The sequence below is a fragment of the Shewanella sp. CAL98-MNA-CIBAN-0140 genome, from assembly GCF_040309905.1.
GTDB lineage: Bacteria > Pseudomonadota > Gammaproteobacteria > Enterobacterales > Shewanellaceae > Shewanella > Shewanella psychromarinicola.
Map to the genome: position 1 here is coordinate 1 of NZ_JBEOPI010000033.1, position 48,240 is coordinate 48,240.

Here is a 48,240-nt window from a genome sequence, read left to right on the forward strand (position 1 = left end):
TTCGATGCTAAGAGATGGTGTTTTATGGGAAGCGCCAAAAGCATAAAATTAACTATTGACGCCATAGTCTCTTGTTAACTTCCGTATTCATGACTGTAACAACATTGTATGAAAAATTATACCGTCTGTATTTTGTTGAACCGAATCAAGGCGGAAACCGAAACGCTCATAAACAGGAATAGCCATAGTTGAAGACTTTACCCAGTAATTTCCATTACCTCCTTGAGCTATACAGATTTCATTTGCTGCTGACCACAATTGTTTAGCGATATTTAACTTTCTAGAAGTAGGGTCAACAAAAAGCTGACTTAACTTTTCTTTTTTGAAAATTGCTATTATTCCGACAATTTTGTATTCCTTGATAAAACATAACATCAAATAGTTTTTATTTTGGATGCGTGCTTTTATAGCTTTCAATTCAAGGCTTTCTTTAAAGTGTACAACACCTTCTTTATTAAAGTCAGAGTTGGTTTCTGGTTCAGCGGCGCTCAGGATTAGAGATCGAATTCCTACTGCATCATTAATTGTAGCTTTCCGTATACTCATTCTATCCCTAGGAAGTTAACGTTTTAGTATTTATGCGTTGCGCTGTTTGCAGGGCATAAATCGCTTGTTGGACTTGGCCGATGCCACATCCATATTAATCGGTATGCTTTATGCTATAGGAATTTGCTTTTTTACGGTAGTTGTTTTTTGTACAGCACTTCGGCTAATCGGTTGTTCTGATTACACCTTTTAAGGCAGGTTTTGAACTGTTTCATCTTTTTCTATCGTCCTGTTACTGTATTGCATAGCGATTTGCCTGCGTGATGATGTGTGCTGTCGTCCCAGCTAATTCTGTATTAACTAAGCACGCCGTTTCATGGTCCACATCACTCATTTTTGGGCATTTAGCCCGACAGCCTCAGTGCGGCTTCGCGCTCGACTATTTTTAATAGCGAGATGAGTCCCATAAACTGTAACCGCCCCGTTTCACATTGCGGGCAACACCAATGCCCTAACGGCTCTATCACCTTTTCTTTCTTGGGGGCTTTCATTGCCAGTTGTGAGCGGATTTGGCTTAACTTTTTACATCGACAACTGTTGGCTAAAAAACCAAAATGCCTTATCCGCATCACGCCTTTTGGCAGCACATGCAATAGGTAACGCCGGATGAACTCTTCGGGAACCATTTGCATGATTTTGCGTTGATTATCCCGATAATCGGTGTAACGCATATCGATTGAACTGGAGGGATCTAGTAAATGATCAATAGCATAAGTAATGGCTGGTGAGCATCCCACCAAATAGTAGTGTTATTGTTCTAAATGATAATGGGGCAAAGACGTGTTTCAAGGTGGCCTAGTGAATGACCGTAAATTGCACAGAATCACTAAATCTCTACTACGTTCTGCCCCTGATAATGTTAAAATCTCCGCATCAGAATTACCGAGAAACTCAATGTTTATCCATCATGTTAACGGCATCGACTGGCTAGTGATCACAGCTTTTGAAGAACTGAAAACTATGTTTATCGAAGAAGCCGGTACGATACCCTCTTGCTTCTCTACCGCCAGCGAATTGAACCTGGTTGATCAAGCAAAGCGAACTTATAGATATTTGCCTACTCTCAGCGGCGTAATCACCGATATCGGCACATATCAAAGACAGGGTAACGAAGAAGATTTGAACCCACAGCTTGCCTGCTTAGTTGAGGGACGTGGTCGGGTATTTATCTATCACGGCGGCTTTGTAGCTTTTGTGGATGACGAGCAAACCTTTATTACCCGAATAGACTGAAAATTATTCAGTAAGTTGAAATTGGCGAATTGGCATCCCTAGCAAGGAATGGGGCATAAATGATTTGCCTACCTTGCTTGCAATTGGCGTGATTCAACTCTGAACTTGAGGCCGTTGAAGACTCTTTACCAAAGAATGCGTGAGCTGTTCCATAGCTTCAGGCTCAATAAAAATTGAGGCCGTTGAAGAAAATAGCGTGAGTCCAGACATGGATGTCTGGCTAGCTTTCGAGGGGAAGGGACGCCCCATCGGAAGCGTTAGCATTTTCGAATAAGACCGAGGCAAGATTCAAATGAGGTTAAAAGCTGGATCTGACCCCATGGCGACCTTTTCGCTGTTTGAAAATGTTGCGGGGCGGCTGGGAGTTCCAAGAGGGAACAGCCGTTGGTTTCCTCTTGGTCTGGTGTGGGTGAAGCGCCACGACGTTAGTGGCCGTAGGCCATAATCTAATAGCCCGTGCAGGGTGGAACCTTGCGATCTTAATCTGGTGTGAGTGAAACGCCACGACGTTAGTGGCCGCAGGCCATAATCTAATAGCCCGTGCAGGGTGGAACCTTGCGATCTTAAGCGTTAGTGGCCGCAGGCCATAAAACAAAAAATACCGACCAATTATTCAATTTGCCCTACTCTATTGGAAGCGCAGCATCCCCGCCCCATTCCGCCCATGAACCATCATAAAGCACCGCTTGATGATGCCCTGCGGCATAGGACGCCAAAATCAAAATACAGGCTGTGATCCCAGAACCGCAACTGAACACCCGTTGAGCATTATGGCTAGTATCTAAAGCCGCAAAAATGGTTTGCAACTCACGGGGTGATTTCATTTTAAACCGACTTAAAACCTGAGCAAACGGCAAACTCAGCGAGCTGGGAATGTGACCACTGCGCATACCAACACGGGGCTCTGGTGAAGTGCCATTAAAACGCCCTGCTGCGCGAGCATCAATAATATCAACTTTGGCATGACCAAGATGGGTTAACACAAACTCAGTGTCACATACTTTGTGTTGCTGCAAACGGCCTTTAATATCGCCAGAATGAGTAGCAGAGGCAAACTGGCGCACAGTATCCCGCCCTTCTACTTGCCATTGCGGTAAGCCACCGTCAAGCACAAATACCTTATCAAAGCCCATCGCTTTAAAAGTCCACCACGCACGCGGCGCAGAATAAATACCTTGATTGTCGTATATTACCACTGTGCTGTTATGGTTTATCCCTAACCTTTGCGCAGCATCGGTAAATTGCACTGCTGTTGGCATAGCATGGGTTTGCGAAGCACGATGATCAAAAAGTAGCTTGTCAATTTGGCAGGATAGCGCACCAGGAATAACGAAAAGCTCATCGTATACTAGTGGCTCTTTACCCAACACAACCTCCATACTGGCATCGAGCAACACAAGGTCTGGATCATCAAGATGTAATGCTAGCCAATCGGTGGTCACTAAAGGAAAATTCACATTAAACCTCTCTTTGCTGTTAGGAAAAATATTGATGTTAACTTGAGTTACGCTTGAAGCGATTATTATCTCAACATCGCTGCGTTAAGCCTCTAAAATAACTGAATAAAGTAATGCCAACGCCATCGGCTGCTAAGTCGATGATGTCCAATGTTCTTGACGGGATAAATCCCTGACTAATTTGGTCAATTAAGACAAATATTGACACTAACACAGTGCCGTAATAAAGCGGAAGACGACCGAGTCTAAAATGACGACTGTGCAAGGCTAAATTGGCCATATAGGTTAATAGACCAAATAACAACATGTGGCCGACTTTATCGCCGTAGGGGACATGTTTTATTAAGTCGAATAACACACTGTGACCACCCGTGTTGGTGAGGTAAATAATCCACAAAATAAAACTAAAAAACCCACCAGCAACAATAATAGCCAAACGAGAGAAGCTCTTATGGGTCATCTGCATTCATCCGTGTATGAAATGTTGATGTAAATAATGCTTTTGAGTCTACCGCAATAGCTAATATTTTAGCGTTAATTTTGCTTAACCTGCGCTCGATTTAAGGCGTCAGCAATAGGGAAGTACTTGTTAAACAAAACCGGAGTATTTGCTCTGAATTATCCCGCCCGATGATGAGCAATAAAAAAGCCCTTTATCACTAAAGGGCTTGATATCAATCACTATAAAAAAATCCCAGTTATAGGACTATCCAAGTGGCTTTGATTTCGGTGTACTTATCAAATGCATGTAATGACTTATCACGACCATTACCCGACTGTTTGTATCCGCCAAACGGCGCGGTCATGTCGCCGCCATCATAATGATTAATCCACACCATGCCGCTGCGGAGTGCTTTGGCCGTTTTGTGAGCTTTGCTTAAGTTTGATGTCCACACTCCAGCCGCTAAACCATACATGGTATCGTTGGCAATTTTGATGGCTTGTTCCATACCATCAAACTCAATAACCGATAATACCGGGCCAAAAATCTCTTCACTGGCAATGGTCATGTCATTGTTAACATTGCTAAAAATGGTCGGTTGCACATACATACCGCCGGTTTCAGCCATCACTTGCTGTCCGCCTTCGACTAAGGTGGCACCTTGCTCACTGCCACTTTTAATGTAGTTCAATACATTGGTCAGCTGCTGTTGATCGACCATTGCACCGCAAGTGGTTTTAGGATCAAGTGGGTGACCAGGCTGCCAGCCTTGCATTTGTTCGGCTATGAGCTTAATCAATTCATCTTTTACGCCCGACTCCACTAATAAGCGTGAGCCCGCAGTACACACTTCACCTTGGTTAAAAGCAATGGCAGTAGCCGCCGCTTCAGCTACCGCTTTTAGATCTGGTGCATCATTAAACACAATATTAGGGCTCTTGCCTCCGGCTTCTAGCCACACGCGTTTCATGTTCGACTCGCCTGCGTAAATCATTAACTGTTTGGCAATTTTAGTTGAGCCAGTAAAGACTAAAGTATCAACATCCATGTGCAGAGCTAACGCTTTACCGACAGTGTGGCCATAGCCGGGTAATACGTTCAACACCCCCGCGGGCATACCTGCTTCAATCGCTAATTGCGCCATACGAATAGCGGTAAGCGGTGATTTCTCGGAGGGTTTCAAAATAACGCTATTGCCGGTGGCGAGCGAAGGCCCAAGCTTCCAGCATGCCATAATCATCGGGAAATTCCATGGCACAATGGCGGCGACTACGCCTACTGGCTCACGGGTGATCATGCCTATCTCATTATGAGCAGTTGGAGCGATTTCATCATAAATTTTATCTATCGCTTCACCGTACCAGCGTATGGCGCGGGCGGCACCGACCACATCAACACCTTTGGAATATTGAATTGGCTTACCCATATCGAGGGTTTCAAGTAACGCCAACTCATCGGCATTGGCTTCAAGTAAATCGGCAAACTTAATCATCACTTGCTTACGCTTAACGGGCGGTAACATTGACCAAGTACCCGCTTCAAACACTTCACGCGCATTCGCCACCGCAAGGTTAGCATCGGCTATATCACAACTAGCCACTTTGGCTAATACTTGGCCATCAATAGGACTGATACAGTCAAATGTGTCACCCGAAGAGGCACCTTGATATTGTCCATTAATGAAGGCTTGCCCGGTAATTGTCAGACTCGCTGCTAGTGCTTCCCAATCGCGACGGCTTGTTGGAGTACTCATTGTGACCTCGAAATAATAAATGGATTGATACGCACCCATTAGGTAGATGCCAAACACAAGATTTGTGTCGCATAAAAGCAACTATCGACACAATAATATTAGTGAATATTGTCACCAGATTATGCTGAACAGCAAGATATTTTCAATATATTTTACAAAAACAGCTCATTTAGTATAAATAAATGCACAAAACACTTTAACGTTCATTATTTTTGACATAGCATAGCAAATATTAACCACTCATAATTTAACCAATGTGAGATGGATCTCCCATAATTGTAGCGATCAATATAGAGTCAATTTATGAGCCAATATCAGCGAAACAATAGCGGCGATTCATCGCAAATGTGGCCCAACATGGAACATTTTTGGATGCCTTTTACCGCTAATAAGCAATTCAAGGCCAATCCAAGATTATTAGTATCAGCCCAAGGCATGTATTACACCGATATCGATGGTAATAAAATACTCGATGCGACAGCTGGATTATGGTGTTGCAATGCCGGACATGGCCGCCAAGAGATTTCCCAAGCGGTAAGCCAGCAGATCAGTCAAATGGATTATGCGCCGTCGTTTCAAATGGGTCATCCGCTCGCATTTGAATTAGCCCATAAACTCTGTCAATTAAGTCCAGATGGATTGGATAAGGTGTTTTTTACCAATTCAGGTTCAGAATCGGTTGATACCGCCCTAAAGATGGCACTTTGTTATCATCGCGCTAATGGCCAAGCAACACGAACTCGGTTTATCGGCCGTGAGCTTGGCTATCATGGCGTGGGGTTTGGTGGTATATCCGTCGGTGGCATTAGCAATAATCGCAAAACCTTCAGCCAGCAATTACTCCAAGGCATTGATCATCTACCTCATACCCTCGACATTGCCAATAATGCCTTTAGCCACGGTTTGCCTCCACATGGCTTAGATAAAGCCGAAGTGCTTGAACAACTGATTACCTTACACGGCGCCGAAAATATTGCCGCTGTGATCGTCGAGCCCATGTCGGGATCGGCAGGGGTCATTTTACCGCCAGAAGGTTACCTAAAGCGCCTACGTGAAATCACTCAAAAGCACGGTATTTTGCTTATTTTTGATGAAGTGATCACCGGATTTGGCCGTCTTGGTGCCGCTTTTGCTAGTGAACGTTGGCAAGTCACCCCAGACATGATCACCACTGCCAAAGCCATTAATAATGGTGCTATTCCAATGGGCGCAGTGTTTGTCAGTAATACCATTCACGACACTTGTATGCATGGCCCTGATGAATTAATTGAGTTTTTCCATGGTTACACCTATTCAGGCCATCCGGTGGCGGCGGCTTCAGCACTGGCAACCTTATCGATATATGAAGATGAAAAATTATTTGAGCGCGCTAAAGGTCTTGAGTCTTATTTTGAGCAAGCGGTTCACAGCCTTAAAGGACTAGCCAACGTAATTGATATTCGTAATACCGGTTTAGTTGCCGGTATTCAACTGGCGCCGAGCGATAAAGGCGTGGGTAAACGAGGTTATGCCATTTTTGATCACTGCTTTAGACATGGCGCGTTGGTGCGGGCAACCGCTGACATTATCGCATTATCGCCGCCACTGATTGTCGAGAAGTCACAAATCGACGACATGGTTAATCACATTAGCGATGCAATTAACGCTGTTGGTTAATGTTTTTGAATACACTTTTTTAATACACTTTTTGAATACATATTTGGCTTAAAAGGATCCTGTTCATGCTTAACATCACTCATTTTGTCGATGGACAACACACGCCAGCCAGTCAGCGCAATCAAAGGATCTATGATCCCGCAACCGGTGAAGCCCGTGGCCAAGTATCATTGGCGAGTCACGATGAAGTCAGCTTGGCGATAGCTGCTGCCAAAAATGCCTATCAAACTTGGTCGCAAGTCACGCCACTGAATCGTGCCCGGGTATTATTCAAATTTAAAGCCTTAGTCGAACAACATGTTGATGAATTGGCCAAACTTATTACCCTTGAGCATGGCAAAGTGCTAGACGATGCCAAAGGTGAAATCACTCGAGGACTCGAAGTGGTTGAGTTTGCTTGCGGTATTCCACATTTACTCAAAGGCGAACACACTCAACAAGTCGGTGGCGGCGTTGATTCATGGTCAGTCAACCAATCTTTGGGGGTTGTCGCAGGCATTTCGCCGTTTAACTTTCCGGTCATGGTACCGATGTGGATGTTCCCCATCGCCATAGCCTGCGGTAATGCTTTTATCATGAAACCGTCTGAAAAAGACCCTAGTGCAGTGATGTTCCTTGCCCAATTACTTAAGCAAGCGGGTTTGCCTAATGGCATATTTAATGTCATCAACGGCGATAAAGAAGCGGTTGATGCCTTACTGACCCACCCCGATGTACACGCCATCAGTTTTGTTGGCTCAACTCCGATTGCCGAATACATTTACACCACAGCCTCTGCTCACGGTAAACGGGTGCAAGCATTGGGTGGGGCTAAAAATCACATGCTATTAATGCCAGATGCTGACTTAGACCAAGCCGTGAATGCGTTAATGGGTGCGGCATATGGGAGTGCAGGTGAACGTTGTATGGCCATTTCAGTGGTATTGGCCGTAGGCGATGTCGGCGACAAATTAGTCACTGCATTATTACCGCAAATTAGTGCCTTAAAGGTGGGCAGTGGTATTACCCCAGAAATGGACATGGGACCGTTAATTTCAGCTCAGCACTTAGCCAAAGTACGCGACTATGTTGAAGCTGGCGTGAATGAAGGCGCGACCTTAGTGGTTGATGGCCGCGATATTAGTATTAGCGATCACCAGCAAGGTTACTTTTTAGGGGCGTGCTTATTTGATCATGTCACGCCAACGATGAGCATTTACCAACAAGAAATTTTTGGTCCTGTGTTAGCTATCGTCCGAGTCGATAACTATGCCGATGGGTTGGCACTGATCAACCAACACGAATTTGGCAATGGTACAGCTATTTTTACTCAAAGCGGCCAAGTTGCACGCCACTTTTGTCACCATGTTGAAGTGGGCATGGTCGGCGTTAATGTGCCGATCCCAGTACCGATGGCATTTCATAGCTTTGGCGGTTGGAAACGATCGCTATTTGGACCGCTACACATGCATGGTCCAGATGGAGTGCGTTTTTATACTAAGCGAAAAGCCATTACCGCCCGCTGGCCACAAGCAAAAACCGACAGTAACGAACCTTCGGCTTTTATTATGCCGACGATGAAATAAATGAAACCAACGATGAAGCATATTAACGATATTACGCTTTTTAGTAGCCAATCAACTGCGGTTGAGTCGTATCATTTAACTGATGAAAAACGGCTTACTGGCGATCCACTGCAGTCAGTGCAAAACCATTTTCAAAGCCCGTGCAAGCAGTTTAATGTTGGCATTTGGCAAAGTGAACCAGGCAGTTGGAATATCAATTATAGCGAATATGAGTATTGCGATATTCTCGAAGGCTGCAGCATTATCACCGACAGTCGAGGCAAAAGCTTAACCGTCAATGTAGGTGATAAATTTGTTATTCCTGCTGGGTTTTCCGGTACATGGGAGGTAGTCAATCACTGTATAAAAATCTACGTTATGTTTGAACAACAGCTTGAGCAAACATAGTGTTTAACCGCCATGCGGTACAGACAAGGCCCTTGCGGTTTTGACTCTGATAAGTGGCATACGCAGTAGCTGGAGACCAGCGGCTGCATTTTATGTAAATGGAGATAATATCGTGTCGAACACATTAAAAAGAACGCGAATTGCACTGTTAAGCGGATTAACGTTATCAGCTACCCTACTGGCTCCGTTAGCTACGGCAGAAGTGTCTGGTGCGGTTACTGTAACCAACGATTATCGTTTCCGTGGTGTATCACAAACAGCCGGTGACCCAGCGCTACAAGCCAATATTGATTGGAGCCATGAAAGCGGCTTTTTTGTTGGTGCTTGGGGCAGTAATGTCGACTTTGATGAGCCCGGATATAACGGCCCAGACATAGAAGTAGACCTGTACGCGGGCTATTACGGCGAGATTAACGACAACACCAGTTATGACTTAACTTTGTACCGTTATAACTACCCCGGAGAAAGCGATTTAGACTATTTAGAAGTCAGCGCAGGTATTGATTTTAGTGGTTTTAGAGCCGCCTATTGGTTTACTAATGACTATGGCGGCAGCGATCTTGATCTACATTACACCGAAATCAATTACGGCTGGGAGTTTACTGAAAACTGGAGCCTAGATGTGCATTATGGCTACAACTTTGGTGACGCGATTGATGACGGTGAAGGCTTTGATAGCTACTCAGACTACTCTGTTGGCGTATCAACTGAAGTCGCCGGCTTTGGCATCTCGGTTGCCTATCTAGACACCGACATTGATGGTGATTACGAAGTAAGCTCTGGGCTATATAAAAACTCAGGCACCTTATTGGCGAGCGTCAGTTACGCGTTCTAAGTCACTATGTGTTAATAAGTGATGCTAATCAGTGCAAATCTGAGCTAATGATGATGAATAATGTTTGTCGCTCAGTATTAAAAACAAAAACCGCCATGGGGCGGTTTTTTTATTACTTAACCTCAACCCTGGATAAGAGAGGGAATGAATCGATGGGTTAAGGGGTAGAATAAATGGATAAAACTAAACTTACTTGGTGGTTAACGCTATTAGTGGTTGCCCTTGCCGCTTGCGTTTTCACGACTTACCAACCTAGTAGGACGGACCTACGCCCTGCTATAGTGCGCTTCGCTGCTAGGACGGACTGCGCCCTGCTATAGTGCGCTTCGCTGCTAGGACGGACTTCGTCCTGCTATAGTGCGCTTCGCTGCTAGGACGGACTTCGTCCTGCTATAGTGCGCTTCGCTGCTAGGACGGACTTCGTCCTGCTATAGTGCGCTTCGCTGCTAGGACGGACTTCGTCCTGCTAGGGACAGCTTCGCTGTTAAGATTTTATAGCATCTAGCTGCGTAGCATCCTAGCAGCGCAGCGCTCTAGGCTTGTTGATTCTAGATTTTAGCTTGTATGTCATCGTTCGTCATCGCTCGTCACCGCTTGTCATCTCAGGGATAGGGATAGAAATAGCTTGCTTCTCGGCTTACCTTTCGGGAGACAATACGAGCATGTTGAAGTGGCTTGGGTATCACACTTAAAAGACAAAAGCGTGCTGCATTTCTAAATGATCTATTATTGATAGAACATAACTTCGATCTTGCGCATAGATTTCAATAAAATAGCGTTGCATCCATGACGTACGAGAGTATCTTATTGTTATAGCAACCGTATAACTAAACGGCACAAAGGAGCAAACTATGGCTGATAACATTATTAAAATACTGGTCATTGCAGTATTATTTTTTCTGGCCTATAAACTAATTTTTAGTGGTAGCCGTGGATTAACACTTTTTGAAATGCATTTTAAAGATGGCAAGCTCAATAAGCATAAAGGCAAAATACCGGAGAAGTTTGAACGTGATTGTCGTGCAATAGCTAAATCTAATAAACTGACTTGCACTGTCAGAGCAGAAAAGTCTGGTGACGTGCGTTTGCATGTGTCGGCCAATATTGGCGACAACTTAGTCCAGCAAATTCGTAACCAGTTTCCGTTTGAGTATTACGACAAGAAACAGTCAGACGCGTCTAAACTTAAAGGTTAATACAAGTTGTTGGCGGACATAAAAAATGGACTCTATTGAGTCCATTTTTTATGTCCGTAGAGGCGTTAGAATACCTTGTTTTAGATTAGCCTTGTGTGGCCTGTTATTGCTTAGCAACTCATATAGCTATATGAGTCAGCTATATGAGTTAACTTTTTGCTTTAGTCTGTTACTTAATATTTTTGCTTAATCTTGTTAGTGAGCCTTGTTAATTAGTCTTCTTGCTTAGAGATGACCAAGGTCACTTGAGCGACAGTAATACCAAACTTGATAATGTCGCTTTTGTTAATAATGGTTTGGTTATCAACTAGAAACATCCAATCATCAAAGTGCACTTGATACTCACTACCATCGACGGCTAATTGCATATCATAACGCCAGCGTAATGCGCTGCCGCGCGACTCCCCTTGGGCAATGCCTAATATATCATTGGCTGTACCCTGATAAACCCCATTACCTTTATCAATAATTTTCCACACACGGGTTTGCTTTTCACCATCATCGTAAATAAACCATTCGTTAATCACTCCTTGCTTACCTTCAGGAGAATCAGTCCAGTTTGCTTCCATAGTGACAGTAAATTTGCGGGTTACCTTGCCCGAAAAGTCTTGTACTATCCCTGCTGCTGTTAACTTACCATCAAAAAACGTGGCTAAATCTAACCGGGGGGTGGTGTTTTGATAATCTTCAATCGATGCAGATGAGCATGACATGACGCCTAAAAGTAATCCTGTGTATAAACATACATAAGCTAACTTTTTCATCAACCCTCGTGCAAAAATATGACCTCTGTGGTGCATAGAGAATAGGATGGTGGGCATTAGTTGGCTCCAATTAATTGTTTGCGTAATTTAGGGTGGCTGGTTTTTTCCGACAACCAAATGTCGAGAAATGCTTCAGGAAATTGCGCATTACTCACTTGATAATAAGGCGTGTCATTGAGTAAAAATGCAGCGTCATTAGGATTGTTGACCCTAAAGGTAAGTCTGTCGCCCTGTTTAACATCAGGCCATGCTCGCACTAATTGCTGGCTTAACAGGGTGATGTCGTCTTCGGTTAACCCAAGGTGTTGCCATTGTTCGATAGTGGCATCAACTAAATCAGGGGCTTGGATATCACGGTGATATTGAATATCGAGGATCATTGGGAATCGATTGGCTTGGTACTTGCCATCAAGAGAAAACAGCTTGGCAGTGTAGATATCGAACCATAATAAGCTCATGTCGGCAGAACCCACTTGAATCAATGTCGTATTCGTTATGCTGGCTTTATTTGTGGTCTTGGCGCTATTGGTTATATTGGCTGCATCGGTTGTATTGGCTGGTTGCATCGACAATGTCGAACCAATGTCGCTATCATTGGCAGCAGCATGGTTAATACTAGTCGCGATGATCACTACTAATACTAATGCCCCTCCCGCACCAAATAACAATTCGCTCAACCAATGAGTTAATGGTTGCAGCCCTTTATCTTGCTGCAGCTTGTCGGTGCTAACTAAGGTTTTCATTGATTGTTCTCCAAGACCATATTCGCTGGTGCGATACGTTTGCTGACCCAAAGCAATACGGGAAATAAGCCACTCCAGATCAATGCCAATATCAGTGCACTCTTTTCATAACCTAAAGGCAACACCACAGCATCAAATTTAGCGCCCGTCAGATAACTTAAACAGCCAAACACGCCACCGAGTATTGATTGTAACCATAGTGGTAAGGTTTTAAAAAAAGCTAAGCTGTAATCTAAACTGAGAGCAAAGTAGCACCACAATATTGCCAACCAATAAGGGATTATGTTGAATTCAAATACGCCAAACCATACTAATAAGCTGTCAACGACTATCCCAATTGCACCACAAACACCCATTAACAGAGCATCATGACGAGCAGAATTGGATAATAAAAAATGACCGATGATCAGTAAAATTGACAGTATGATAAGTTGGTTTTGGGCTATCACACCCGACCACCACACCAACTGAAAACACACGGCGTTAATCAGGATAAATAATGTTGAGGGCAAAGCGTAAGTAGGCATAATATATCACCCAAATAGGAGGATACGACCCGGTAAGCCGTTACCGGGGATGTAAATCACTAAGGGCAATAAAACGCAATTATCAAGGGCGATATAGCGGTCTAACCGCGACCAAGTGAACTGTACTTGTAGTACGTTCTAAAAAGCCACCTTCGCAATAGCTTAGATAAAACTTCCACATCCGAATGAAATCGTCACCGTAATTTAACGCTTTTATTTTATCGTAAGCGGCATCAAAGTTTTCATGCCAATGCTTTAATGTGCGGGCATAATCTCTACCCATGTCGTCAATTGACCAGGTAACCATGTCAGTTTTCTTGGCAATGTGTCGGGTCATTTCGCTGACCGAGGGTAAACAGCCACCAGGAAAGATGTAGCGCTGAATAAAGTCGACACTCTTGCGATAACTGTCATAACGTTGATCGGCAATGGTAATAGCTTGGATCAGCATTCGCCCTTCAGGCTTAAGTAAATGCTGTAGCTTTTCAAAAAACCCGCCTAAATATTCGTGACCCACAGCTTCGATCATTTCAATAGAGACAATGCGATCATATTCGCCAGTCAATAAGCGGTAATCTTGTTTGAGTAAGGTGATCTTATCTTCAAGGCCTAGTTGCTTAACTCGTTCAACAGCGAACTCATATTGCGCATCGGAAATAGTGGTGGTGGTAACATTTACGCCATAGTGTTTTGCAGCATAAATAGCTAATGCCCCCCAACCGGTACCAACCTCAAGTAATGTTTGACCTGGCGATAAGTCTAGGCGTTCACAGATGGTTTGCAACTTATGTAATTGCGCTTCATTTAGATTGCTATCATCGTTCGGATAAAGTGCACTTGAATACATCATTTCCGGGTCAAGAAACTGTTTATACATGTCATTACCTAAATCGTAATGAGCCAGAATATTGCGCTTTGAACCTTGTTCAGAATTACGATTAAACACATGCTTAATCCGGTTAACACTATTACTCAACCATGAAAAATAGCGTTCAATATTGTCTAACAAGGCTAAGTTTTTAGCAAAAATTTGCACCACTTTGGTTAAATCTGGACTGCTCCAGTGACCTTGAATATAAGCTTCACCGGCACCAATTGAGCCACCAAACACCACTTGACGATAAAAGTTAGCATGCTTGACTTGCATGGTGGCGTGAACGTTGCTGTTAACGTTACCAAACTCAGACGTTTGGTTGCCGTCAACAATAGTTAAATGCCCTTCAGCAAGATGGGCTAATGCGCGAAGTAAAATTTTCCTTGCAAGACTGTCAGATAGACTCGCTTGAGTCATGCTACTTTCCGTCGCCATATTTTCCATGTCATCTCTCCAGTTCGTACACTGTATTATTCGCTTTATTGGCGTCATTACAGCTTAGTACGTGGTAACCATCCATTTGGTTTACATTTTGCTATTCACATTTTGCAAGAGTGAGGGGCCGATTGTTGTTTGCTGGTAAAATTCATCTCGATAGGTCAACAGGCCTAACTCACCTTAATAGTTTGTTTGCCGACAAATGGGATCCGTTTAATAAATAACTTCATTGCTTGCCAATAAATACCTAACATAATTTTGCTGGTCATTAATGGATAACTCAACATAAATTGACGCATGGAACTCGAAGTAATTGGTTGGCGTTTTAACACTAAACTGGCATCAAATAATTTATCATTATTAGCATTTCGATTTTCAATGATCACTTTTAAATGCTTGGCTGGCGGCGTAATACGCCACAGATAATGCATCTCTAAATTCATAAACGGCGACACAGGAAATACTTTGTCGGTTTGAATAGTATGGGCAATATCGACCAGATAACAATGGCGCTCATTCCAAGGAGTATTACTCACCTCAGCAAGCATATAAACCATGTCATTTTGATGATAGCAAAAGTAAAAGTTGACCGGACTAAAGTAAAAACCACAGTGGCGTATTTGTCCAGAAAATATAATTTTATCGCATACTTGTGTGGCCCCAAGATGCTTAATGGTTGCTAACACGCGCAGCTTCAAGGCCATAGCATCATTGCCATGACAGGCTTGGTTCAAGACAAGCTTGTCACCAAATTGCTTATCGAGGGCATTGAGGTAATCACTGGGATTAAATTTAAGCGGGGTAAATTTGTCTGTTGAAAACAACTTACTGACCGCCGTTAATGCAGGCAGTTCATCTAAATCAATCGCCATCATCGCAATATTATAACCAAAATGATGCAACTTAGGCGTATGACGGCGATGGTTTATATTGCCGCAATAAATGCCACTGTTTAATTGATCATGTTCCATTACCGATGTGGTTTGATTCATAAACTAATCCCAAACAGATCACATACTTCAACCGCGCTACGAACGCCGTCCTCATGAAATCCATTATGCCAATAAGCTCCGGCAAAGTAAGTATTATGTTTACCATTAATAAGCGACTTTTTCGCTTGAGACTTCATGCTAGCATCATTAAAAACTGGGTGAGCATAATTAAACTTGCGCAAAATTTTACTGTCGTCAATTAATGCAGTTTGATTTAAGGTGACACAGAATGTGGGTGCACTGGCAGGCAAGCACTGCAAAATATTCATATTATAGGTCACACTGGCTGGACGCTGGGCAACATCTTGCGGGTTATTGCCATCCAAACGATAGTTCCAGCTTGCCCACGCCGCTTTGCGCTTAGGCAACAAATTAATGTCAGTGTGCAGTACCACTTCATTATTTTGATATTCCATCGCAGCTAACACGTCTATTTCGTCTTCAGTAGCATCGGTTAACATGGCTAATGCTTGATCGCTGTGACAACTTAACACCACATCATCAAAGCGCTGCCATTCGCCTTTAGCAACTTGAACATACACACCATCATCGGCGCGTTTAATACCGGTAACTGGAGAATTTAGCTGGATGCGATCTTTGAAAGGCGCGGTTAAGGCGGGGATATAACTGCGCGATCCACCTTCAAGCACATACCATTGCGGTCGATCATTAATATTTAATAAACCATGGTGTTGGAAAAATCGAATAAAAAATCGCAGAGAAAAACCACGCATGTCATCAATACTGGCAGACCAAATAGCCGCGCCCATAGGCAGAATGTAATGCTCACAGAAAAAGGCAGAAAAACCTTGTTCATTAAGGTACTCACCTAATGAAGCGGTAGGGTATTTGTCGGCCTCATAAATCACTTTACAACCATTGTTAAAACGAACAATTTCGCCCAAAAATCGATAAAAACTCGGACGGAGTAAATTACGACGCTGGGCAAATAAGCTCCACAAATTATTGCCATTATATTCAAGCCCGGTGAGTGCATTATTAACACTAAAACTCATTTCTGTAGGGAGAGACTTAATCTCAAGCTGCGCCATTAATTTTTCAAAACGCGGATAGGTACGGTCATTAAACACAATAAAACCAGAATCAATGGCGTATTGCTGCCCAGCCACTTCCACATCTACTGTAGCGGTATGTCCGCCAATATAATCATTGGCCTCAAACACAGTTACCGTGTGTTCACGGCTTAATAGATGGGCGCAGGTTAAACCGGAAATTCCAGAACCAATCACGGCGATATTTTTCATTAAGTTAATCCTTGACCTAATAATTATTATTGTTACTTTTATTGTTACTTTTATTGTTAATTTTATTGTTAATTGAGTTGTTCCAGCTATTTGGGCGCCAAAAAATACACTAATAATTTTTCTGGTAATAAAGAGGCTAATTTAAGTAACCAAGTAAATTTAGTTGGAAAATGGATCTCACGTCGTTGACGCTGCATGCCATTAAAAATTTCAGTCGCAGCTTGCTCGGCACTGATTTGCATTGGCATGGCAAAGTCATTTTTGGCGGTTAACGGGGTTTTAACAAAGCCTGGGCAAATGACACTCACCCCAATACCATGCTGAGCAAGGTCAACCCGTAAACTACGACCTAAATAACCAATAGCCGCTTTAGATGCACCATAGGCTTCGGCACGCGGAAATGGTAAATAAGTGGCACTTGAACTCATTAATCCAAGTTGTGCACCACGACTCAGTAAAGGCAAAAAATGCTCAAGGCAATAACCCATCGCCACCACATTGGTATTGATCACTCGGGAAAATAGTGCCGAGTCAAAATGTAATGGATCGTCAATGTATTCACAACTTCCGGCATTTAGAATGATATGGTGCAACTTCCAGCCGTTATCTTTTAGCAGTTGTTGCAAGTGAAGAGATGCCGCAGACACTTGTCCAATGTCAGTGATATCAAATACCAAAGGGGTTGCAGATGAAATTTTCGCCAAGTTTTGTTCGTTGCGACCACAGGCAATTACCGCAAAACCTTCACGGATATAGTGCTGAGCTAAAGCAAGACCAATGCCTGAGCTGGCACCGGTGATCAGTACTGCAAGCTGTTTGTCATTGGTGTTAGTCATTACTTGCCCGCCCTATTTTTGAGTAATCCAATTAAGCCACCTAAAAATGGCACTTGCTCATAGAGCATTTGGCCTACATCAAAGTAATCTCGGTGGGCAAAAATTTTATCGCTAAACCTAAGCTGTGACATGCCTTCGACATTGATACTCTGCCCTTTGTTTAACTTAGGGTGCGAGTAGGTCATGGTCCAATATAATCCAGCTTGTTGCTGATTAGCACTGATAACCACTTCTTTAATATCAAATTCAATGTGGGTGACATTTTGGTACATGTTAGCAAAATAACGCGTTAGTGGTGCAATGCCTTCCACTTTATGGAGCGGATCTTGAAAGCGAATATCGTCACGATACACTTGCGCTAACATTGATAAGTTATCTTTATTAAGCTTTTGATACATATCTATAAATGCATCAATAATAGCAGGATGACCATTAATGGACGCTGAGCTATCCGGATTTAATGGTTCTGATTGAGTATCAACTATCGACGGTGCGCCTTGCATTTACCAACTCCTATTACGTGACCCAGAAAACTCACGGAACATACTTATAAGAATGCCTTATATGACAACAAGATAAAAGTATTTATTGGCCGTGAAGTAAATAAAAACTAACTGGGAATTAATACGAGATAGCGCAGGAAGTAGATCACCGTTTTACACCAGTCACAAAGCAAAACGCCTAAGCAGGGCTTAGGCGTTAATAAAGTCAGTAATTGGGGTGCTTTTATTCAGAAGCTTAGTAACCTTTTTTAGCTACCGGCTGCCAGTACTTATCAACTTCTTGTTTAATAAAAGCTTGCTTGGCTTTAATGGCGTCGGCTTCAATAAAGCCAATAGCAGCATGGGCTTTTTCTTTGGTACTGTAATCTGGATACTCAACCTCAGTAACGGATAATTGACTCAAAATGCGGGCTAATGCTTCACGTGCATAAGTAACCTGTTCAGTCGATTTATCCAGTAGTTCAATGCCTTCTTTAGGATTATGAGCGTACATTCCATGTGATGCTGTCGCAAAATCCCAACGCCATTGTGAATGACGTATAGCCATAATCGCATCATTCATTTGCGGCCATGTGGCCCCCGCATCCCATGCCGCTTTAGCTTCATAATGTGCTTTAATCAGTAATGACTCTACATTTCGTGATTTAGCATCAATATTAGCCTTGGTTTTATCAAGCTTTTTGGTGATGGCCGCTTCACTACTATGACAACTTGCACAACTACGATCAAAATTGTCTAATGCGCCACCAACCTTATGGTCAGTAAATGTAGCGCCTTTTTCATCGGTCGCAGGCGGCATATGACAGGTTATACAGGTCACGCCTTGCTTAGCGTGAACCGAACGACTCCAATGCTCAAACTCTGGATGACGCGCTTTTAATATTGGGGTTTTAGAAATGGGGTGGATCCATTCATAAAAGCGGCGAGTGTCATAATACTTTTCAATTGCATCGGCAGTGCTGCCGAAAATCCATGGAATATTAACTTTGTTATTATTTTCAGGCTGGAAATAATAACTCACATGACATTGACCACAAACCTGTGCCCCTTGCATGCTACGGTCTTGTTGATCAAACGGTAATTTAATTTTAGCCATCGCATTTTGAGCATGAGGGCGAGGCAATGCCAGTTCAGCGCTGCCATCAACATGACAATCGCTGCAATAGACAACAGATTTGATTTCACGGCCTAAATCGACAAAATTGGCACCTGAAAAACCTTGAATACCCATTTCTTTGATCAATCTTGGTGCATCGGGTGTTTTACAGGTCCAGCAACTGGCAGATAAGCCTTTGTCACCTTCAGCTATTGCAACACCAGTGCGCAAAGTATGTGTCACGTCAGCCACAGCAAATTGATGACCACGAGGGCTATGGTATTCTTTGGCAAATGACGAACCCGCCCACAAAATGATATTGGCAGGATATTGCGCCAATATATCGTCTCGTTCGGTTTGTTCTTCTGTCGCTTGCCAAGAATCATATTGTTGTGGAAATTTAAGTTGATTGGGATCCACTTCAGCACTTTTAAGCGACCAAGATGTCAGACTCAGCAGCGCGAGTGCGGAAATAACGATGCTTAACCCTACCTTACTTCGCATCGGCCGCGTTGCTTTCATTACCACGTCGACAAGTTGAACCATCATATTGCTAACCTTTCTCTGTTAATCGCTTAATTAAAATTACTAGATAGAACCGTAAGTCTGTAACATTACGTTTATTAACGGCTTTAGTTAACTGCTTTAGTTAACGTTTACCAAATTCGTTGCTTGGATAAATTTATTTAAATTGCGCTCAAACTAGCCTGGACGACCATCAAGACGCGGACGCATTAAAATTGGCGCATAAAACCACACAAACGAACCAAAACCAATAAACCAACACGCGCCTGCAGCCCACAACCAGACTTGGGTATATTCAGGCATCAATAGCGGCATTCCTGCACGTAACACGGCAGCGAGAGGCACAGATAAAAATGCCAACGTCATGTTTGGGCCTTGGTATATATTACGACTCGTGTGCCCGAGAGAAACCCGTGAAATCATTGATAAACACAATGATGCAATTCCACCAATGGCAAACAGATGTAGCAAGGTGCGATAGGCATATTCGTTGTCGATATTGATTGCCATTAATAACAGTGTCAGCGGCAACGATAAATAAGAAATATGTAACGACCACAACATCGGTTCTTTTAAGGTTTTATGGGCTTGCCAGCGAGCAACTCGAAGTAAATGTAATATGCCCGCAACAGCAAGCAGTATCTGTTCAACACCCTTAGGCAACCAATGGCTTATCGCTTGAACAAACAGTAAACCCATTACAAATATTAACGTATTCTCTAGCGCATTAATGGGATCGGGCTTGGGTTGTTTAATTTTCATTGCGGTAAAAAATGGGATCACCCGTCCACCCACTATGGTGATCACCATCGCGAACCACCAAATCATCCCTTGCCATAACTGAGTCGATAACGAAAAATCACGTTCCGACAACGCATAATAACTGGCTAAATTCACCAGCAATGCAACGATGAGCATGATGGGAAAACCAATATTGCGCCATTGTTTGACTGGATAAATACAGCGCCATAATGCATAAGCGCTCAAACCTAAAAATAAGCTGTCAAATATTGCCGGTAATACCAACGGAATGTTCATCGGTAATAGCAACATCAAGCGAGCAATGAGCCAACAGCCAAACGTAACCATTAATGCGCGACCCGTGATGGTGGGTTGATTGGTCCACGCTTGCACTGCCGTGAGCAGAAAACCACACACTATGGCCATCGCAAAGCCAAATAACATTTCATGAGGATGCCACCATAGCGGCACCACATTTGTCCAAAACTCAGTGCTAAATAAACTATATTGTGGTGTGAACCAACCCATTAGCCAAAGCGGAATGTATAAGGCTGCGAGAATTGCGCCGCCAAGAAAAAACGGCCTAAAGCCCAAACGCCATATTGCAGGCGTGTTATCAATTTTAGCGGGATCATCAATATTCAGCATAAGCAGTACACTCACTTAGTGGGTTAACATCAACAAGATTTAAACATGTATAATATATGAATCTTTAATTGCGCTATTCTATGCTGTTAATCGATCGGCTTCAATCAATACTCACATATTCGCTATTGAGCCAAGCTCATAGTGTGATCTAACGCAAAAAAAAACCGCTATTATCCTAAAAGATAATAGCGGCCTTACCGTGATTTTGCTGATGTATCGAATCAAGGCAGTCAAACTAAGTTAACTGAACAATTGGTCTTGGTTGTTAATAAAAAGGCTTAACCACGCTTTAGCGCACTTAACACCTCTATCGCCCGAAGTCGCGCCATCTTGTGTTCGACAATAGGCTCTGGGTATCGGTCATCTTGTCGTTGTGCAAACAGATCATTAACATTAATAGATTTAGGTTGATGAATATCAGCCAAAGACCAACCTGATACCTCACTAACATAACGCTTTATAAAACTGGCATCTGGATCAAATTTGCTGCTTTGAGTCATCGGATTAAACACTCGAAAATAAGGTTGCGCATCGCAGCCTGTGCCTGCAGACCACTGCCAGCCGCCATTGTTAGCGGCTAAATCACCATCAATCAGTTTTTGCCTAAAATAACGTTCGCCCCAACGCCAATCGATCAATAAATGCTTGGTTAAAAAACTGGCTACTACCATACGCAAGCGATTATGCATCCAGCCCGTTTGGTTTAGTTGGCGCATGGCTGCGTCTACAATCGGGTAGCCCGTTTGCCCGTCACACCAGGCAGTAAACTCATCAGGATTATTGCGCCACGCAATCGCCTTACCCAGTTCATTAAAGTTATGGTTCATGGATAAACGTGGAAATGCCACCAGCAAATGATGATAAAATTCACGCCAAATCAGTTCATTGAGCCATGTTTTAGCAAGGCAAGTATCATCCACTAACGCTTGGGGGTAACGCGCTAAAATTGCCGCTACACATTGACGCGAACTCATTACTCCGATGGCTAAAAAGGGTGATAAGCGGCTAGTACCTTCTAGGGCAGGAAAATCTCTTTCGGCTTGATAATCTTCTACTTGGCTTGCTAAAAATTGATCCAGTATTCGCTTTGCAACGCCCTCTCCTGCAGCCCATTGATCGCTGCTGTGTGTTGGGCAATTAAATTCGATAGCCGCTGGCAATGCCAGCGCTGCAGCAACAGGTGCTGGCGCGGCTAAAGGCACTATCGCTTTTTGACTGGCAATACTTTTCCATTTTTTAGCAAATGGGGTAAACACCTTGTACATATCACCGGACAAATTTTGCACTTGTCCGGCTGCAAATACGCAGTCTTGATCGATTAACGTCAGTGGCAACCCCTGGCCAATTAATGCGCTATCACGGCGACGTTCGTTAATTTCCGGCTCGTTACCAGCGAAAACAGCATCAATATTATGTTGTTGTAAGTAATCATTTAAAGCGGTCTGGGTATCGCTAAACCACTCAAGATGCAGCACATCCAATGATATGCCTAAGGCAGCAAGCGACTGTGCTAATAGATTGACATGACGCTGGATAAAATCAATTTGTATTGGCGCCACATCATGCTGCGCCCATTGCGACGGAGTAACAATATACACAGCCCGAACCTTGCCTTGATGTTGTTGGGCAAATTGACACGCTGCCACAAGGGCTGGATTATCGCCAACCCGCAAGTCTTGCCTAAACCACATTAAGCTATTTACGTTACTCATATTACCGGCAACCTAATAGGCATAGCGAAGCTTTAGCGCTTCTGGGTGCGGATTTAAATACACTTGCTCTTCAATGTACGCGGTGGGAAATTCGCGTACGTAATGATTAATCAAGGTAATAGGCACTAACAAAGGCAATAGCCCTTGGCGATATTTTAAAATCGATTCGCTCAACTCTTCTTTTTGTCTCGCATTGAGCTGTTTCTTAAAATAGCCTTGAATGTGCTGCAAAGTACTGGTGTGATTTTTGCGGGTAGCAATAATTTTGAGTGCCGTCATAAAGCCTTCAAAATATTGTTGTGCGGTTTGCTCCACATCTTGAATATCGGCCAATATAGGCCCTAAATCTCTGTACCACTGTGGACTGTGGGCCATTAATAAATACTTATAACGCGAATGAAACTGCATTAGCTTGTGTTTAGTGAGACCCGATTGAGTCATTTTCTTCCAATCGTTATAAGCAAATACGCGGGTAAAAAAGTTTTCTCTTAATGGCAAGTCATGTAAACGCCCTTCTTCTTCTACAGGCAGAAATGGGTAGCGTTCCATTAATTTTTTTGCAAAAACACCCACACCGGTTTTAGTGCCATGATTGGTACCAATTTTGTACTCGGTAACCCTTTCCATGCCACATGTTGGTGATTTTGCACATAAAATATAACCGCCCAAGTAATCTAGTTCTTCCACTTTGGCTTGGGAATACTCATTAAGCTTGTCAGTCACATCGAGCGATCCATCAGCACTGCGAATATGCACCACATCGCCGTCTCGCACTTGGCGAATACTTTTACGCGGTGTGCCCATGCCAATGGCCATCTCAGGACAGACTGTGATGTATTCAAAAAACGGTTCAATTTCTTGTTTACAGTAATAAGAATTTTTGTGTCCACCATCAAAACGGACTTGATTACCCAGCAAGCAGCTGCTGATCCCAATTTGGATTTTTTGTGGCACAAATGAATCGGTATCTGGCATGTTATGCACTCCTGTGGCGGCCGTAATATCCCTAAGCGGGATGAAAAATGAGGTTATCTTTACCCATACAATATGCTAAAAAAATACGCGTAATACACCAATTAAGTTCATTATTGTATTATTCAAGCATATTGGCTGTATTTGCAATCATAGTCTGCATATTTGCCATAAAAATAAAGCAGAACGCGAGTTCTGCTTTATAGGGATCGATTGACATATCGTGCATATTAAGCCTGAGCTTTCGCCCCTAGACGCTCTACCCCCCATACCAGACCAATGCCCACAAACACACACACAATCGCCACAAACAGTTGCGATGACTCACCGGTGATTTGCTCAAATTGAAATGGGGATAGATTTTGCTCTACCAATGGCACTAACTCGCCTTTAGAATTCTCGCGCCAGCTAATTACTTGTTTCCAAGGCCAAATCTTACCTAATGTCCCCAGCATTAATCCGGTTAAAAACAATAATGTTGCATCATGGAATTTACGTAACAATGCCGATAACACGTGACTAAAACTTAATAATCCAACCACAGCCCCAATAGCAAAACAGGCCAAATACACAATATCAAATCCTTTAGCCGCCGCTAACACCGCGGGGTACATCCCTAAAAGCAGTAAAATAAAACTGCCTGAAATACCGGGTAATATCATGGCGCAGATAGCAATCGCACCACAGAAAAAGAAGTTAAGGTAACTCACTTGCAATTCAATGGGGTGCAACACGGTAATGGCCCACGCAAAGGCGACGCCGACAATAAACATGGCAACCCGAATAGCACTGAATTTATTCACTTGTTTAAGCATGTGAACCACGGAAAACAGAATCAAGCCCAAAAAGAACGACCACACAGGTATAGGATGTGTCACCAACAACCAAGAAATTAGCTTAGCTAAGGTAAAAATACTGGTTAAAATCCCGCCGAACACGCACAGCAAAAAAGGACCATTAATATGTAAAAAAGCAGCTTTAATCCCTTTGTGTTTGATAATCCCTACTAAAGACAAGTTAATCTTGCGAATGCCATCCAATAATGGATCTAAAATACCGCTAATAAATGCGATAGTGCCACCCGATACGCCCGGCACAACATCTGCAGCGCCCATGGCCATACCTTTGAAATAATTCAATAACAGTGAGTCAGTTTTCAAAATTCATCCTTCAATGTGTCTACACCGGTAAATTATACCTGTGCCCTGTGTAATGAGCGATGGAAAATATTGATCGGGGCTTTTCCACAGGTTACAACAATGTTAACCTCATCCGATAAAATAACGAGTAAAGTTTATTTATGACCCACACAAAACCCAATAAAGTCATGTCGCTATACCACAAAGTCACTGCTTATCCATTGGGTAAGCATATTTTCTCTAAAATGGTGTCTCGGATGGCGCCCTATTTTGGCACAGTACACCCTTACATAAGCGATTTACGCGTTAACCGCTGCGAATGTTTAATAAAAAAACGCAAAAAAGTCCAAAATCATATTGGTACCGTGCATGTAATAGCCATTTGTAATGGCTTAGAAATGGCCATGGGCACGATGGCAGAAGCATCGATCCCGGCTCATTTACGTTGGATCCCAAAGGGCATGAGCGTTGATTACACCGCAAAAGCGGGTAGCGACATTTTATGTGTTGCACAGGTAAAATCAGAACAATGGCAAGTGGGTGATATGTTAGTTGACGTAAAGGCCTATGATACTAATGGTGTTGTGGTAGTCCAAGGGCATATTAAGCTATGGATTTCAGAGAAACCTCAAAAAATAACGAAGTAAATTAATCACCTTATTCACTTTTGCTAGGGAAGCATAATGTTAAAGAATGATCTGGCGCAAGCCAACAAAAATCATCTAGGAAAAATTATTCCGATCGCTATTTTGCTAATAATGCTTATCAGCTTATATGGCAGCTGGTATACCGTTGATCAGGGCGAACGTGGCGTCGTGCTACGTAACGGTAAAATTATCGATACTGCAGAACCAGGGCTTGGGTTTAAAATTCCGCTTATGGATACCGTGGTTAAAATTTCAACTCAAACTCACACAGCAAATTACCAAGGTTTACAGGCTTATAGCCGCGATCAACAACCCGCAACTTTACGCGCCTCAGTGACATTCAGCATACCGCCAGATCGTGTTGAAGAAGTGTATGCAAAATTTAAAAGCATAGACTTAATGGTATCGCGCTTACTTGACCGCCAAGTGCCGACTCAAATTGAGAATATTTTTGGTAAATATACCGCTATTTCTGCGGTTCAAGAACGGATCAAGTTTGGTATTGATGTCACCGAAGCCATTACTCAATCGATTAAAGGCCCGGCGACCATTAACTCAGTGCAAATTGAAAATATCGACTTTAGCAATGCTTACGAAAAATCGGTAGAAGACAGAATGCGCGCAGAAGTAGAAGTGCAAACCCAATTACAAAATCTTAAAAAAGAGCGCGTGAGTGCCCAAATTGCCGTGACTCAAGCGCAAGCTGAAGCAGACTCGCAACTGGCCCGTGCCATTGCCGAAGCAGAAAGTATCCGAATTAAAGGTAACGCAGAAGCATCAGCCATTAAAATTCGTGCAGAAGCGCTAGCGCAAAATCAAAATTTAGTTGAATTGACTAAAGCTGAACGCTGGGATGGAAAATTGCCGACCACCATGTTGCCGACAGGTACAATCCCGTTCCTTGAAGTGCAAACCACCCAATAAATATCTCTATTGTAAAAAAACCAAGGGATCGGCATTAAAGCGGGTCGTTTGGTTTTTTTATGATGCTTTGCCCTACTTAACAATATTTTCTAGCGGCATTACAAGGTTTGGCTGTTAATCTCTAGTCGCGCATCTTTATTTAATAAAGAGGGCTTATAAACAGCTAATAGTAAGAGGAATTCAGAGATTAAGTACAACTAACATGAATAAGCATGGTTCTCCCATTCAATCAATACGTTTAGCCAATCTTGATGCAATCAGAGGTGTTGGCGTATTAGGTATTTTCTTCCTTAATATCTATTTTATGGGCAATAGCTTTTTGGGCTATGCTCCTCATGAAATTCAACCTACAACAGATATAGCCATACTCATTTTCAGCAACTTTTTTTTAGAAGGACGCTTCTTTAGCCTATTCGCCATGCTTTTTGGGGTGGGATTATTAATCCAATATCAACGCCAGCAAGCGAGACCGGTATCTGCCGTCGCGGCACCATCCCAAAATAATCAGATAAAATCCCGCTTATATTGGTTAATCGTCTTTGGGGTAATCCACGCTATTGTTATCTTCCCAGGAGATATATTATTGTCTTATGGCGTGAGTGGGTTATTGGCTTTTCGCTACATCAATCTCAATGCTGATGAGCTACTGCGCAAAGCCAGAGGGTTTATCTTGTTATCATTGATCCCCATTGCGCTCATTTCACTTATGCCTGACGAGCACGTTTATATACGCGACTCAGCATTTTTCATCGAGCAACTGTCAGCTTGGACAGGCAGCTACAAGCAACAACTCACTCTGCATTTAACCATGTTGGCTTACATGTTAGCGGTTATTCCGTTAACCCTAATGTGGTATATCGCAGGTCTAATGTTATTGGGGATGGCATTATATAAACGCAACATTTTTACCAATGGATTAGAGAAAAAAACCCTGTGGCAATGCGTATTTTGGGCCATCATATTGTCATCATTAGATTCGCTATTCAGTCTCAGCGGCAATCCGAGGTGGGAAGCGATGTCAGACCTATTATTATGGTTCAGCGCTATTGCGACGGCATTAATTTATATCCATATTATTGTTAAATTTTGTCAAAATGCCCCCCACAGACTAACACTTCTGCAAAATGCCGGCCGAATGGCATTTAGTTTGTACATTCTCCAGTCTATTGTTGGTATTTTATTATTACGTTATATTGCACCAGACTGGTTGTACTCACTAGACAGGATAGGTTATCTCTCCATTGCCATTATTTACAGTGTGTTACAGTTGCTATTAGCCGATGTCTATTTACGCAAATTCAATCAAGGTCCGTTAGAAAAACTTTGGCGCGTCTTAGTCTCCCGCACAAGTTAATCAATCTCAGCTTAGGATCATAACCACTCAAGGAAGAATACATGCAACTAAAATACTGTGCCATATTGATTAATCTCATCAGTATGAGTGCCATTGCCGCAGAGACATTACCGCCTATTTTAGATTTTAAGCCTAATTGCAGCCCAACCATTATCAATCAGCTTGCAGTAAGAGACGTTTATCTGACTGAGGATTTTCAAAGCCAAACCGATCAACAAATAGAACTGAGTATGTTCGACACCAGTATGTTCAAATTGCAGCGAGCAGCAAAACAACAACATGCTGACGCCATCATGTTGATGGCGTTGAATAAAACCACTATCACTAAAAGCAGTCACACCAGTGACTACAAAAGGGTAATTGAATACCAAGCCGACTTAGTCACGTTTTGTACTGATGATCGATCATTATCTGCCACACCAACGCCCTATAATCACTTAGGTAAAAAGCTGACGGTGACGACCTTCAACTGGCAAGTTAGCGAAACAGCAGAAGAATCGTTAGCCTCTCTGGCAAAAGCGGTTAAAAAGCCCCAAGCCGATGTGTCATTCACACATATTTACGGTATTCCCATGAGCGCATCAAGCCAAGTACTGTTTAGCACTCTTGGTCCGGCAAGTGTACAGCTGTCGCTTGAAAAAAATCAGTCAGCTTGGTTATATGGCCGTAATCTGTGGTTTATTTTGATTAATGATAAAGTGGAATTTGCCAGTTCAACGACCGCGCTACTGAGCGCATATGGTAAAAATTGGATCAGTTTCAATGATAATTTCGACGATAATCCTTGGACCTTGTTCGGCAAGATTAATATAAGAGATGAATTAGCCGATGTGTTAACCCAGAGCGATCACAAAGCGGTAAAAATCAATTCGCATCAATACGCCGTTAAGCATCAAAACAACACCTTAATAATGGATTTTGCTGACTACAAACCCAATGCAACAAAACCCGTTAACACTGAATTGACTCAATTTACTCTCCATAGTAATCATTTCACTCAACCGATTGCTCAACTTCAGTTCAGCCCTATCGATACTCAAGGTTTTTCCAATGTGGTAAGCGGTAAAAATGCCACCTTAGCAGACCGCTCTGCAGCGCGTTATATCAATAACAATCAGCAAAACAGCTTTAACCTAACCCAAGATAAACAGTGGTTTATGTTATCGAGTTTTATCTTGGTCAAACAAGCCAATGAAGTGATCACTCGAGTCAAACTCACATCAGCCCTAACGACAGAAAAATATACCCAAGGCACATTTGCCCAAGCAGCAGTAGCGCTAAATTTACCGCAAACTAAAAGTGAATTTATGGCGCATTATCCCGATGCAGAAGACAACTATGATTCGGTCAATATCGATGGGGATAATTACACTATTGAAGCCATATTTGAATCGGAGCAAGATAATGCCCCTTTGGTTGAATTTGAAATAAGCTACCTAGACTGAATTAATCCCCCTGGACTGATATTAGAATGAATAAATTTGCTTGGTTGATGTTGCTGTTAATCGGCGCCATTTTTGGCGCCGTCCAACCCTGGTTGGCAGGTATTTATGGATTAATTAATGTGATCACATTTGGTTTGTATTACCGTGACAAATCGGCCGCTAAGCAGGGCCAGTGGCGCATAAAAGAAAGCACCTTACAATTTTTTGCTTTGATTGGAGGCTGGCCGGCAGCACTACTTGGCCAGTATCACTTACGCCATAAAACCCAAAAATCATCTTTTAAACGGCTATTGTGGTGTTGCATAATACTCAACTCAGTCGGGGTTAGTTTATTGTGTTACCAGCAATGGCAGCCGCTATTTGATGGGTATCGTTAATTAACCTATTGGTTCAATTATCTCTTTAAACGAGGTGATAAGTATTAGCCCATCACTTTTTACGCTAAACTAGCCACACAGTTACTAACCATTTGAGAACAACTATTATGCGTATGATTTTGGCCATTGTGGTCATTGCGGGCGTTATTTTTTATTTTTTCACTCAATCGAACAATCAAAAAGCCGCCAAAGAGAATATTGAGAAAGGTAAGATTTTTTTATCTGAAAATGCCCAACGCGAAGGCGTCACGCAAACCTTATCTGGCTTACAATATGAAGTGCTCGTTAAAAGCGAAAACACTGACCATCCAAGCGCAAAAAGTAAAGTGACCGTGCATTATCACGGTACGCTAATCGATGGCACTGTATTTGACAGCTCTGTCGATCGCGGCGAAACCATCAGCTTTGGTTTAAATCAAGTGATTAAAGGTTGGACTGAAGGCGTACAATTAATGAGTATTGGCGACAAATTCCGTTTTTATATTCCAAGCCAATTGGCTTACGGTAATCGCTCCACTGGAAAAATTGAAGGTGGCGCAGTGCTCATTTTTGATGTCGAGTTATTTGAGATTAACTAATCAGCAATGAATATCAGTTTAGTCTGAAAATGAAAAAGCCTCCTTTTGGAGGCTTTTTGCTATTGGCTCTTGGTTATTGGCAAATGAGTCTTTACCCCATCACCATTTGACTATCATGCTAGGTAAAACGGATCGTCAATCGATTTTGCAGGCGCTGTAAACCATTTTGGCCCTTGGGCTGTCATGTAGAAATGATCTTCATGACGGATACCAAACTCGCCTGGCACACATAACATTGGCTCGTTGCTAAAACACATGCCAACGGCTAACGGCGTAATATCATTGCGAACCAAGTATGGCCATTCATGAATGTCTAAACCTATGCCATGGCCGGTACGATGAGGTAAACCCGGCAGCTTATAATCTGGACCAAAGCCAGCCGCTTCTAGCACTGCACGAGCGGCTGTGTCCACATCGCTACAAGATGTGCCAATTTGCGCCGCATCAAATGCCGCAATTTGCGCATCTTGCTCAAGTTGCCATAATTGACGTTGGCGATCATTGGCTTCACCAAACACATAAGTGCGAGTAATATCAGAGTTATAACCCTGTAACTGGCAACCCGTATCAATTAATACCGTGTCATTTAGTGCTAGCGCCTTAGGCGATTTAACCCCATGGGGATAAGCAGTATCTTCACCGAATAATACGATGCAAAAATACGAGCCTTTTGCGGCACCCACAGCATAATGAGCTTGATTAATAAAGTCTTCAACTTCAGCGGTGGTGATGCCCTCACGTAATATACTGGCCGTCGCTTTATGCACTTCAAGGGTCATGTCCTTAGCCCGCTGCATTAAGGCAATTTCAGCAACCGACTTAATCATCCGACAACCCGCCGTCACACTTGTTGCACTCACAAATTGTTGCTGAGGCGCAGCTTGAGCCATGCCATCGCTAATAAAAAAGGCGGTTGACTCATCAATACCTATTTTTGCTTGGTTAATGCCCATGTGAACTAACACATCGGCAAATAGCTGGAATGGGCTTTCATCTTCATGCCAAGTATTTACTCGACCTTTAATGACCATGTACCCCTGTAAGGTATCGAGTTCAAAAGCGGGGGCAATATACTGCACCTCACCAACAGCTGGAATAATCGCCCCCACCATACGCTCACTCGCAAACCAAGATGTACCGGTAAAATAGTACAAATTAGTACCCGCATTGAGGTAAATAGCATCTAAGCCATGCTGTGTCATTAATCGCTGTGCATGTTGAATACGTTGGGTAAACTCATCACCACTTATCGCCGCTACGCCATCGGTCATATTGGCTAATGTGGCTAATGCTTGTTGTGGGCTTGCGCCGCCGACACCCATTGTCATAGGATTTCCTTTGGTTATTGTTATCGTTTTAGTTATCGTTTTTGTTATCGGATTAACAGTAGATTGCTTATAACGTATCGTCTTACCTTATTTAAATATGCCAGATAATCAACATAGCCAACGATACCGTCTGCATCGTTTTGTTACCATCTTATACAATATAAGGTTACAATTTTAGTCTGCTAGCTAAACATAATGTCGGCGACTTCACTTGCCAGTTTACTGCCACACTTGCGATAATCGTTATTCATTCTACAGAGCTGAGTTCATCAGCCGCCTCCAACGGAGAAACCATGACCAATATCATTGCTAAGCGCCTTAGCGCCATTCGTCAGCAGCTTGAAGTTAATCAAATCGATGCCTTTATTATTCCCCGCGCCGACGAGTATTTAGGAGAATACGTGCCTGCACGTAATGAGCGCTTACAGTGGGCCACTGGCTTTACCGGTTCAGCAGGCATGGCCATAGTGCTAAAAGACCGCGCGGCAATATTTACCGACGGACGTTACACTGTGCAAGTACGCCAACAAGTGGATGGCAACCTATTTGAGTATTTAAGCCTGCATGACGATCCCCAAATTGACTGGTTAATCGACACCTTACCTGCTGGCGCTAGCGTCGGCATCGACAGTCGCTTACATACGCTGGCTTGGTATCAACAAACCAAAGCGCAATTTGATAAAGCCCACATTAATTTAGTTGAAGTTGATGACAATCCGATTGATGTGAGTTGGTTAGATCGCCCGGCGTTATCAGCATCCATCATGACTTTATTTAGTCATCAAGGCGCTGGACGCAATAGCATCGAGAAGCGCCAACAAATTGGCCCGCTGGTGAAAAAACAAGGCGCAGATGTCGCCCTTATCGCGGCATTAGATTCATGTTGTTGGTTACTCAATATCCGTGGTAACGACGTGCCCCGCTTCCCAGTGATCCTTGGCTGCGGGTTATTATCAGCCAATGGCGACATGACCTTTTTTACCGATTTAGCCAAAGTACCGCAAAACATTGAAGATCACGTAGGTGCAGGTGTTAGTTTTAAAGATGAAGCGGAACTGGCAAGGGTATTAGCCCAAATGAATGGGGTGAAGCTATTAGCCGACCCACATTCTGCCAACGCATACTCGCAGTTACTGGCACAAAAAGGCGGTGCTAAGCTGATTGCAGGACTTGATCCTGTTGCATTACCTAAAGCACAAAAAAATGCTGCCGAATTAGCCGGTATGCGGGCGAGTCATATTCGTGATGGCGCAGCCGTAAGCTGCTTTTTAGCTTGGTTAGACAATCAAGTTGCACAACACATTATGCATGATGAAGCACAACTGGCTGACAAGTTAGAAAGCTTTAGATTGCAAGACCCGCTGTACCGTGAGCCAAGCTTTGACACTATTTCAGCCACTGGCGCCAATGCCGCCATGTGCCATTACAACCACAATAATGGCACCCCAAGCACCATGACCATGGACAGCATTTACTTGGTCGATTCTGGCGCCCAGTACCTTGACGGTACTACCGATGTCACCCGCACCATCGCCATTGGCAAGGTGACAGATGAGCAGAGAAAAATGGTCACATTAGTATTAAAAGGCCATATTGCCTTAGATACGGCCCGCTTCCCTAAAGGCACGTCGGGTCAGCAGCTCGATGCCTTTGCACGCCAGCATTTATGGCAACACGGTTTTGATTATGACCATGGTACAGGCCATGGTGTCGGTCACTTTTTAAGTGTTCATGAAGGCCCACAGCGCATTGGTAAAAACGTCAACGCCGTGGCTTTACTGCCGGGAATGGTATTGTCGAATGAACCAGGTTATTACCGCGCCGATGGTTTTGGTATTCGCATCGAAAACCTCGTCACCGTGCAGCATTGCCAAGCCCTAGCCGGTGCAGAGCGTGAAATGTACGAGTTTGACGTATTAACCCATATTCCAATGGATGCACGTTTAGTCGATAAGTCGTTATTAACTGAATTTGAAGTAAATTGGTTTAATCAATATCAGCAAAAAGTACGTAATACCTTAGCACCACTGATGCAAGGCGACGCGCTAGCGTGGCTCAATAAAGTCACCATCGCCATGTAAGCTTTTATCGCTACCGCCAACATCAATAACCGATAACCAAAGGCTTAGGACAAGTAATTTGACCTAAGCCTTTTTTATACATGTGATATGACTTTAGATATTAATACCTTACGGATATCACTCTTGATATTTACAATCTATTAACGTTTAATGGCTGTCTTATGTTGTTCAAAAGCTTAGTTGGACGTACACAAAAAATGTATGTCTAAACGACTACGACATCAAGGTGAACTGATTGCTGGTAATTGAAGCTAAGATAGGATGATATAAATCAATAACTTACATGTCGGATATTATCAGGCAAGCCGTGCAATAAGCCTTAGATGCTATAAGTAATTGAAATCGTTAACAACACAAAAACGGTTATTATTGAAGTGTTTGAATTGCCTTACGCAGTTTTATTGGTATCGGAAGCTGAAAATAATATTGTCGACATTTTTGATTACATGGTGTTCCCGAACAATATGCCAGCTCAACAGTTAATATGCATTAATCGTCATGGACAAGTGTTGTGGGTTGCTAAAAATCCTTCAGTACCAAACACCAGTGCATATACAAATTTTACCCGTTCTACCAATAATGTGCTGAGTAATAGTAGTCAATAATGTCGCAGGTTGCTCTTGTTCAACCTTCTTATCTACAGGGAAATGACTGGGTACGGAATTCACAAAATAATCACCTAACCAAAAGCAGCAACTGACGCTATCATTTGTCGCGGTGCTAAACGTTAGGGTTTTTAGCTCTCTTATCGTTTACTGATAATATCTATCTTGGGAAAATTTATGAAACATGAAGAGTTACCACAAGATCATTCTGATCAATTATTAAAAGTACTGCATCGCACGATCCGATTTGCGATAAGAATACTTGCCGTGTTGATGGTATTAGTCATTTTTTGGAGCGTTGCAGACGTTGTCTATGTTATCTATAGCAAAGTGATAGTACCCCCGTATTTTCTCCTCGATGCTGAGGATATTCTTGAGACTTTTGGCGCTTTTATGCTTGTGCTCATAGCCGTTGAAATCTTTATTAATATTCGTTTATACCTTGGGTCAAATATTATCCCAGTAGAATTAGTCATTGCCACCGCTCTCATGGCTGTAGCGCGGAAAGTTATCGTGTTAGATCTTAAACTTGTTTCTTCAGAACACATCATAGGTCTTGCTTTGGTAACAATTGCATTGGGCATATCATACTGGTTAGTAAAACAAAGAAACGCATCCCAAACCTGACAAGTGCTTGCTACAGATTGGATACAGATCTCACCCTTTTTGCGCTAGGCATTAACGGGCCAACAACGGCACCTAATTGAAGAACCCGATGTTAGCTTTATTTATCAGGTATAAGGAAATATGATGATCATCTCAAACACCCCCGAAATTTCTGGCTATAAAATTGTTGAATCAATCGACCTTGTCACCGGAAGCATGGTTCAGTCAAAACATATCGGTAGAGATATTATGGCGAGACTCAAAACCATCATTGGTGGTGAAGTGGCGGGTTATACTGAAATGCTGATCGAGGCCAGAGAGGAAGCATTGAGACGAATGATGACACAAGCAAAAAGCAAAGGTGCTAATGCTGTTGTCAACGTAAGATTTACGACAAGCGCTATTGCAGTTGGCATGTCAGAACTTTTAGTTTATGGAACTGCCGTTGTTGTAGAGAAAAGCTAATCGGGTTGCTGGGGTCTCTAAGCTCCAGCCCTAACCACTCTAGATGCTGCTTCGCACGACAATCACGTTTCTCCGATACCAACACGACCTGAAATTCCTTGTGGTCACCTTGAGCCTAAGACGCTGTGGCGATATAAGTCTTCCTGAACTCTTTCGGATGACATAAATCAGACTTTTGGAAGCGTTTTTTACATGATGTATATGACAATAACTTAATCCAGATTAAAGATTTTCATATACATTATCGGTAGTATTTACCATCGCTCATCGCACATACCAAACACACACAAGATAAGAACAGCCATGTAATAAGCATGGCTGTTCTTATCTTGTTCTTTATAAAGCTGATGAATAATACTAAAAACGATTTTTAAGAGGATTGGACTTGAGTACTTTGTTTACAGAAACTCGTATTGGCAAAATGAGATTGAAAAACCGCTTTATTAGAAGCGCGACGTGGGAAAATCTGGCAACAGAAGATGGCCATATGACGGATAAGCTATACGCTATCTACGAAGAACTTGCTAAAGGCGAAGTCGGCCTAATTGTAACGGGTTATGCCAATATTGTAGAAGAAGAGAAGCCAAATGCCGGCATGATGGGAATGTACAATGATTCCTTTATCGATGAATACAAAAAGCTCACCGAATTAGTCCACCGCAATGATGCTAAAATAGTGATGCAGCTTGCTTACGGTGGCACAAAAACCACTCACAATGTAGGTGAAAGGGTGATCTATGCGCCGAGTGAAGTGTGTGAAAAAAGCACACAAACATTAGGCAAAGCGATGACTAAGGATGAAATAGATTACATCATTAAGGCATTTGCTCAAGCAAGCAGAAGAGCCCAACAATCAGGGTTTGATGGTGTAGAAATACACGCTGCACATAGCTATTTAATCAATCAGTTCTTGAGCCCATATTACAATCAAAGACAAGATGAATATGGTGGCAGCCTAGACAATCGGATCAGATTCTTAGTAGAGATCTATGCTGAGATTAGAAAGCTTGTGGGTAATGAGTATCCAATATTAGTTAAATTGACCGCATCGGAGTTTTTTGATGGTGGGTTAACCTTTGATGAAACACGCATTATTTGTAAAAAATTAGCCGCCATAGGGGTTGATGCCATTATCATCTCAGGGAATATACATGGCAAAGCAAGCACCATGATTGGCGAATCTTTTGATGGATATAACATTCAACAACAAGGCTATTTTCATCAATATGGGCAAGTTATTAGCGCAGAAGTTAATGTACCCATTATTACCGTTGGTGGATTAAGTGATATTAGTGCGATAGAAGAGATTGCCAATACAACCAATATTCAATGTTTTGCGATCTCAAGACCTTTGCTTGCTGAACCTCATTTAATTAAGCGCTGGAAAGAAGGCAACAGAGCACCTGTTGATTGTGAAAGATGCTCAAAATGTCGCACAAGACGTGGCAATTTTTGTGTTGTCCACAAGAAGAGATAATAAAGACTCGATCGCTTTTAAACTAAGCATTAACACCTGATGTCCAAAAATGAGCTGAAAGGCTCATCTGGCTAGGTATTATAAAATGATATCACCCCATTAATGTCTATCAGAGCCCATTCCTATTTGATAGATATTAGTCTATTTCATGTTAAGGCATTGGCCCCTTCATGTTAAGGCATAGGGCCCTATACCCTTGTTTATAAATAAATAGTTATTCCGCAGCATGAGTTCAGCAACAACCACATACTGACCCCCATTACTCTGATCTTAAGATAATATATTCTATATCCTATGTTGTTGTGATCTATTTTCGTACAACTTAAGTATTAGTATCGGATCATTTTTCAGTAACTTTTTTCAGTAACTTTTTTCAGTAACTTTTTTCAGTAGAGAGGGATTATGTGGTTTAGTTCAAAAGTTTATAGAAAAGCACTGGCAGCACAACTAATTATCACCCACCCATCAATCAGCGGCTATTGTGGTCGAGGTTAACAACTGCGCTAATCATAAGTGAGTAAGATTTGTTGGCATTGCAATTAAGATCGGTAATCACATTAACTGTCGTACAGGACTTAACGTCTTTATGGCATTATTTAATATGGCAGTCACAGTCACGCTGTGGCCCATTGTTAGGCCGATAGTTAGGCCGATTAAAAGAGGATGGGGGAATTTCATTATCCATGTTGTTCGCAACGAGTGAAAACAGCGTTACTCCTCGCTTAAGCGGGTTAACATTGCTAACACTCATCTTTGAGGAGTATGTTTGGCTGCCTACTTCTGCGTTGAATGACTTCAGAAGGGAGCGCCATTCTTTTATTCATTCGTGTTGAATTAGTTTGTCAAAATGCACTAAGTAGATGTTTTTTAGACCTCTTGGTATAACATCAAAAATGTTCTGCCATAAATGCTTTGATGAGATTGATAAAGTCATTCTGCGCTAACTTTGCACACTTCAGTGTTTGTTCATGGGATAGGGCTACATCTCCTAGGCCTTCTGCCATATTAGTGATAGCACAGATAGCCAGTACCGGGAGATTACAGTGAGCAGCTGATATAACCTCAGGTACTACAGACATTCCGACTACGTCTCCGCCTATTATCTGCATCATGCGGATTTCGGCAGCCGTTTCGAAATTCGGTCCACTGTAAGAGACAAAAACTCCTTCTGTGGCATTAATACCCTCTTTTTTTGCCACCGCCAATGCTTGCATACGTAAGGATTTATCATAAGCATTCGCTAAGCTAAAAAAGCGTGGGCCATAGGTGTCATCATTACGACCAGTCATAGGTGTGCCTGGCATGGTATTGATGTGATCGTTGAAGATAACCAGGGATCCGACGTCAATAGTCTCGGGGCGTAAAGACCCTGCAGCATTGGTCACAATGAGCAGTTCGCAGCCTAAACGTTTAAAAGTACGCACCGGATTGGTCATGACTTTCATGCTTTGGTGTTCGTAGTAATGGCCGCGGCCTTTCATGCAAACAACGTCAATACCATTCATTCGCCCCAGCACTAACTCGCCAGAGTGACCTTCGACAGTGCTGACAGGGAAGCCATCAAGATCTTCATAGGCAATACAAACTTTGTCTTCCAGTTCGTCGGCAAGGCTTCCCAAGCCGGAACCTAAGATGAATGCAGCCTTGGGACTAAAATGTGGTTTACGATCTGAAATGGTAGCTAGCGCATTGTCTACAGGATCGATCTTCATGGTTTATTCCTTACTGATTAATTATCTTAAGGTTAATTTACCCCAAGCTTTATTCTCAATTAATCACTAAATTCAACACTATTATCCTGATTTTAAGTACAATATGATTGCCAAATATTGAGGACCGGATAATGGATATTAATGAAAATGTACTAAATGGTCGTATAACATTGAAAATGCTTCGTTATTTTTATGCAGTGTCTCAATGTATGCATTTTGGGCAAGCTGCAGAACAACTTAATATTTCAACATCGCCCTTAAGTGCTCAAATTAAAGCGTTAGAGTCGGTGCTTGATGTGACCTTATTTGAGCGAACGACCCGCCATGTTCAGCTCACTGAAGTGGGTTTGATATTAAAACAGGAGTGTGCACTATTATTCGATATGTTTCGTGATTCGGTAAACAAGGTGGCTAAGGCGGGGCGGGAGTTAGATAACACAATCAACATAGGGTTAATGAGCTCGGTCTTTTGGACCGGTTTCGGCACAGTTCTAAGAGAGTTCAAAAAGCGTTATCCGCAATATACCTTTAATTTTATTGAGCTATCGCCAGAGATGCAGAAACAAGCGTTAAGCGAGCATCGTATCGATATAGGATTAGCCCGATTCGCTGATACCCGTAACATTTATCCACTGAGTGAAAGGCTTTTATACGCAGAACCCATGTGTGTTTTGGTGTCGGATGAGCATGCATTGAAAATGAAACAAAGTCTCAGTATGGATGAGCTTATTAATCAAGAGTTTGTGTTTATGAAGCGTACTAACTCTGCATCCACCGATATGATTATTGAGCGACTTTTAGCCAGCGGCTTTTACCCTAAGGTGACTCAGGAAGTTATTGAGCCTACGACGTTAATGGCTGTTGTGGCGACGAGCACTATGGTATCGATTGTGCCTCAAAGTTATCGTCAACATCAATGGCACAATGTGTGTTTTATTCCGTTAAAAGAGTCTATTCAAGCCGATATTTACGCAATTTATGACAGCCGGAGTGAAAGAGAGTCCGTGAATGTGTTTTTAGCAGAAATACCCGCTTTACTGAGTTTACAAAATATCAATTAGCGAATGAATTCGAATAGATGCCCCGCTCAAATGTTGAGGATTTAATCCGCTTAACCTAAGCGGCAGAAATGGGGGACTTTTGTGAGATGGTATTACATCATGTCTTCAGTTCTGTCTTGTTCACGTCAGGTTCCCGTTCCATTTTGGCCAGTCATCATTGGTTACAGCTCACTCGTTATATCGACAATCAAGGATATACCTTGTTCCATGTCACCCAGAGACCTTGAGGCTGAATAGTCGTTGGCCTCTTTGTGATGTCTGAGGCTAATGTAGTCGGCCAAGAACACAAACTCATAAACAGTAAACCTAGCACGTCCTATTTGATTAATGAGCAGTGAACGGCGTAAAAAATCAGGCCATTTTTCGGTCTTAGGTCAATTGGACACGCTGCGGTCTACTGGCAACCCTTTTTAAATAGTACTAGCCAAATTGTTGGTGGTAAGCAACCATAAAATCTTCTCTTATAAGCTGCTCTAACTGTATAGCGCGTTCAGTGGGGCAAAAAATCATTATATGAACATTCTGCTCACCATTTATGCCACTAGTGATATGGATATGCGGTTCGCTGCCAGGTAAATCGACACCTGCATGTTTTTCTATAACGCCGTTGTAGCGCTTGGCCACTTCAATAAAGTCTTCGCAGTGATCTTCTATTTGACGGGTTAGCCCAGGAAAAAGCTTATAGAGATTAACGAACTCGACCACGGTAATCGTAATGTTATGGTAAACGTAGCGTTTCATAAAGTTGAGGTTTTTGACCGCATAGGTAAAAAACATACTGTTTGGCAACGTCGCGGTTTTACCTGTGTAATGGTATTGACCCTGATCCAGATCGATCTCTTGGATCACTGTGGCCATTAAGTTGTGTTCAATCACTTCACCATATATTTTGCCAACTTCAATCCAATCACCTATCACAAACGAACGAGAACTAGCTCGTTGTATCGAGCCAGTAAAGCAAAGAATAATCTCTTTTGAAGCTATCACTAAAGCAATGGCAATAGCGGTAACTGACAGAGCAAACTTGCTGACTTCGGATTGCCAAAGCATGAACAAAATAACCAGTATTAAAATGAATGTGCCATTTTTAGTACGTGACATCCATTTACGTTGCACATCAGAAAGAAAAGCCACATCACCACGAATACTTGAAATGATAAAGCGCTTAATCACTGAAATAAGCATTACTATCAAAACAGTTAATAATAATTTGTGTTCGAGAAAGAAATCGACTATTGATACAATTTTATCTACCAAACCTGCTACCTATATTGTTATTTTTTAATACTGATGGTGCTGAATCGCTATGATTCTGGGCCGACACTCTATGGGGAATGTTACCAGAAAACAAGGTGATTTTCAGATAACTAATAGGGGGGCTAACGTTGGGATAGATCGAGTTATTAAAGCAACTGCGGTAGATCCAGCCCAAGTCAAACCAAGCGAGTGGAATAACCCCTTTAGCGCTGTGGCGTTGAAAGTATTGAAGCGTTTTAAGCAACTAAATACGGAAGCGATTATTCACGGATCTAACGCCATGTTAAGCAAGACAAAAAATATCGAAATACTGACAGACATTGGGCTATCGATACCCACCAAACCAGCTCTTAGGCTAATTTGAACTTATTGACTAACAAATTGAGATGATCATTTGCAGTCGAAAGGTGTTGAGTACTCACTGCGGTTTGCTTACCATTTTGTAACAACTCAAGCGCCATAGTTTCGATGGTGTGTATATTTCGACTAATTTCACTGGTTACTGCACTTTGCTCCTCAGATGCAGTGGCTATTTGACCGCCTAAATCGTTAATGTTTAAGATAGAGCTTGTCATTGAATCAAGGTTAGAGGTCACTCTAAAGGTGTTATCTGCCACCTTCTGACAGCTCTGCTTAGTCTCAATCATCACCTTTACTGCCGACGAAGCGTCATCTTGTAACCTTATTAAGATCTGGTCAATTTGAGCTGTACTCGATTGGGTACGAGAGGCGAGTGAGCGCACTTCATCAGCGACAACGGCAAAGCCTCGTCCTTGTTCTCCTGCACGTGCGGCTTCAATTGCAGCGTTGAGTGCCAACAGATTGGTTTGATCAGCTATCCCCTTAATTACGCTTAAAATCGATACGATTTGGTCGGTATTCTCGCTCATGGTATTAATCTTGTTGGTCGCCGCATTCATATCTTCTACAAGGGCTATTACGCTATTTGATGCATCAACAACGTTGATTTTAGAGGCTTTAGCTTCTTCGTTGGCTTGCTGGGTGCTCGATGCAGTTTGCGCTGCACTGTTAGCCACCGCTTCTGCTGAGCTGTTCATCTGAGTGATTGCGGTAGCTGCGAGACTCGTTTCTGAACTGTGGTTGTTCAGAGCAATGCTGTTACTTTCTGATTGACGGTTAAGTTGTGTGATGCCTTCAGTAATGTCTTTGGATGAACGGGATATATCAAGCATCATGGTTTGAAGGTAACCAATAAAATTATTAACTGAATGGCTTATATCTCCAAGCTCATCATGATTAATGATTTCCAATCGGGAGGTGAGATCGGCTTCGCCAGTGGATAAGGTGTCTATACGTGTTTTTAACACCACCATGTCGGTGATTAGTTTGCTTATAAGCCAGACACAGAAAATGAGTGCAACGATGATAATGATGCTTGCCACTGCAATACTCTGGAAAATTTTGTTGTCGAATATCTCACGAGTACCATCCGTAAGGCCCTGTTGAATCGAGGTCACATCAGACTCGTAGGTTCCCGTTCCTATAATCCAGCCCCATTGAGGTAGGATCTTTCTGACGTATGAAATTTTGGTTTTATTCACATTCGTTAAAGAAGAAAACTCAGAGAGCAGAACAAAGGCATCAGATTTTCCCTCTAAGACTTGGTTAACTTTAGCGGTGTTGTTTGTCTGAGTACCAATAAGATCTGTTTGCGAGTGAGCCAGAATATTACCGTTTAGATCCTGCACCCAAAATTTACCATTTTTACCATATTTTGCTGCCATTATAGTTTGTAGAGCAGCAGTGACATTCCCCTGTTTTAGCGTGCTGATGTACTCACCTGTAGCAATCACTAAATTAAGCGGTTCAAAATAGAAAGAAGCTGATATTTTTTCTTCGATCTGTCCTGTTGATGGGTTTGAAAAGAAGTAGTTGGTGAAACCTATCTTGTTTTCCTTGGCGGCGGCAACAATATTCCTCGCGTAATAGTTGCCTTTTTCATCGATAGCATCACGACTATTTCCCATTGAAACGCTGCCATTGCCAGCGGCTTCATTCGTTAAGGTATCTGCATCATAGGCAAACAGATAACGGCCCTTTCCCCATTGGTATTCATTGATGAAGGTATAGATCATCATATCGGGGTCATCGGTGAGATTATTTTCATACAGGTTATTAATGGTATTACGCAATATGACAATCTCATCGCTCAGGCCCAGCCTAATATTTTCGACTTTGGACTGTTGATAGAAATCATTGACTGAACGGCTAAGAGTATCCACCTGACCGATAAGGTTATCCTTTACTAAACTTTCGACTTTATCATTGATATTAAGCTTTTCTTTTTTAAGAACAGCCTGTTCAACCATGAACATGTTGACGATAAAAAAGCTAGATACAAGGATTAGTAAAGTACCTACTAATATGATTAATTTAGCTTTAATAGTATTTATCATAATAAAACCTTAGATAAGCTCAATAGTACATAAGAAAAATCTAATAGCATTAAGTGATAAAAAACAGCTAAGTTCAACATGGGTGTTGCGGGAGTGTGATCTAGACGTTAACGCATTAGAAAAAATGCGAGCTAATTAACAAAATACAATCCAAGCATTCATCATTAATAATACATTTTAAAAAAAACTGACTAATCTTGGGTGATAATTTAAGTAGCAGTAGCTGTGCTCAAGAAGTACTGACTCAATGGCATATAAATGAAAACAAATACATTCACTATAAATATTGAGGGGTTGTTGAGCATCAAGCTCACGTAAAGTGGCATAGTAAATTTGGCCACCGAATAACAAATCGACTATAAGAGCCCCCTAGTGTTTAACAAAGAAGCCATACTTATAATAATGCGAACTATTGAATTTTTAACTTTGGCGCTAACAAATTTATGCTCCAAAGCTTATTAGCCTTTGGGCTTTCCCCCCGAGTAATACTTAAACCATTTTGATATTTAAAAATCCACTATAGGCCATCAATTCAATGGCATTAATCAGGCCATATATGGCTTTTTTCAAATAGTATTCAAGCACAAGGATACGTCTAGCGCGTACTCAATAACACCGGGAGCTGCTACACTGTTGTTGGTTATTTTTTAATTTAAGATCAATTTTTATGCAGCGCCCTCCTCTACGTCAAGCCAAAACCATCGATAACGTTTTTAATAGCGCCTATTGGCACCTTGGCCAACAAGATTTTACCATTAATGAAATTCGCACTAAGCTTGAGCGTAAAACAGAAAATCAACAATGGATTGAAACCGTACTGGCCAAACTCATAGAAAACGGTTATTTAAAAAATGACAATGACTTTGCGGTACGCTATTGCGAGTTAGCCTTTAGAAATGAACTCGGTACCAGCGCGATAAGACGTAAGTTACAACTGCGCGGCGTACCCGTTACCGTGATTGATACCGCGATAGAGCAAGTGATGTACGAGCAAAAAGTCGATGCCTTTGCGATGGCCACATCTAGGCTACTAAGGCGATTTGTTAACTTTTATGGCACCAGCAGAGAAAAAGTCTACACCCAAATGACCACAAAAGGGTTTTCTCGGGCCGAAATAGATCACGCATTAGCACAACATCCAGAACGTGAAACACTGCGCAGTAAATTAGCCATAAAAGCAGACAAAGTTGACTTAACCACTGAAATAATCAAACTATTTAACAAAGGCAAAGGCAAAACCCTCATCTTGCAAGAACTAAAACAGCGACTGATTGATGTGAGCGACTTTGAAGATACGGTGTACCAATTAACGTTAACAGAGGATGTCGATTTTTATCAAAGCTGTAAAAATGAGCTGGCGAAAAAGCGCTATGACTTATCAAACTATAAAGAAAAGTCCAAAGCGTATGCCTATTTATCCCGTAAAGGGTTCGGCAGTGATGAAATAAAAGAAGCAATGGGTCCAGATAATGACTAACAAAACACAAGATTGCCACCCAAGATTAATGAAGCAAAAAAGCGTTTAATTTGTACGTTTGAATAGCCATAAAAGGCTATCGCAATGAATGACGAAAGCCATGATGTTAATGATTATATAATTATGGGTGGCTTAATAACTATCTGTTTCATAGGTATTTTCCTCATAACTCTCGGCTTCATAAATAATGATATCTCATTATAATTCTGTTTTTATATCCCACAGATAATCTTGATGACTAGTGCAAATGTCACTAAATTCGGCACTGTGTTTATTGTCTTTATCATAAAGGGTATCAAGGATATTTTTTTTTGCTTTTAATAAATCAGAATAGTTATCTGCGGTGGCCGTTTGCAATCGACGGTATTTGCCGCCAACGACATGAGATAACCAACCCCAGGATGTGAGTTTTCCTTTACCGACTTGAGCATTGAATACTGGAGCAAAATGTTCTTTGACAATAGCATCTGCTTTTTCTTCTCCCGAAAAACTACATTCCATGTAAACAGATAAGCTTACTTTTCCACGCGTTTCGCCCCCCAAAGTAGGTCGACTCCCGGTCACATACTGCCAAATATAATCTTCATGAGATTGACAACCACGTCCAAGGGCATCAGTATTTTTTCCCAAAACAGCTTCAAATTTTTTGTTCATCGTCTCTTGTGCAGCAAATAATGAATCTATACTCGGTGCTGAATGGTATAAAATTCGACGCCATTCGCCTCCGGTATGATGCTTCAGCCAACCCCAACTCGCTATGGTGCCATTGTTAACACCATCATTATATATGGGGGCATAGGCTCTTTGAACTAGCTCGTCTACAGCGGATTCTTGCTCAGGTATGCATTTAAAATAGGTTGAATAAACATACATTTCTGGCTCTTCTTCGGCAGCACATAGCGCTGTGAATGAAAATAGCAGTACGCCTATAAATTTTGGTAGAACGTTAAAAGGGTTCATATTGAATCATCCTTAACTATTTCTAGTAGCATTTCTACTAGATATGAATAAATGAAATGTTTTTCATTCGTATTACCACCAATTAACCATAGTCCAATAAGGTAATTTTATTTAATTAAAATATGATAGAAACTAGGCATAGGATTCAATTCTGGTAAATTAAATATCTTTACATAATTAAATTCAACTGCTTGAGTGAATTAACCGGCTTAATCAAGTGTCATTAACGGCTTTGATTGGCCTTGTTGATTAAATCATTGTCTGGGCAAGCTAACCCGTTTCTATTTATGCCCCAAGTTGGTTAGTCTTTGGTGTATGGCCTACGGCCAATAAGGTCGTGGCCGTAGGCCATATCCATAATCAACTTTAGGCAGAAATAAGTTAGCAGACCTTCCCTGCATGAAACAATTCCAAACTGAACATCACTAAATAGCTAAACAACCGATTATGGCTGTCTACGTCTATTTTCTCTAGATATTTACATAGAATAAAACAACTAATAATTAACATAATATCTAAAAATTTATCACTAATATTGAAAGGTCATTCTTAGAGATTAAACATGTTTAATTCTTAACCATTAAGCTGTCTCAAATTGATCTATATCTAATTTTATTGTTCTACGTCCTTGTAAACTGATCATTCAATCGTTATCTGGAAGGCTATAAAAAGGTCTTCCTTATCCTATTATCAAAAAGGAGTCAGATATGTCATTACAAGGAAAAGTCGCGCTCGTCACTGGTGCAGGTCAGGGCATAGGACGTGCCATTGCACTTCGTTTAGCAAAAGATGGAGCAGATGTTGCCATCGTTGATCTAAACGAAGAAAAAATGCTCGCGGTATCTCTTGAGGTCAAAGCCTTAGGTCGAAAATCAACGACTTTTAAAGCTGATATAAGCGACCGGAAACAAGTTTATGCCGCTATAGACCATGCAGAGAAAACCTTAGGTGGATTCGATATTATGGTGAATAACGCAGGTATTGCGCAAGTTCAAGCCATAGCAGATATTACTCAAGAAGAAATGGATAAAATCCAAAAGATCAACGTAGACGGAACTCTTTGGGGCATTCAAGCCGCTGCAAAGAAATTCATCGAACGCAAGCAAAAAGGCAAAATTATAAGTGCCTCTTCCATTGCTGGCCATAATGGGTTTGCTTTACTGGGCGCATATTCGGCGACTAAATTTGCAGTGCGTGCGTTAACTCAGGCTGCAGCACAGGAATATGCTAGCGCAGGTATTACAGTAAATGCTTATTGCCCTGGTGTGGTTGGAACCGATATGTGGGTCGAGATTGATAAACGTTTTTCTGAAATTACTGGGGCTCCAATAGGTGAAACGTATAATAAATACGTCAAAGGCATTGCACTTGGTCGTGCGCAAACACCTGTGGATGTCGCCAACTTTGTGTCATATTTAGCCGGTCCAGACTCTGATTACATGACAGGTCAAGCACCACTGATAGATGGCGGTATGGTTTACTGTTAATAATAACCAAACGATCCCGAAATGCAGGATTGTGTATTTTGATGTGTCTTGGGTATATATATGGTTTAAAAATTGCGGGCTAACATTGAGAGTAACAACATAGCCTGCAGTTTTTAGCTCTGTGATTAACAGCAATGTGAAAAATAGGCTGGATTCTAAAAAGCACTACTCTTAGGTGACAATGTCTATTGCTAATCAAGTTTCAATCTAAGGCTATAATTTCCTGCTTAACATTCTTTATTTTTTACTTTTAAACTTAATTACCATTGTTCTCGAAAGCCTTTCTGAAAGAAATAAAACTATGCTGAAATGAAACTAAATGAAACTATGCCACCCATTTTCTGAAGTATCTCGAATTATTAAATAAAAACTCGAACAAAAATGAATATCGTAATCAAAAAGTATGTCACATAGTTGTACAGCCTAATTTTTTTTGAGTCTATACTGGTTTTAAAATCAAGTTCATACACTTTTAAGCTTCTACAAAGCAGAGAGTTAATATATAGCCATAAAACACATATTATAAAAATAGAAAAATACCCATACCATTTAAAGCTTGAAAAAAAACTAAAACCATTAGTGTTTAAAAATCCATGCAAGATTAGAAAAACAAAACCTAATGATGAAAGTAATACCATAGAAACAGAGCCAGAATGGCCAAATCCTTTTTTTCTATAATATGCATAACCACCAACAATAAAATTCCGGACATAAAACATTTTTAATTATCTCCAAGGTTTATAGCTTGAACGCCGATCACCTTTTGACATAATCCTATCATAAATACATGGCCATATATGGACGCTCCCGGTGAGTCAAGATAATACTTTGCTCACCGAAGGCTTTTTGGCCTTAGTTTTCTATACAACATTCTCACTCTTATCGTTGCTTTTGATGTGCTCATTTACCGCTAGAAGCGGTTGTACTGCCATATATACGGGCTTAACAGCCAAGCTGCGCCCCTAATGAAATCCGTACCACTGCGCCTGTCAATTGAAACACCCATGCGGATTAGGCTTTTCCTATCCTTGGCCTATTCGGGCTAGCACTGGTTGGACTGATACCAATCCGCATTAAATTATGATCTAATATGCTCACCACTTTCAAATTATTTTATACTGTGAAAAACTACACATC

At 41.9% G+C, this 48,240-nt stretch carries 42 protein-coding genes and 1 pseudogene; 20 read left to right on the forward strand and 23 right to left on the reverse strand.

The window, feature by feature from the left end:
* Nucleotides 1–87: 87 nt before the first annotated feature.
* Together AAEY93_RS15730 and AAEY93_RS15735 are read right to left on the reverse strand one after the other, a co-directional pair.
* On the reverse strand, nt 88–546 hold the full coding sequence (locus AAEY93_RS15730; protein WP_124012294.1) for a GNAT family N-acetyltransferase: 459 nt from the start codon (nt 544–546) through the stop codon (nt 88–90).
* 344 nt (nt 547–890) lie between these two features.
* Nucleotides 891–1,217, reverse strand: a pseudogene (locus AAEY93_RS15735) (transposase); the annotation flags it as partial.
* Between the two features lie 223 nt (nt 1,218–1,440).
* Between AAEY93_RS15735 and AAEY93_RS15740 the strand changes: the two are divergent.
* Complete coding sequence (locus AAEY93_RS15740) at nt 1,441–1,779, forward strand: cytosolic protein (RefSeq protein ID WP_123776827.1); 339 nt, start codon at nt 1,441–1,443, stop codon at nt 1,777–1,779.
* Nucleotides 1,780–2,402: 623 nt separating this feature from the next.
* Here the strand turns inward: AAEY93_RS15740 and AAEY93_RS15745 are convergent.
* From AAEY93_RS15745 to AAEY93_RS15755, 3 genes are all read right to left on the reverse strand, one after another.
* Nucleotides 2,403–3,236, reverse strand: a complete 834-nt coding sequence (locus AAEY93_RS15745) for a sulfurtransferase (protein WP_351078219.1) — start codon at nt 3,234–3,236, stop codon at nt 2,403–2,405.
* 70 nt (nt 3,237–3,306) lie between these two features.
* Nucleotides 3,307–3,696 carry a VanZ family protein gene (locus AAEY93_RS15750; protein WP_351078222.1) on the reverse strand — a complete coding sequence of 130 codons (390 nt, stop codon included), beginning with the start codon at nt 3,694–3,696 and terminating at the stop codon, nt 3,307–3,309.
* A 238-nt stretch (nt 3,697–3,934) separates the two neighbouring features.
* Complete coding sequence (locus AAEY93_RS15755; protein WP_101034825.1) at nt 3,935–5,431, reverse strand: aldehyde dehydrogenase; 1,497 nt, start codon at nt 5,429–5,431, stop codon at nt 3,935–3,937.
* Between the two features lie 303 nt (nt 5,432–5,734).
* Between AAEY93_RS15755 and aptA the strand changes: the two genes are divergently transcribed.
* From aptA to AAEY93_RS15780, 5 genes are all read left to right on the forward strand, one after another.
* Nucleotides 5,735–7,087, forward strand: a complete 1,353-nt coding sequence (gene aptA, locus AAEY93_RS15760; protein WP_124012299.1) for an omega-aminotransferase AptA — start codon at nt 5,735–5,737, stop codon at nt 7,085–7,087.
* Nucleotides 7,088–7,152: 65 nt separating this feature from the next.
* Nucleotides 7,153–8,652, forward strand: a complete 1,500-nt coding sequence (locus AAEY93_RS15765; RefSeq protein WP_351078225.1) for a CoA-acylating methylmalonate-semialdehyde dehydrogenase — start codon at nt 7,153–7,155, stop codon at nt 8,650–8,652.
* 12 nt (nt 8,653–8,664) lie between these two features.
* Nucleotides 8,665–9,039, forward strand: a complete 375-nt coding sequence (locus tag AAEY93_RS15770; RefSeq protein ID WP_124012670.1) for a cupin domain-containing protein — start codon at nt 8,665–8,667, stop codon at nt 9,037–9,039.
* 112 nt (nt 9,040–9,151) lie between these two features.
* Nucleotides 9,152–9,874: a TorF family putative porin gene (locus AAEY93_RS15775; protein WP_351078228.1), complete on the forward strand. Its 723-nt coding sequence runs from the start codon at nt 9,152–9,154 to the stop codon at nt 9,872–9,874.
* 851 nt (nt 9,875–10,725) lie between these two features.
* Entirely contained in the window at nt 10,726–11,070 is a 345-nt protein-coding gene (locus tag AAEY93_RS15780) for a DUF3634 family protein (RefSeq protein WP_101034451.1), read from the forward strand.
* A gap of 212 nt (nt 11,071–11,282) precedes the next feature.
* On the opposite strand, the gene AAEY93_RS15785 is transcribed toward AAEY93_RS15780, so the two are convergent.
* From AAEY93_RS15785 to AAEY93_RS15845, 13 genes are all read right to left on the reverse strand, one after another.
* Entirely contained in the window at nt 11,283–11,834 is a 552-nt protein-coding gene (locus tag AAEY93_RS15785; RefSeq protein ID WP_101034450.1) for a DUF3833 domain-containing protein, read from the reverse strand.
* A 56-nt stretch (nt 11,835–11,890) separates the two neighbouring features.
* A complete protein-coding gene (locus AAEY93_RS15790; protein ID WP_351078231.1) occupies nt 11,891–12,577 on the reverse strand; it encodes a chalcone isomerase family protein in 687 nt (228 codons plus the stop codon).
* Nucleotides 12,574–13,104: a DUF2878 domain-containing protein gene (locus AAEY93_RS15795; protein WP_351078234.1), complete on the reverse strand. Its 531-nt coding sequence runs from the start codon at nt 13,102–13,104 to the stop codon at nt 12,574–12,576. Before AAEY93_RS15795 ends, AAEY93_RS15790 begins: the two co-directional genes overlap by 4 nt.
* An 82-nt stretch (nt 13,105–13,186) precedes the next feature.
* On the reverse strand, nt 13,187–14,422 hold the full coding sequence (locus AAEY93_RS15800) for an SAM-dependent methyltransferase (RefSeq protein ID WP_101034447.1): 1,236 nt from the start codon (nt 14,420–14,422) through the stop codon (nt 13,187–13,189).
* A 164-nt stretch (nt 14,423–14,586) separates the two neighbouring features.
* Nucleotides 14,587–15,408 (reverse strand): DUF1365 domain-containing protein, encoded by an 822-nt coding sequence (locus AAEY93_RS15805; RefSeq protein WP_101034446.1) that lies wholly within the window; start codon nt 15,406–15,408, stop codon nt 14,587–14,589.
* Complete coding sequence (locus AAEY93_RS15810) at nt 15,405–16,673, reverse strand: NAD(P)/FAD-dependent oxidoreductase (protein ID WP_124012305.1); 1,269 nt, start codon at nt 16,671–16,673, stop codon at nt 15,405–15,407. The genes AAEY93_RS15805 and AAEY93_RS15810 overlap by 4 nt, the downstream gene beginning before the upstream one ends.
* Nucleotides 16,674–16,759: 86 nt before the next feature.
* Complete coding sequence (locus AAEY93_RS15815) at nt 16,760–17,509, reverse strand: SDR family NAD(P)-dependent oxidoreductase (protein ID WP_124012306.1); 750 nt, start codon at nt 17,507–17,509, stop codon at nt 16,760–16,762.
* A complete protein-coding gene (locus tag AAEY93_RS15820) occupies nt 17,509–17,907 on the reverse strand; it encodes a nuclear transport factor 2 family protein (RefSeq protein ID WP_232772238.1) in 399 nt (132 codons plus the stop codon). Before AAEY93_RS15820 ends, AAEY93_RS15815 begins: the two co-directional genes overlap by 1 nt.
* 340 nt (nt 17,908–18,247) lie before the next feature.
* Nucleotides 18,248–19,657, reverse strand: coding sequence for an ammonia-forming cytochrome c nitrite reductase subunit c552 (locus tag AAEY93_RS15825; protein ID WP_124012307.1), 1,410 nt, complete (start codon nt 19,655–19,657; stop codon nt 18,248–18,250).
* Nucleotides 19,658–19,810: 153 nt separating this feature from the next.
* The gene (locus tag AAEY93_RS15830) at nt 19,811–21,022 is read right to left on the reverse strand and encodes an NnrS family protein (protein ID WP_124012308.1); all 1,212 of its coding nucleotides are present in this window, start codon (nt 21,020–21,022) and stop codon (nt 19,811–19,813) included.
* Between the two features lie 278 nt (nt 21,023–21,300).
* The gene (phrB, locus tag AAEY93_RS15835) at nt 21,301–22,734 is read right to left on the reverse strand and encodes a deoxyribodipyrimidine photo-lyase (protein ID WP_124012309.1); all 1,434 of its coding nucleotides are present in this window, start codon (nt 22,732–22,734) and stop codon (nt 21,301–21,303) included.
* Nucleotides 22,735–22,746: 12 nt separating this feature from the next.
* Nucleotides 22,747–23,709, reverse strand: a complete 963-nt coding sequence (locus AAEY93_RS15840; protein ID WP_124012310.1) for a YbgA family protein — start codon at nt 23,707–23,709, stop codon at nt 22,747–22,749.
* A gap of 227 nt (nt 23,710–23,936) precedes the next feature.
* Nucleotides 23,937–24,866 (reverse strand): polyprenyl-phosphate transporter, encoded by a 930-nt coding sequence (locus tag AAEY93_RS15845; protein WP_459178786.1) that lies wholly within the window; start codon nt 24,864–24,866, stop codon nt 23,937–23,939.
* A gap of 140 nt (nt 24,867–25,006) precedes the next feature.
* Here AAEY93_RS15845 and AAEY93_RS15850 point away from each other — a divergent pair, with 140 nt between their 5' ends.
* From AAEY93_RS15850 to bamJ, 6 genes are all read left to right on the forward strand, one after another.
* Nucleotides 25,007–25,492 (forward strand): hotdog fold domain-containing protein, encoded by a 486-nt coding sequence (locus tag AAEY93_RS15850; protein WP_101034438.1) that lies wholly within the window; start codon nt 25,007–25,009, stop codon nt 25,490–25,492.
* Between the two features lie 36 nt (nt 25,493–25,528).
* On the forward strand, nt 25,529–26,416 hold the full coding sequence (locus AAEY93_RS15855; RefSeq protein WP_124012311.1) for a prohibitin family protein: 888 nt from the start codon (nt 25,529–25,531) through the stop codon (nt 26,414–26,416).
* A gap of 202 nt (nt 26,417–26,618) precedes the next feature.
* The gene (locus AAEY93_RS15860; RefSeq protein WP_124012312.1) at nt 26,619–27,770 is read left to right on the forward strand and encodes a DUF418 domain-containing protein; all 1,152 of its coding nucleotides are present in this window, start codon (nt 26,619–26,621) and stop codon (nt 27,768–27,770) included.
* 41 nt (nt 27,771–27,811) lie between these two features.
* A complete protein-coding gene (locus AAEY93_RS15865) occupies nt 27,812–29,215 on the forward strand; it encodes a hypothetical protein (RefSeq protein WP_351078243.1) in 1,404 nt (467 codons plus the stop codon).
* 26 nt (nt 29,216–29,241) lie between these two features.
* Nucleotides 29,242–29,592 (forward strand): DUF1294 domain-containing protein, encoded by a 351-nt coding sequence (locus AAEY93_RS15870; RefSeq protein WP_335688743.1) that lies wholly within the window; start codon nt 29,242–29,244, stop codon nt 29,590–29,592.
* Nucleotides 29,593–29,699: 107 nt separating this feature from the next.
* On the forward strand, nt 29,700–30,170 hold the full coding sequence (gene bamJ, locus AAEY93_RS15875; protein ID WP_351078246.1) for a BamJ family beta-barrel-assembly machinery protein: 471 nt from the start codon (nt 29,700–29,702) through the stop codon (nt 30,168–30,170).
* A 113-nt stretch (nt 30,171–30,283) separates the two neighbouring features.
* On the opposite strand, the gene AAEY93_RS15880 is transcribed toward bamJ, so the two are convergent.
* On the reverse strand, nt 30,284–31,498 hold the full coding sequence (locus AAEY93_RS15880) for a M24 family metallopeptidase (RefSeq protein ID WP_101034432.1): 1,215 nt from the start codon (nt 31,496–31,498) through the stop codon (nt 30,284–30,286).
* A 293-nt stretch (nt 31,499–31,791) separates the two neighbouring features.
* On the opposite strand from AAEY93_RS15880, the gene AAEY93_RS15885 reads away from it, so the two are divergent.
* The 5 genes from AAEY93_RS15885 (at nt 31,792) to AAEY93_RS15905 (ending at nt 36,732) form a co-directional block, all read left to right on the forward strand.
* Nucleotides 31,792–33,579, forward strand: coding sequence for an aminopeptidase P family protein (locus AAEY93_RS15885; protein WP_351078250.1), 1,788 nt, complete (start codon nt 31,792–31,794; stop codon nt 33,577–33,579).
* Between the two features lie 383 nt (nt 33,580–33,962).
* On the forward strand, nt 33,963–34,184 hold the full coding sequence (locus AAEY93_RS15890) for a hypothetical protein (protein WP_157822265.1): 222 nt from the start codon (nt 33,963–33,965) through the stop codon (nt 34,182–34,184).
* 177 nt (nt 34,185–34,361) lie between these two features.
* Nucleotides 34,362–34,811 carry a phosphate-starvation-inducible PsiE family protein gene (locus AAEY93_RS15895; RefSeq protein ID WP_101034429.1) on the forward strand — a complete coding sequence of 150 codons (450 nt, stop codon included), beginning with the start codon at nt 34,362–34,364 and terminating at the stop codon, nt 34,809–34,811.
* Nucleotides 34,812–34,934: 123 nt separating this feature from the next.
* Nucleotides 34,935–35,255 carry a YbjQ family protein gene (locus AAEY93_RS15900; protein WP_101034428.1) on the forward strand — a complete coding sequence of 107 codons (321 nt, stop codon included), beginning with the start codon at nt 34,935–34,937 and terminating at the stop codon, nt 35,253–35,255.
* Between the two features lie 385 nt (nt 35,256–35,640).
* Nucleotides 35,641–36,732, forward strand: coding sequence for an NADH:flavin oxidoreductase (locus tag AAEY93_RS15905; protein ID WP_101034427.1), 1,092 nt, complete (start codon nt 35,641–35,643; stop codon nt 36,730–36,732).
* An 887-nt stretch (nt 36,733–37,619) separates the two neighbouring features.
* On the opposite strand, the gene xapA is transcribed toward AAEY93_RS15905, so the two are convergent.
* Nucleotides 37,620–38,444 (reverse strand): xanthosine phosphorylase, encoded by an 825-nt coding sequence (gene xapA, locus AAEY93_RS15910; protein WP_101034425.1) that lies wholly within the window; start codon nt 38,442–38,444, stop codon nt 37,620–37,622.
* Between the two features lie 131 nt (nt 38,445–38,575).
* Between xapA and AAEY93_RS15915 the strand changes: the two genes are divergently transcribed.
* Nucleotides 38,576–39,505 (forward strand): LysR family transcriptional regulator, encoded by a 930-nt coding sequence (locus AAEY93_RS15915; protein ID WP_351078255.1) that lies wholly within the window; start codon nt 38,576–38,578, stop codon nt 39,503–39,505.
* A gap of 420 nt (nt 39,506–39,925) precedes the next feature.
* On the opposite strand, the gene AAEY93_RS15920 is transcribed toward AAEY93_RS15915, so the two are convergent.
* Nucleotides 39,926–40,762: a mechanosensitive ion channel family protein gene (locus tag AAEY93_RS15920; protein ID WP_335688757.1), complete on the reverse strand. Its 837-nt coding sequence runs from the start codon at nt 40,760–40,762 to the stop codon at nt 39,926–39,928.
* A gap of 350 nt (nt 40,763–41,112) precedes the next feature.
* On the reverse strand, nt 41,113–43,179 hold the full coding sequence (locus AAEY93_RS15925; protein ID WP_351078259.1) for a methyl-accepting chemotaxis protein: 2,067 nt from the start codon (nt 43,177–43,179) through the stop codon (nt 41,113–41,115).
* A gap of 667 nt (nt 43,180–43,846) precedes the next feature.
* Between AAEY93_RS15925 and AAEY93_RS15930 the strand changes: the two genes are divergently transcribed.
* Nucleotides 43,847–44,656 (forward strand): RecX family transcriptional regulator, encoded by an 810-nt coding sequence (locus tag AAEY93_RS15930; protein WP_351078262.1) that lies wholly within the window; start codon nt 43,847–43,849, stop codon nt 44,654–44,656.
* A 198-nt stretch (nt 44,657–44,854) separates the two neighbouring features.
* Here the strand turns inward: AAEY93_RS15930 and AAEY93_RS15935 are convergent, their stop codons facing one another.
* Entirely contained in the window at nt 44,855–45,616 is a 762-nt protein-coding gene (locus AAEY93_RS15935; RefSeq protein WP_124012319.1) for a hypothetical protein, read from the reverse strand.
* A gap of 707 nt (nt 45,617–46,323) precedes the next feature.
* On the opposite strand from AAEY93_RS15935, the gene AAEY93_RS15940 reads away from it, so the two are divergent.
* Nucleotides 46,324–47,103, forward strand: a complete 780-nt coding sequence (locus AAEY93_RS15940) for an acetoin reductase (protein WP_124012321.1) — start codon at nt 46,324–46,326, stop codon at nt 47,101–47,103.
* The last annotated feature ends 1,137 nt before the right edge of the window (nt 47,104–48,240 follow it).

Coding starts and splice junctions, on each gene's coding strand:
- AAEY93_RS15730 (WP_124012294.1), bottom strand. CDS start 546: ATGAGTATACGGAAAGCTACAATTAATGATGCAGTAGGAATTCGATCT.
- AAEY93_RS15740 (WP_123776827.1), top strand. CDS start 1,441: ATGTTTATCCATCATGTTAACGGCATCGACTGGCTAGTGATCACAGCT.
- AAEY93_RS15750 (WP_351078222.1), bottom strand. CDS start 3,696: ATGACCCATAAGAGCTTCTCTCGTTTGGCTATTATTGTTGCTGGTGGG.
- AAEY93_RS15755 (WP_101034825.1), bottom strand. CDS start 5,431: ATGAGTACTCCAACAAGCCGTCGCGATTGGGAAGCACTAGCAGCGAGT.
- aptA (WP_124012299.1), top strand. CDS start 5,735: ATGAGCCAATATCAGCGAAACAATAGCGGCGATTCATCGCAAATGTGG.
- AAEY93_RS15765 (WP_351078225.1), top strand. CDS start 7,153: ATGCTTAACATCACTCATTTTGTCGATGGACAACACACGCCAGCCAGT.
- AAEY93_RS15770 (WP_124012670.1), top strand. CDS start 8,665: ATGAAGCATATTAACGATATTACGCTTTTTAGTAGCCAATCAACTGCG.
- AAEY93_RS15780 (WP_101034451.1), top strand. CDS start 10,726: ATGGCTGATAACATTATTAAAATACTGGTCATTGCAGTATTATTTTTT.
- AAEY93_RS15785 (WP_101034450.1), bottom strand. CDS start 11,834: ATGAAAAAGTTAGCTTATGTATGTTTATACACAGGATTACTTTTAGGC.
- AAEY93_RS15790 (WP_351078231.1), bottom strand. CDS start 12,577: ATGAAAACCTTAGTTAGCACCGACAAGCTGCAGCAAGATAAAGGGCTG.
- AAEY93_RS15795 (WP_351078234.1), bottom strand. CDS start 13,104: ATGCCTACTTACGCTTTGCCCTCAACATTATTTATCCTGATTAACGCC.
- AAEY93_RS15800 (WP_101034447.1), bottom strand. CDS start 14,422: ATGGAAAATATGGCGACGGAAAGTAGCATGACTCAAGCGAGTCTATCT.
- AAEY93_RS15805 (WP_101034446.1), bottom strand. CDS start 15,408: ATGAATCAAACCACATCGGTAATGGAACATGATCAATTAAACAGTGGC.
- AAEY93_RS15810 (WP_124012305.1), bottom strand. CDS start 16,673: ATGAAAAATATCGCCGTGATTGGTTCTGGAATTTCCGGTTTAACCTGC.
- AAEY93_RS15815 (WP_124012306.1), bottom strand. CDS start 17,509: ATGACTAACACCAATGACAAACAGCTTGCAGTACTGATCACCGGTGCC.
- AAEY93_RS15820 (WP_232772238.1), bottom strand. CDS start 17,907: ATGTATCAAAAGCTTAATAAAGATAACTTATCAATGTTAGCGCAAGTG.
- AAEY93_RS15825 (WP_124012307.1), bottom strand. CDS start 19,657: ATGATGGTTCAACTTGTCGACGTGGTAATGAAAGCAACGCGGCCGATG.
- AAEY93_RS15830 (WP_124012308.1), bottom strand. CDS start 21,022: ATGCTGAATATTGATGATCCCGCTAAAATTGATAACACGCCTGCAATA.
- phrB (WP_124012309.1), bottom strand. CDS start 22,734: ATGAGTAACGTAAATAGCTTAATGTGGTTTAGGCAAGACTTGCGGGTT.
- AAEY93_RS15840 (WP_124012310.1), bottom strand. CDS start 23,709: ATGCCAGATACCGATTCATTTGTGCCACAAAAAATCCAAATTGGGATC.
- AAEY93_RS15850 (WP_101034438.1), top strand. CDS start 25,007: ATGACCCACACAAAACCCAATAAAGTCATGTCGCTATACCACAAAGTC.
- AAEY93_RS15855 (WP_124012311.1), top strand. CDS start 25,529: ATGTTAAAGAATGATCTGGCGCAAGCCAACAAAAATCATCTAGGAAAA.
- AAEY93_RS15860 (WP_124012312.1), top strand. CDS start 26,619: ATGAATAAGCATGGTTCTCCCATTCAATCAATACGTTTAGCCAATCTT.
- AAEY93_RS15865 (WP_351078243.1), top strand. CDS start 27,812: ATGCAACTAAAATACTGTGCCATATTGATTAATCTCATCAGTATGAGT.
- AAEY93_RS15870 (WP_335688743.1), top strand. CDS start 29,242: ATGAATAAATTTGCTTGGTTGATGTTGCTGTTAATCGGCGCCATTTTT.
- bamJ (WP_351078246.1), top strand. CDS start 29,700: ATGCGTATGATTTTGGCCATTGTGGTCATTGCGGGCGTTATTTTTTAT.
- AAEY93_RS15880 (WP_101034432.1), bottom strand. CDS start 31,498: ATGACAATGGGTGTCGGCGGCGCAAGCCCACAACAAGCATTAGCCACA.
- AAEY93_RS15885 (WP_351078250.1), top strand. CDS start 31,792: ATGACCAATATCATTGCTAAGCGCCTTAGCGCCATTCGTCAGCAGCTT.
- AAEY93_RS15895 (WP_101034429.1), top strand. CDS start 34,362: ATGAAACATGAAGAGTTACCACAAGATCATTCTGATCAATTATTAAAA.
- AAEY93_RS15900 (WP_101034428.1), top strand. CDS start 34,935: ATGATCATCTCAAACACCCCCGAAATTTCTGGCTATAAAATTGTTGAA.
- xapA (WP_101034425.1), bottom strand. CDS start 38,444: ATGAAGATCGATCCTGTAGACAATGCGCTAGCTACCATTTCAGATCGT.
- AAEY93_RS15915 (WP_351078255.1), top strand. CDS start 38,576: ATGGATATTAATGAAAATGTACTAAATGGTCGTATAACATTGAAAATG.
- AAEY93_RS15925 (WP_351078259.1), bottom strand. CDS start 43,179: ATGATAAATACTATTAAAGCTAAATTAATCATATTAGTAGGTACTTTA.
- AAEY93_RS15930 (WP_351078262.1), top strand. CDS start 43,847: ATGCAGCGCCCTCCTCTACGTCAAGCCAAAACCATCGATAACGTTTTT.
- AAEY93_RS15935 (WP_124012319.1), bottom strand. CDS start 45,616: ATGAACCCTTTTAACGTTCTACCAAAATTTATAGGCGTACTGCTATTT.
- AAEY93_RS15940 (WP_124012321.1), top strand. CDS start 46,324: ATGTCATTACAAGGAAAAGTCGCGCTCGTCACTGGTGCAGGTCAGGGC.